We start from the raw sequence: 57,671 nt of genomic DNA, 5'->3' as shown, positions 1-57,671 counted from the left end.
TCTGGAAGCGGTGCATCGGCTGTTTCCGGATACGCGCACAGTGATCGAGCACTCCATTTCCGGCGGCCTTTACTGTGTGATTCAAAAAGACGACGTGCCGGTGACCTTGGATACGCATCAACGCGATGCGCTGCGTTGTGCCATGCGCGAGATTATCGATGAGGATATTCCGATTGTGCGAGAAACCATGACGTTTGAAGAGGCCAAGCAACTCTTTCGTTCGTTGGGACGCCAGGATAAAGTCGATTTATTTGCACAGCAAAAGGGCGATCGCGTGGCTATTTATCGGATGGGCAATGCGGTGGATTCGTTTTTCGGTTATATGGTGCCGTCAACGGCATATGTATCCGTGTTTGATGTGGAGCTTTTTGATCGCGGCATCGTCTTGCTGGGGGTGGATCGCGAAGATAAAAAACGCGTGAATAATTTCATTCCGACCTATTTGCTTTCGGATACCTATAACGAGGCCGAAAAATGGTCCGAACGACAAGGCATTTATACGGTCGCCCAGCTTAATCGCAGTATTGAAAACGGTACGATCGGCGATGTTTGCCGTATGAATGAGGCCCTGCAAGATCAAAAGGTTATGCATATTGCCGAAGACATTATACGGCGCAACAAGCGCATTGTTCTGATTGCAGCACCTTCGTCCTCCGGAAAAACCAGTTTTGCCTATAAACTCATGACATCGCTGCGCGTATTGGGCAAACGGCCGGTGGCTATTTCCTTGGATGATTATTTTGTGGATCGGGACAAAACTCCGCTTGATGTTGACGGAGAGCCTGATTTTGAGGCCCTGGAAGCCATTGATTTGGCTACGTTTAATAGCGATATGCGGGCATTGTTGCGTGGGGAAGAGGTACCGCGTATCCGCTTTGATTTTGTAGCCGGCCATCGCACCTTTACCGGTGACATGGTACGCTTGGGAGCGGAACAGCCCATTCTTTTGGAAGGCATTCATGCCTTAAATCCGCGTCTCAGCGCGCAAGTCGAGGATCGCTATAAATATCGTATCGCCTTAAGCGTCATTACGCAGATCAATCTGGATGCGCACAATCGCATTCCGACAACGGATTTACGTCTCATGCGCCGTATGGCTAGAGACCTGCAGTTCCGTGGCCGCGATGTGCGTGAAACGATCCGCACGTGGCCGGATGTACGCCGTGGGGAAAATCGTAATATTTTCCCCTATTCGGAATTGGCTGATGTGATGTTTAATTCCTCTTTTGTCTATGAAATTGCCGCGTTAAAACCCATTTTGGAGCAGCGTCTACAGGGTATTGGCCCGGAGGAACCGGAACATGTGGAAGCCGTGCGTATTTTAGCGCTTTTACAGTATTTTTTACCGCTCACGGATACCTCGGATGTTGTGAACACGTCAATTCTTCGAGAGTTCATCGGTGGAAGTAAATTGGTGCATGAGTGATTGCTATTGAAAAAAGACAAAGCGCAATCGGAATAGCTTTCTATGAAAATTGTAAAAGGAGATGTCATGGCTCGAATTGTTACGATGCAGGATCTGTCCTGCGTAGGCCAATGTTCCTTAACGGTGGCTCTGCCCATCTTATCTGCATGTGGTGTGGAAACGTGTGTGTTGCCCTCTGCTGTCTTATCCAACCATACCGCCTTTTCCGACTTTACATTTCGCGATCTGACGGATGATTTGTCCGACATTCTGGAGCGATGGGAAACACTCGGCTTTCGTTTTGATGCGCTCTACACCGGCTATCTTGGCAATGCTCGCCAGATTGCCATGGTAAAAGCCTTGAAAGAACGTGTTCTGACGGAGCAGGCACCGGTCTATATCGATCCGGCAATGGCCGATAACGGCAAATTGTACGTCGGTTTTGACGACGCCTTTGTGCAGGCGATGAAGACATTGCTGCCCGTGGCTGATGTGCTGTTGCCAAACATTACCGAGGCATGTCTTTTAACCGAAACGCCCTATCGAGAAAGCTATGACGAGGCATGGATTGAAGCCCTTTGCCGTGCGCTCTGTGCACAAGGCGCCAAAGCTGTGGTGCTTACCGGTGTCAGTTACGATGCTTCCACCACCGGCGTGGCCGTATGTGAAAATGGCCATCTGGATTACTACGCTCATCCTCGCTTAAATCCCGGTTGTCATGGTACCGGCGATATTTATGCCTCCGCTTTCGTTGGCGCTGCTTTACACGGCAATACGCTGCTTGAAGCGGCCCGTATTGCTGCGAACTTTACGCTTGCCGCCATTGAAGAAACTCATAGGGATCAAACGCATTGGTACGGCGCCTGCTTTGAAAAGGTGCTGGGCAAGTTGATCCAAGCGCTTGGATAATAGAAAGAGATTGCATGCGAAAGGAGTACCGTGGGTTTTGGCGTTTTCGAGATTACCAACGGTATGAAATTGGTCTGCATGTGGTCGATCGTACCGGGGGTTTTGGCGTTTTCGCGATTACCAACGGTATGAAACGGCGATTTGTACCGCACAGCGTACCGTGGGTTTTTGCGTTTTCGCGATTACCAACGGTAGAAAACGGCGATTTGCGCCGCCCCGAGCACCGTGGGTTTTTGCGTTTTTGCGATTACCAACGGTATGAAACGGCGATTTGTACCGCACAGCGTACCGTGGGTTTTGGCGTTTTCGCAATTACCAACGGTATGAAATTGGACTACAGGCGGCTGATAGTACCGTGGGTTTTGGCGTTTTTGCAATTACCAACGGTATGAAATTGGACTACAGGCGGCCGATAGTACCGTGGGTTTTTGCGTTTTCGCAATTACCAACGGTATGAAATTGGACTGCACGTGGCCGATCGTACCGTGGGTTTTGGCGTTTTCGCCATTACCAACGGTAGAAAACGGAAATTTGCGCCGCCCCGAGCACCGTGGGTTTTTGCGTTTTTGCGATTACCAACGGTATGAAATTGGTCTGCATGAGGTCGATCGTACCGGGGGCTTTGGCGTTTTCGCAATTACCAACGGTACAAAACGGCGATTTGCGCCGCCCCGTGTACCGTGGGTTTTGGCGTTTTTGCCATTACCAACGGTAGAAAACGGCGATTTGCGCCATCGCGCCTACCGTGGGTCTTGGCGTTTTCGCAATTACCAACGGTAAAATGAAGGCCTTCACCCCAGAAACATTAAGGGTGAAGGTCTTCATTCGTAATGCTTAATTCTTCGGCGCTTCGTGAAGCGTTTTCGACTGTGCCTCCAGAATGTTGCGCCATTTTCCCAAGTCCTTTTCTTCCTCTTTAGAAAGCTTCGGGATTTGGGGATCCATGTCTTCCAGCGTGTCGCGGACGACTTGAGAAACGATGAGCCGAGAGAACCATTTGTGGTCGGCGGGAACGACATACCAAGGGGAGTAGTCATGGCTGGTTTTGCGAATAGCTTCTTCATAGAGAGCTTGATAGTCGTCCCAGTGCTCGCGTTCGGCGATGTCGCCGGCAGAGAATTTCCAGTTCTTATCTTTCTCTTCAATGCGAGCTAATAAGCGCTCGCGTTGTTCTTCTTTGGAAATATGGAGGAAGAATTTTACCATGCGGAAGCCCTGCTGGCGCAGATATTTTTCCCAATTGTTGATTTGTTCGTAGCGTTCTTTCCAGATAGACTTATTCAATACTTCGTTGGGAAGCTGCTGGTCTTTCACCAGATTGTGCAGCTGAGTGACTACGACTTCTTCATAGTGAGAGCGATTGAAGATGCCGATTTCGCCACGACGGGGCAGGGCGCGGTTGACGCGCCACAGATAGTCACGATCCAATTCTTCACTGCTGGGCTGCTTAAAAGACACAACGTGCGTGCCTTGCGGATTCAGGCCTCGCATGACGTGCTTGATGCAGCCGTCTTTGCCTGCAGCGTCCATCGCTTGTAAAACAATGATGAGGGACTGCTTGTTTTCTGCGTAGAGTTTTTCTTGAAGAACGAACATATCCTTCTGATTTTCCGCTAAAAGGCGTTTGCCCGTTTCTTTGTCCAATCCCTGTTTATCATCAGTATCAATCTTTTTCAGCGATACCTCTTTATCGGTAATGCAGTAACGTTTCGTATCCAAGTTTTTGTGTTCTGTCATGGTTTTTCCTTTCTTTAGAGATGAAAATCGTCACGGATCCGTATATCGTGGGCTTTGCGCACCGCATGGTGCCATACGAGAAGACCGAAAGCCGCACTCAGGCAAACGGCCACCGTATTGGAAGCGCGATAGCTGTCCGGTGCACCCAATAACGCGTCCAAATGCAGTCCGCTTTGCGCATGCAGAATATAGGAACAAGCAACAAAACTGGAGGCCAACATTGGTAAAAAGGCCATCCAATAATTCTTATAATGCGCATGCAAATAGACGCTGATCATGGCTAATCCAAAGGCTGCCAGGAGTTGACTGAGAAAACCGTAGTAACGCCAGAGACGATTGAAACCGCTTGGCTGTAACTTGGCAATTAAAAGCATCAGAATGGCCGGGACAAAGACACAAGCCGTGGTCAAAAAGCGCTTCCATGGACGGCGTTGGTTAACGTGAAAGTTTTCGGCGATGATGAGGCGAATGCCGCGAAATAGAGTATCACCAGTGGTCAAGGGGAAAATAACCAACACCAGAAAGGCGAAGAGCGGTCCGAAATCACCCATAAACTCTTTGGCAATGAGTGCCAACATGGGCAGGGGATCAGAGATCCGGGTAATAGCCGGATGTTGTGCCAGAACGATCATAGCTGCAGCGGCCCAGCACATCGCTAACAAACCTTCCCAGAGCATGGTGTAGAAGAAAACCATGCGCCCTTCGGATTCTTTGCGAATTGTGCGTGAAAGCAGGGTGGCCTGTGTGCCATGCAAACCGGATAAAATACCGCCGGTCACCGTGATAAAGAGAACCGGAATAAGGGGCTGCTGTTCCATTAAGACAGTTGACCGAGGAGTGCTTTGCCAAAACTCAGGAAGGTATCCTTTTCCATGACGCAAGATTCCGATAAAAAGAATAGCGGTGGATACAAAAAGCACAATGCTCAGCATCGGATAGATGCGTCCAATAGTGCGATCGATCGGAAAAAGTGTGGTAATGATGAGATACAGCAACAGCACGCCATAGATGAGCGCAAAAAGCAGGGGCTGCGGAATGGGCAATGTCTTCGGCAAAACCGAAGCGATATAGTCCCCCGGGGTGTAGAGAAGCACAATGCCGGAGAGAAAGAGCGTAAACAGCAGTATAATCCGATAGAGGCGGGAGACGCCTGCCCCCAGGTACTTTTCCAAGAGACGCGGCATTTGAAAGCCGCGGTTGCGCATGGCGATCATGCCACTGAAATAATTATGGACAGCCCCCGCAAAGATATTGCCCAAGGGAATAAAGATGAAGGCAGCCGGACCGAAGAGCACAGCTTGAATGGCGCCAAGAATCACGCCGATGCCGGTGATGCTTAAGAGATTGATGATGGCATTTTTCCAGCGCGGCATGGCGGTAAAATCAATACCGTCCGCGCGCAGCTGCGCCGGCGTGTGGCGATCGTCAGGCTGAAAGACGCATTCCGTAAAATGAGAATACAAATAGCCGCCGCACAGGAGCAGAGCGATGCCTACCAAAAAGGTTATCATGAGATCCCTTTCTCGTCTTTTGCGGCAGGAGCGTACGGCTCAGCAACAGAAGACGCCGTTTCATTCGCACTTGTCTTTGCTGCGTCAAGTAGAACGCTCTGATAGGCGCGCGATACTTCGGTTAAAGCAGCTAGGACTTTCGGATAATAGGGACGCAGCGACGGATCGGAAAGAGCCGAAAGACGGGTTTCGAGCATGGCCTTTTCGCGAGCTGGATCATAAATGGATTTACCTGCGCCTCGTTTCCAGTTCGCAATTTGCGCAGCAATATGCATTCGCTCACAAAAAAGCGCAGCAATTTGTAAATCCACCGCATCGATTTTTTGACGCAATGCGTTAAGCTCTGCGGGATCGTGCTCTGAGGCTTTCATGGCGACTCCTTCCTTATCGTTCCTATTTCGTCTATTATAGCATTGTTATGGTTCCTCTAAGGGAACCAATAGAATGTGAGGTGCAACATGAATCAAAAACAAGACCACAGGCGGACGATGCTGATCGGTTTCGCTTTGTGCTTTATGATATTCTTTCGTCTCATACCGCCGTTTCCGGGCCTCAACGACGGCGGCATGGCAGTTTTGGGCTTATTTTTAGGCGTGCTCATTCTGTGGCTCTTTGTCGCCATCGACTGGCCTTCTCTTTTATTAATCGGTGCATTAATGACGGTGCCCGGGCTTACCGGCAAAGCTATTTTTTCCGCTTCTTTTGGCAGCCCGACCGTTATTTTCCTCATCTTTACCTTTGTATTGACGGATGCGCTGGCAAAGACCGGGATTTTGCGGCGCATTGCGGTATCCTTCATGACCTCGCGCTTAGCGCAGCGTGGCCCTTGGCACTTTGTGGCACTCTACTTTGCGAGCATTTTGTTTTTAGGCTCCTTTATTTCGCCCACTGTCTTATTTTTTCTGTACCTGCCAATGCTCGAGGAAATTTGTTCCATTCTGTCTTTGGAGAAGGGCAATAAAAATGCAGCGATGCTCATGATGGGGACGGTTATTATGACGGGGATCTCCTCCGGCATGACACCCATTGCTCATGTGTTTCCGCTCATTGCTATCAATGCCTATGAAGCGTTTGCGAAAACGACCGTATCGACGCTTTCCTATCTCGCTCTGGCAATTCCGGTCGGACTATTGACGGCGATTCTCGTCGTTGTGGTGTTTCGACTTTTCTTGCGTCCGCCGGTTAGTGAGATGCACATGGAGCGTGCCATGGAAATTGAAAAGCGTCTGCTTTCCAGCGGGAAAGAAAATGCGGTACAACCGGGCACGAAGCGTGTGATTGCGGTGTTTTTCTTTGTGATTTTTCTTTGGATTGCGCCGGGTCTCTTCTCCGGAATGTTACCAAAGGGTGGCGTAAAAACGGCCCTTATGGCACTGTCTAAATTAGGGACGGCATTTCCACCCATTCTCGGCTGCGTCCTCTTGTCCATCTTTACCGAAAAAGGCGAACCCCTGCTGCATTTAGGTAAAGCATTGAAGGAAGGCGTCGCTTGGTCGGCCATTTTGATGTGCGCGGGAACGGGCGCTATCGGCTGGGCGCTGACCCAAAAGTCCGTGGGCGTCATGGCCTGGGTGAGCGCTCATGTTGCGCCAATTGCGGTAAGTTTCTCGCCAGTCATGCTGTTTCTATTCTTTGCCCTCTGGAGTGCCTTGCAAACCAATCTTTCTTCCAACATGGTGACAGCCACCGTAGTGAGTGCCGCTGCCTTAGCAATGGTATCACAACTCGGTGGGGTGCATCCGGCATTGCTTCTTTCCAGCATCGGTATGCTTTCCGCCTATGCCTTTGCCACGCCGCCCGCCATGCCCTGTGTTGCCATTGCCGGCTCCAGCGGCTGGACCAATATGCGTCAGATGATGCTCTACGGTTTTTTAGCGATGCTAGTTGCGGTGTTTGTGACGACGGCGTGGGGCATGAGCGTGGGGAGCGCACTGTTCTAAAAAACACAGTATCATGCGCTGCAGTAGCATATAACATATAATTAATTATGCGAAAAGTGACAGGAGGAAAAACATGTGGCCCCGTCGTCTCAAAGAAAAGTTTGTAAAGCTGTTTACAAAGGGATTTTATACTTAGAAAGCTAAATTATAGTATTAACTATAACGTTTCCTTGAGAGGGCATTTAACATAAATCTTTATCGGCTATAATGGCTATCGGAGGAAATAATGATACGCTTTGAAATCAAGAAATACTGGAGGAATAGAAATTTTTTATTGATTTTTTTATTTGTTATTTTCTGCATAGGGATAACGTTTTATCAAGCAGTAACCGGCTCCGGATTATTAGTGCAGGATACGATGACGTCCTTCTCTGATATAGACATGAAATACTTGCCGACCGCTCCATTGCTGGAAAAAAGAACTGAGCTTGTGACACAAGTCGAAAAGATAAACCAAAAGGATGCTCTTCACGATTTACGGACGCTTTATTCTCTAGAGGACGAGGCACAGAAGTTGACGCAGCCATACTATGTTTTCTCAGACTTTAGCAAAGATGAAAATTATTATAAAACTGTCAACACGTATATTCAAAATCGACTCCACTTTTACAAGTCGTATGCTCAATTTGTAGAAAAATATCCGAATGTACTTTCGTTTTCTAATGCAATGTTTCAAAGAAACTTGCAATGGAAGATTCAGCTTTTTACCTATTTAGCCGATCATCAAGAGAAGGCCTCTGCTCCATATCTCTACATGGGCGGCCTATATGATTCGACCATTCAAAATATAATTTATTATGCGCCTCTTTACCTTGGGTTACCCGCTATATTTTTCTTTTCCCTATTATTTTATGCTTCTCAATCAAGGGATAGAGAAATGGGAACAACGTACTTATTAAAAACACAACCGGCATCGTCCGTACGGCAGATGGCGTCTAAACTGGTTGCCATTTTCTTCTGTATTTTCTTTTATCTGGCTGTTTTATTCCTAGGCTTGACTTTGCTTTTCTGCTTTTTAGGCGTTCCCTTGGGGGGATGGGAAGATGCATTTCGTCGCTTTACTAATTTGCCGGCATCTAACTTGATTTGTGGCGGACCACTTCTTGTAAAAATGTGTTTTGCTTTTATGTCCCTTGTTTTTTTGGAAATCACTTTTTGTTTCTTACTGGGTAATTTATTAAAGACACAGTCTGTTCTTGCCGTGCTTCTTTTGGTTAACTTGGCGCTGTTTGTGGGAAGCAGTGCGAGCCCGTTGCTTAAAAGTCAATGGAATCCGATTTATATCTCCCAATCCTTCAAGGCTTTTACAGGCTATATCGATTACGACAAAAACATTACGATCTTTGCGAGTAGCTTCCGACCTTACTTAGTTATGGAGTGTGTCGGCGTGGCTTTTTTCACCCTTGCCGTAATCACTGAAAAACGTAGTCTTTATACTTCGAATCGTTTTGCACAACAGGACAAAAGCACCATAAAAAAGCACTCTGTCTATTATATAGAAGGGAAAAAGATTTTGTTGTCGGGACGGACGTGGATATATTTTATTGGCTTGCTGGCATATCTGTTTATTTTATTTTTAAATCTTCACGAAGAAAAACTGGAGCAAAAACAAGGGATGCAGGAGGGAAAGGGGTGGAGCGTCATTTATCTGGAAGCAATGCAAGAAGCAAAAAAGGAAAAGCAAAAGTGGAACGCTGCAGAAGATAGTTACGATGATAAAAATGAAGTATCGGAGCAATCGGATCAAGAAAATCCCTATCAATATATGATCGACACGTATCTTGAACAATACAAGAATGCGAAACAAAGTGAGGAGAGCTATCGGAAAGGAGATGGAGCCGGATATTATGACTCGTGGAATCATAAAATGGACGAAGAAGGACGCGAAGGATATCTCCTTGACAAAGCCTATAAACATCACCAGAATAGTCTGATATCATTGCAAGATAGTAAGGTGGTTTTTGAACAAGCGCAAGAGCAACAGGAAGCACCGATATTGCTGCCTGCTTTTCTGTTTTCACCACGGGAAGAGTACACCGATACTGTAGGGCGGTGGCAAATACAGCAGAATTTGCGACTGCCCGAAGAGGGGGTGTCCTTTTGGCTGTATGATCTTCTTTATGTTCAAAAATGGGATATTGTTCTTTTCCTTTTTTTAATAAATATGGTGTTCACCGGTTATACGGTAGAGAAACGTTCCGGTTCATCGTTAGCTATTAATTATACAATGCCATTGGAACGTTGGCGTTTTCACATTCGAAAAGCGGCGGCACACTTTCTGTTGGCAACCGGAATTTTCATAGGCTTGCTGCTGCTAGCGACATTTCTTGCTTTATGCATCAGCGGATGGGGATCATTCAGCTTTCCGGTACTTGCTTTTCATGGAGATAAGGTAGGCACGATGTCCATAGGCCGATTTTTAATGCTGAGTTTACCGGTTTTGCTTTTTTGGATGGCTTTCTTGTCTTCCTTGAGTCTTTTCGTATCGATTTTTACACGCAATAAGGAAACACTACTCATGGCAATACTTGGCATTACATCCTTATCGTTATTTCTCAATGCTGTGTTGCCCTGCAATTGGAAGGCTTTGAATCCTTTCAGTTACTTGGAGACTTCCGCCCTTGTGGACGGCTCCCTATTCTTTTATCAGGGATTCATCATTTCTGTTTCTCAAGCACTGCTGGTATTAGGCGCGTGGACACTCTTCTTCTTATTGTTGGGAGGAAGCATTGTGTCGCGACAAAGCATACAGAAGACACGCTGAGCCAAGGAGGTTCTATGTCCTATTTAACCATTCAACACCTCAATGTAGCCTATGGAAAGCATCCTGTGTTAAGGGATCTCGATCTGCAGATAAAAGAAGCGGGCATTTATGGCGTTATCGGCCCCAATGGGGCAGGAAAATCCACCTTATTCAGTACGATTGCAAATTTAATTCGCCCCCAAAGCGGTAAGATCACCGTTTTAGAGCACCCCAACACAGATATTAGCATATTTAAATCCTGTTCGTTTTTGAAGGATAATCGCGTGCTCTATCCCTTTCTGACAGGTGCCGACCACTTAAACTACATTCGTTCCATGCAAAAGCTGCCCAAAAATCGAGTAGAAGAAGTCGTCGATCTTGTTTCCATTCATTCGTTTGTCAAACGCAAGGTCGAAACTTATTCGCTTGGCATGAAACAAAGTCTTTTGATTGCGATGGCCTTACTTAACAATCCGAAACTCATGATTTTGGATGAACCATTCAATGGATTGGATCCTTCCCGCATTGTACAAACACGACGCATACTTTTGGATCATGCTCGAAAGGGAGCTGCGATTCTACTATCCTCACATAATTTGATGGAAATGGAAAAGTTAACGAAAGAGTTTCTCTTTTTGAAAGACGGAAAAATCATCGAATACCGAGAAGAGGAAGGAGAAAGAAGAGCGGAAGAGTACTATCTGAAGCTTTTCCCGCTTTTAAGCGAATCCTAACGTAAAGAGCACACCGACGCAGAGTGTCGATGGGAAAAATTTTTCCTAAACCTGTTGACATCCATTTTCGAGTCGTGTATAGTAACACCAACTTCATAAGAAACCAGTTGAAGAGAAGAGTACTTTCGAAAGAAACTCTACAGAGAAGCCCGGTAGCTGAGAAGGGCGAGTGGGAATCGAAGGGAACATGGCCTCGGATGGGACAATTCGATCATAGGGTTGTACGGGCACTCCCGTTACAGAGTTAGAGCATGTTAGTGCTTGAAGGTGCGCATCGATTTGATGCGAAGTAAGGTGGTACCGCGGAATTTATTTCGTCCTTTGTCATTGTGACAAAGGACGTTTTTTTATGCGTTCGGCGCAGGAAGGAGCAAAAGTTGATCAAAGCAGAACACTTAACAAAAGAATTTCCCGCAGAGCATGGTGTGTTGCACGCTGTGCGCGACGTTTCCTTCGCCGTGGAGGAAGGCGAAATTTTCGGCATTATCGGTTTGAGCGGCGCAGGAAAGTCCACGCTGGTACGTTTGCTGAATCGTTTGGAAGAGCCAACCTCCGGCAAGGTGATTATCGATGATGTAGACATCACGAATTTGAAGGAAAAGGAGCTGTTAAAGGCGCGCAAGGAAATAGGCATGATTTTCCAGTCCTTTAATCTCTTTAACCAAAAGACCATCCGAAAAAATATTGCATATCCGCTGGAAATTGCGGGATGGGAAAAATCCAAAATTCAGGAGCGGACGGAAGAGCTGCTGCATTTCATCGGCTTAGCGGAGCGCGGCAATGCGTATCCTTCCGAACTCTCCGGTGGGCAGAAGCAGCGGGTAGCCATTGCCAGAGCGATGGCCTTGCAGCCGAAGATCTTGCTTTCGGATGAAGGTACGTCGGCACTGGATCCGAAGAATACGGCATCGGTGTTGGAACTGTTGCGCGACCTGGCACAGACGTATAAAACTACCATCATCATGATTACGCATCAGATGGAAGTGGCGAAAGAGATTTGTGATCGCATTGCCGTCATGGCAGCAGGGGAGATCGTTGAGACAGGCTCAACTAATGATATTTTCTTCCACCCGAAACATCCGGTCACGAAGTCCTTTATTTCTAAATTGCAGGATGCCGATGAATTTGGTTTCTTGCAGGATCGCGAATTTGCGGGCGACGTTGTGAAACTCACCTATCGCAATGAGGAGATTCAGGATTCGCTCATTGCGGAAGTGTTAAAAAAGGTTCCGGTAGGGATCTCCATCCTTTCCGCGAATATTGATACTTTCCGCCAGGGAGAAATTGGCTATGTCGTAGTCGAGCTGACGGGGTCGGAAGAAGAAAGAAAACGTGCCCTGCAGGCCTTTCAAGAGCAGGTAGAAGTGGAGGTGCTGAAATGATGACAGAGATTCTGATTGAAGCAACGATAGAGACGTTTTACATGGTGTTTTTTGGCGGTTTGTTCGCTATCTTGGTCGGCACGCCAATTGGTATTGTCCTCTATCTTACGCAAAAAGGCGGTCTGTCGGAGAACATTCCGGGCTATCGCATTCTGGATGTGCTCGTGAATGTATGTCGCTCGATTCCTTACGTAATTCTGATGATCCTGTTAATCCCCGTAACGCGTGCCGTCATCGGTACATCCATTGGTTCCACAGCGATGATCTTTTCGCTGGCAGCATCGGCGGCACCGTTTTTCGCTCGTTTGGTCGAAACATCCCTTAACGAGGTGGATGCCGGCATTGTGGAAGCGGCCAAGGCCATGGGCTCGACAAATGCACAGATCATTTGGAAAGTGCTGCTGCCCGAAGCATTGCCATCGCTTATTCAAGCCATTACAACCACGCTCATTAACCTTATCGGGTACACGGCAATGGCCGGTGCCTTGGGTGGTGGCGGATTGGGCGCCGTGGCGCAGCGCTACGGCTACTATCGGCGCCAGGAAGATCTTTTATGGGGCGCGGTCATTGTGATCATCGTCATCGTACAACTTATTCAACTCGTGGGCACATCCGCTGCCCGTTCTATCAATAAGAAGTAAACCGTCACTCAGAAACAAGCAGAACCTAGGAGGAATTATGAAAAAATCTTTACTCGCACTCGTCTTTGCCCTGGCCCTGATTTTCACGGCCTGCGGTAACAAACCGGCTGATAACAGCCAGGCAGGATCGGAACAGGCAAAAACCGAAACGTCGAAAGCATCAGAAGCGGCTACTGCCGAGAAACCGGTGAAACTGAAAATTGGTGTCAGCCCCGTTCCGCATGCGGAAATCGTGGAAGCCATTAAGGACAATTTGGCCAAGCGCGGTGTTGAACTGGAAATTGTCAACTTTGATGACTATGTTCAGCCGAACCATGCGCTGGCCAGTGGTGAAATTGACGCTAACTTCTTCCAGCATGAACCGTATCTGGATGCCTTCAAAAAGGAAAATAATTTGAAACTGACCAATATCGGTGCCGTGCATCTGGAACCGATGGCTGTGTACTCGGATAAGCTGAAATCCTTGGATGAAGTACCGGAAGGCGGCAAGGTGTTGATCCCGAACGATGTTTCTAACGGCGCTCGCGCATTGCTGTTGCTGGCTAAGAATAACCTGATCAAACTGGACGATCCGTCCAATATCAACGTCACGGAAAAGAACATCACGGAGAACCCGAAGAAGTTGACCTTCGTCCCGATGGAAGCAGCTGCGTTGGCACGTGCTTACAAAGATGCTGATTTGGCCGTCATCAATTCCAACTTTGCTCTGGGCGCAGGCTTAAATCCGCTGAAGGACAACCTGGCCATTGAAGATAAGGATAGCCCGTATGTAAATATCGTTGTTGTACGCGAAGGGGAAGAGAAGGAAGAGAAGTTCAAGATCCTGATGGAAGAATTGAATTCCGAGACGGTGAAGAAGTTCATCAATGATAAGTATCAGGGTGCGGTTATTCCGGCATTCTAAAGCAGTCGTTTCCACAGGAATATCCAAAAGGCGGTCGCATGGGCGGCCGCTTTTTGTTTTTCGGATGGAGTAATTTTCAACGTGAAACTTTACAGAAAATTAAAACAAAGTAGGAAAATATTTAACATGGAAAGACGACTATAAAGATAGAATATTCTGTATAGAGATAGATAGAAAAATAGACAGGGTTTAGCAATGACGTTCCACGTGGAAGAAAGGGTGACGATCATGAAAAAAAAGCTTGTACCCATCCTAGGCATCTCGTTTGCTCTCTTGCTCCTGGCAAGTGGCTGCACAAATAAGAAGGAATCCCGTAGCGACGATGCGCAGAAGGCCGTTACAACAGAAAAAAAAGATGACACCGCACAATCTTCCTCTGACAAAGGCGAGCAGGATACCGTATCCGCACAACAAGGAAAATCGGAAGAGGATTACCAACGAAAAGAAGGGGTCAATGGGCCCTTGCCTGCGGTGAACTATACCTATGATGCCATTGTTGATGCGGCCGGTGGAATTTGCAGGTTTCCCAGCGTCTATGAAGAGCACTACCAGGAAAATGTTAAAACCTGGAATCGGCAGGTGAAAGAAGAAGTCAAAAAGATTGCGCCGAAGCTGACGGAAGAGGCAAGCGATAAAGAAATACAGCATCTTTTTCAACAGTTTCTCTATATTGCCGGCTATGATTATCCGGTGTTTGAGCCGATTGAACGCTATTCCTACGTGGTGTTCAAGAAGGATATGGAGGATCCGTTCACCCATAAAAAAATTAACGAAGACGTCAATGTTCATCTCGAAATCGTCCTGGATTGCTCTGGCTCCATGGCCAAGAACATTGATGGAAAAACCATGATGGAGATTGCGAAGCAGTCCATTGGCGACGTGCTTTCCAAAATGCCGGAAAAGGCAAAAGTGGGGCTTCGCGTTTTCGGCCATAAGGGGAATAACGAGGAAAGCGGAAAGAAAGAATCCTGTGCAGCCTGTGAACTGATCCATCCGATTGATGTACTGGACAAGGACAAGATGAATGCGTCGCTTCAGCCCATTCGTCCGACCGGATGGACCTGTATTGCGAAATCGATGGAAGAAGGGGTGAAAGATCTTTCATCCTTCAAGGAAGAAAAAGACCTTAATATTCTCTTTATTGTCACCGATGGAATCGAAACCTGTGGTGGTGATCCGATCGCCATGGCGAATAAGCTGAAGGGAGAGCACGCCAACATCGTTCTCGGGATCATCGGCTTTAATGTTGATGCAAACCAAAATCTCGTACTTAAACAGATCGCGGATGCTGCGGAAGGGTACTATGCCTCGGCATATGATGCGGCAAGTCTGACCGGAGAATTGCAAACCATCCATGAGCTTGCCTATTCTACCTATAAATGGCAGAAACTGGACACCGCACTGCTGAATACGCTCAAGGGGCTTCATACCGGCTGCTTATCCCATAACAAAATTCACTTACAAAATGGACCCATTGCGGAGAAAAATTCTCTGACCACGCTACTTTCCTATGCCGGTGCGCCGGATGTGGGCCTTTTTCCCTCCGGAAGTCAGGTGGAAAAGAAACTGCGGGCTCTGATTGAGGAGCGTTATCAAAAAATTACCGCTCTCTTTGAAGAAGAAGCGGCTAAAAGAGAGAAGGAATCCCAAGACTATTTTGCTGCCATTACCCCTCGCCTCGGCGAAACCGTCGCGGTGATTCCGATGACGAGTCGCGTCAATCCGAGCAGTGACTATTGGAAAGACTATTCCAACAAAGGGGGAAACAGCCAATCGCAGCAAGAGGATACCAGTCGTCTGGAAGAAAGCGTTCATCCGGACAGCAAGTAGAATGCTCTTTACTTTCCATAACCTTCTCGTTATGCTGAAGAGGACCACGAACGTGTGAACAAGCACAGAGAGGAGATTGTGATGAAGGTCGTAAATACCAAAAATGCGCCGGGAGCCATCGGCCCCTATGCGCAGGCGCAAATTACCGGAAATCTGGTGTATACCTCGGGACAGCTGCCGGTCCATCCGGAAACCGGCGAGATGCCCAAGACGATCGAAGAGCAAACAAAACAGAGTTGCGAAAATGTGAAAGCTATCTTGGAAGCTGCAGGCACGGACATGACCCATGTGGTGAAAACGCTGTGCTTCCTAGCCGATATCAACGATTTCGCCGCCTTTAATGCAGTGTACGCCGACTATTTCACGAACACGCCGGCACGCAGCTGTATTGCCGTGAAAGACATTCCTAAGGGTGCCTTGTGCGAAATCGAAGCAATAGCTGAAATTCAGTAAAGAATCGCGCGCCCCGGCACGAATGGAAGAGTACTATAAAAAAGCGATGTCCTTTTAGGCATCGCTTTTTTATTTTGCGGCGCCCTTCTGGTGCCGGCCGATGAAATCCCATGCTATTCTGCAATTTCGATTTTAACATGGGGTGAATTTTTGCCGGATTACGCTGGGAAACCCATGTTATTTAACGATTTCGATTTTAACATGGGGTAATTTTTCATTATTAGAGTGCCGGCACCCCATGTTATTTCGCGATTTTACGTTTTAGCATGGGGGACCGCGACAAATTGAACCCCATGTTATTTCGCATTTTTGCATTTAACATGGGGTATTTCAGCATTTTTCGAACGCCGGCACCCCATGTTATTTCGTGATTTCGATTTTAACATGGGAGAATTCTTCGTTTTTAGAGCGCTGGCACCCCATGTTATTTCGCAAATTTGCATTTTAGCATGGGGTACCGCGGCAAATCGAACCCCATGTTATTTCGCGATTTTGCATTTAACATGGGGTATCGCGCAAATTGAACCCCATGTTATTTTCGCTTGGGCGTTATAACATGGGGATTGCTATGATTTTAGGAAACAACTCTATTCGTCAATACAACGGCCTGGAAGCTTAGTCTTCTTCGCCGTTCAGCTGCTCATACGGAATGTGATTGCGCTCCAACAGTTCGATCGCATAGTCGTCCATGCGATAGCCTTCGCGATAATAGATACGTTTAATACCCGCCTGAATCAGGGATTTCGTGCAGTTGAGACACGGGAAATGCGTGACATAGCAGGTGCAGCCGTTGACCGAAATGCCCGACTTGGCGCAATAGAGCAGCGCGTTCATTTCGGCGTGAATGGTGGCGATGCAATGTCCGTCGCGCATGGTGTGACCGATTTCGTCACAGTGCGGATTGCCTGCAACAGAGCCGTTGTATCCGGTTGAGACGATACGATGCTCCTCATTGACTAGTACACAGCCCACATAGGCGCGATCACAGGTGCCGCGCTCCGAAACGGTTTGCGCCATTTCCATGAAATACTGATTCCAACTTTTGCGAGCCATAGCTCCTCCTTGTATATGTTTTAATTGATGTAGCGATGCCCTGCATTGTCGAATGATATACGATGCGGGAAAATCCCTTTTTCGTGCATAATCATCAGATTGTGTTACCATTTTATCACGTAATGAATCAATTTCTGTGAATACAGGAGGCATATATGGAAGAACGAAAAGAAAAGAAAAAAGCGTTTCGTAAAGCGTGCAAAGAACAGTGGAAGAGCCTTTCTTCGGATTACATTGCCACTGCCAGCAAGCAAATCTGCGATACGATTCGCACCTTGCCGGAGTATCAAAAGGCACAGCGCATCTTTTGCTTTGTGAGCATGGATCGTGAGCTCGATACGCATTCGCTGTTGGAGGCCATTTTAGACGATAGCAAAGAGCTCATCGTTCCGCGCGTTTTGTCCATGGGGAAGATGGCGTTGCACCGCATCGATCGCATAGACGATTTGGAAAAGAGCAAACTCGGCATTCCGGAGCCTGCCGCCGATGCTCCAACCGTTACGCCAGACGATGTGGATCTCACGATTGTGCCTTGTCTTACGACTACCTTGGACGGAGCTCGCATGGGGCGTGGTGGCGGCTTTTATGATCGCTTCCTGGCCGTCTACCGTGGTGACACGGCGCTGGTCTGCTTTCATCGCTTAACAGTCCCGGAAGTACCAATGGATCCGTGGGATGTGCATCTGCCGGTTGTTGTGACGGAAGAGGGCGTGTATCGGGCGTGAGCGCCCCTTCAATCCTGCTCACGCCGCGCTGCCAACGAGAATTTGCAGCCACAATAGTCCTGGCGATACATGCCGTATGTGGCGGTGAGTTCGGTAGAGCGCTTGAAGCCGTTTTTCTTTTTAAAGTCTGAAAAGAGATAGGGGACACCGAATTCTTCAGCCAATTCGCCGCCGATGGTGTTGAGAAGTTGAGAATTTTTGTGCGGGGAGAGGGAGAGCGTAGTCGTAAAGTAGTCAAAACCGTGTGATTTCGCAAAGCGTGCGGCTTGTTCGAGACGTAGCCGAAAGCAGACGGTGCAACGCAATCCCTTTTCCGGTAAATCTTCCATGCCCTGAACTGCTTGAAAATAAGTCTCCGGGTCATAGGGCGCTGCTTGAAAATGAATCGGATAGCGGGCGGGTAGAACATCAATCAGATGTTCCTGTTCAGCTTCACGAAAACGATACTCTTCGGGCGGATAGATATTGGGATTGTAGTAATACACTGTGATTTCAAAATAGGCGCTGAGGTATTCCAACACGTACGTACTACAGGGGCCACAGCAACTATGCAACAAAAGCCGTGGAGGTGTTTCGCGTTTTTCGACCTCGCGCAGCGTTTCGTCTAAAATTTTTTGATAATTGATCTTTTCCATGCGTTTTCCATTCATTTTCATAGGATCGATATCACCGAGATAGCCTGAACTACGGTGGAATCTTCTTAGGTATCATAGCGCAAATTCGAGATAAAGGGAAACCGATATCTTTTTTTTTTGAGACTGAAGGAGAATAAAAATCACAAGGAATGAATGAACTTCCATTGACGCTGCCCCTCATAATCGTTAGACTGAAGGAACAAGGAAATCGCCATGGAAGGCGAAAGGGGAGGGTGCATGAAGGTTGCAAAGTTTGGCGGATCGTCTTTGGCGGACGCCCATCAGTGTCAAAAAGTCATCGATATTATAAAAGCGGATCCAAAACGCCGTGTGATCGTGGTTTCGGCACCGGGGAAGCGAACACCGGGCGGCCACAAAGTGACCGATATGCTCTATTTGACACACCAGCTCGCCTCCATTGATATGGGAGGTAATGAAGTTTTTTCTTCTATTGCGGAACGATATTTGAACATTCGTAACGGCTTGGGACTCGCTTATCCGATTGAAGACGATTTGGATACTGTTAAACAGGCCATTTTCGACGGCGCCGAAGCGGATTATTGTGCGAGCCGCGGCGAATATCTTTGCGCGCGACTCCTAGCGGCGGCACTGGATTTTGAATTTGTGGATGCTGCGGAAATTGTGCGTTTCACCGAGGCGGGGGATTTGGACTTGGCGCTTAGCCAGAAACTGGCAGCAAAACGTCTGCAAGAGGGGTGCTATGTTGTGCCGGGTTTTTACGGTGCCGATGAAGCCGGAAAGATTGTTACCTTCTCACGTGGCGGTTCCGATATTACGGGATCCATTCTAGCGGCAGCTTTGCAAGCACCGGTGTACGAGAACTGGACAGATGTGTCGGGCTTTTTGGCCGCAGATCCGCGTATTGTCAAGGATCCGTGCCCCATCGAAGTGATTACGTATGAAGAATTGCATGAATTAAGCTATATGGGCGCCCAGGTGCTGCATGAGGATGCCGTGTATCCGGCTCGTCGTGCGGGGGTTCCCATCCATATTAAAAATACCAATGCACCGCAAGAGGAGGGGACACGTATTGTCCCGTCTAAAGACGAACACCGCCATGTGGTGACGGGCATATCGGGTAAAAACGGCTTTATGTTGGTCCATGTGTCTAAACGCCATGCCGCGGGCGACTCCGGTTTTTTGCGTCGCCTGGTGTCCGTGTTTGAAGCCAACGGATGCGCGGTGGAACACATGCCTTCGTCCATTGATACGGTATCCGTCATTGTTCGCGAAGATCCGTTTCGGAGCCGACAGAAAAAGATCTTGGAAGAAATTTCTATTTTCTGCGAGCCGGATGCGATCCAGGTACAGGAGGACATTGCTCTTCTTGCCGTCGTTGGCGAGGGGATGGCCAAACGCGCCGGCGTCGCAGCGCGTCTTTTTACCGCTCTCGGCACAGCGGGCATCTCCGTGCGCATGATTTTGCAAGGAGCCAGTGAATTGAATATTATCCTGGGCGTGAGGAAAGAGAACTTTAAACCCGCAGTACAGGCCCTATATCGGGAATTCTTTAAGGAGGAAGCATGAAACGCTATAACGTTGCCGTTGTCGGCGCAACAGGTCTGGTTGGCACGATGATGCGAAAAGTGCTGGAGGAACGCAATTTTCCGGTCAATCGGCTCTTTCCGATGGCAACCAAAAAATCGGCAGGAAAAGAACTGCAGTTTCAGGGCAAGACGTGGACGGTAGAGGAACTCACAGAGCATTCCTTTGACCAATCGATTGATCTGGCACTGTTTTCGGCAGGTGCCTCCACGAGTGAACGCTTTGCACCCATTGCAGCGGAGAAGGGCGTTACGGTTATCGACAACAGTTCCCAGTGGCGACAGACACCGGGTATTCCTCTGGTGGTACCGGAAGTGAATGCCGATGTTTTAGATGGCTATCATGGCATCATCGCTAACCCCAACTGTTCCACCATTCAGTGCATGGCAGTGCTAAAGGTTTTACGCGACCTTTATGGGTTAAAGCGTGTCGTTTATGCTACGTATCAGGCGGCAGCCGGTGCGGGTATGAAGGGACTCCATGACCTGGAAAACGGCACGACAACGACGTTTGACGTACCACTGCCGAAGAATGTGATTCCGCGCATTGATGTGTTTCTTAACGGCGATTACGACGGATACACTAAAGAAGAATGGAAAATGATACAGGAAACCCGAAAAATCCTAGACTTGCCGCAACTGGCAGTGACCGCAACGTGCGTGCGCGTTCCGGTGGATTTCGGACACGCTGTAGCCATTGATGCGGAGCTGGAAAAAGATTTTTCTGTGGCCGAGGTGCGTAAGGCATTGGAAGCCACTGACGGCATTATTGTTAAGGATGATCCCGCGCACTTGGTCTATCCGACGCCAATGGATTGCAAGGATCGAGATGAAATATTTGTGGGACGCATCCATCGCGATGTGTCGCAGAATAATACAATCCACCTGTGGTGCGTGGCAGATAATATCCGCAAGGGCGCAGCAACGAATTCGGTGCAAATTGCAGAAGCTTGGTTACAACGAAACGAATAGGGGGAAGTATGCAGATCGCACTCATCGGCTATGGTACAGTCGGACAGGCGTTTTATCGTCTCTATACCGAACGCCGTGAAGCTCTGGAAAAAGCCGTCGGTGAACCCATTGCCTTTTCGGGCATTGCCGTGCGTCATATTCATCCGCGTGCCTTTGAAGCGCCGGCAGCGCTTTATACGACAGAGCCTAAGGCCCTCATTGCCCAAAGCGAGGTGGACACCGTCGTGGAAGTCTCCAGCGATCCGACGCGATCCACGGCCTATTTGCGTCAGGCGCTTCTGGCAGGAAAACGCGTCGTGACGGCCAACAAGGCGGCACTTGCAGATGCCATGGCAACACTTTATGAGGCGGGCGAAACGGGTCACGGACGGTTACGTTTTGAAGCATCGGTAGCGGGAGGAATTCCACTGTTGGAGGCTTTAAAGAAGCAGGCGGCGGTCAACACAATGCTTTCCCTGAGAGGCATTATAAATGGCAGTTCCAATTATGTGCTGGACGCCATGACACAGGGAAAATCAGTAGCAGAAGCCATGCAGGAAGCGCGACAACTTGGTGTATTGGAAGAAGATCCCACCAATGATTTAGCGGGCATTGATGCGCAGCGCAAGTTGGCGATTCTTGCCACAATCCTGCTTGAGACCGGAGTGACGACAAAAGAGGTGGCGCGCATCGGGATGCAGGCGATTACTGCTGAAGACGTCAAGGCTTGCGCCGCTAAACATCGCGTGATCAAACTCCTAGCGACATTTTCGCGCAAGTCGGCATTGTCTGAAAGCGTGCAACTGCGTGTGGTGCCGGAGGCTGTGGACGCAGACTCGTTCTTTGCGCGAACCGGTGGCGTTGATAACTGCGTGGAGTGCACGGGCAGTCATATCGGTACGCTGCGTTTCACAGGGCCGGGCGGCGGTGGTGATGCCACGGCCAATGCTGTATGGACGGATGTTCTGAGCGTGCCATACGATAAACCAATAAAGCGATTGACGGCCTTGCCGGTGGTTGTAGAAAACGCGACCTCTACCTATTATGTTCGCTCTTTACAGGGAGCGATTCCTTTTACCGAAGAGGAAGCTGCCCATGCTGTCAGCGATGCTTTCGGTCCCGGTACGGTACGTGTCCGCTTAACCGATCGTCGAGCGGAAGCCTTGGCAGCAAACGGAATGGTGGTGATACGATGGTCTTAATGTACCATTCGACGCGTGATGCGTCACTGAGAGCAACGGATGCCGAGGCTTTATTACAGGGACTTGCGCCCGATGGAGGCCTTTTTGTACCGGAAAAAATTCCGACGGTGGATTTTCGCGCTTGGCGAGGGCTACGGTTTGAAGAAGTAGCACAGCGCATTTTTCGTCTCTATTTTCCTTCCCTGGGGGAAGAACGCATTGCGAATGTGGTGAAAACGGCATATGACAAGCGCTTTCGCACGAGACAAATTTGTCCCGTGCAACCCGTAGATCAGACGCTTGCCCTGCTTGAATTGTGGCATGGACCGACATTGGCTTTCAAAGACATTGCGCTATCGGCTTTGCCGCATTTGATGCGTGCCGCCCAAGAGGTGACAGGGGATACGGACCGTCTGTTAATTCTGACGGCGACTTCCGGCGATACCGGGAAAGCGGCCATGGAAGGCTTTGCCGGCGTGGACGGCTTTGGTGTTCTTGTGTTTTATCCGGCGGACGGGGTCAGCCGGGCGCAGGAAAAGCAAATGTGTACGCAGAAAGAAAATAACGTCTTTGCCTATGCGGTGGAAGGCAATTTTGATGATTGTCAGCGCGCGGTTAAAGCCTTCTTCACCGATAAAGCCATGGCGTCCTCACTGAAAAAGCAGGGGGTGCGCCTTTCTTCAGCCAATTCCATCAATATCGGACGTCTGGTGCCACAGATCGTCTACTATTTCACGGCATATGAGTCGCTGGTGCTGGCGGGGGCGATATCAGAAGGAGCTCCGTTGGATGTGACGGTGCCCACGGGCAATTTCGGCGACGTCTTAGCGGGATATTATGCGAAACGTATGGGTCTGCCGCTACGCATTCTCACCGTTGCTTCCAATACCAATCATGTGCTGACGGACTTCGGCCAAAGCGGTACGTATGATGCGCGACGGGAACTGGTGCGCACGACGAGCCCTTCGATGGATATTCTCGTTTCCAGCAATTTGGAACGCTTCCTCTACCACGAAAGCAAGGATGCCGAGATCGTGCGCGTAGAGATGCAGAAATTGGCCAGCGAAGGTCATTTCTCCTTTGCCCTGTCAGACAAAGATATGCGATGGGGGTATGCGGACGAAGACGCCGTACAGAAAACCATCGCAACACTCTATCGTACGGCGCATCAAGTGGTCGATCCGCACACGGCGGTGGCGTTACATGTGCAGAAGATGCTTTCTGACGCACAAAGCGATAAGGACGAAGCGCGTGCCTATCAACTTGTGCTTTCCACGGCGAGCCCCTTTAAATTTGCAGATACCGTGTTGCGTGCTTTGCATCGTCCGGTACCTGCGTCTCTTGCGCAGCAATGGGAGGAACTGGCTGCACTTTCGAAAGTGCCTGTACCGGAACCGTTACGTGTTTTAGCGCGTGAAAAAGGACATGCGCCACAGCGCTTGACCCGCGAAGCGATGCGCGATGCCGTGATCGGTTTTGCGAAAGGAGTATGAGATGCCGTTTACTATTCGGGTGCCCGCCACCAGTGCTAATTTAGGCTCCGGCTTTGACTGTGCCGGGATTGCTTGGAATCTCTATGCCAACTATATGTTTCATCTGCGTCAATCGGATGATAATCCCGCCCAAGCGCCGGTCTTTTCGAATGCCGCAGCGGCAGGACATCACTACGGACGTAATCTCGTGTTGGACGCCTATTGGCGTTATGCGGAGATGCTTGACATTGCATTGCCGAGAATCAGTGTATATATTGCTTCGGATATTCCCTCCACACGGGGGCTGGGGTCTTCTGCCGCCTGCATTGTAGCAGGAGCGGAAGCGGCACGCTTTATGGCACGCCGTTTGACGCCGCCTATGCGTGGCGGTCGTTTTACGGATGCCTCCATTTTGCGCGTGGCGACGGAAGTGGAGGGCCATCCGGACAATGTGGCGCCGGCGTTATATGGCGGCCTACAGATTTCGCGTTTTATCGATGGCAGAGTTAAAGCGTGTTCTTGCCCGCTGTCAGAGCATCTCCGGTTTCACGTGTTGATTCCGGATTTTGCGTCTAGCACCGAAAAATCGCGGGCAGGCTTGCCGGAGACCGTTTCTCGAAAGGATGCCGTTTTTAATCTCTCCTCTTTTGGCTTTTTATTGGAGGGGCTGCGAACAGGGGACGCTAAGCTGTTGCAGATCGGTTTAAAAGATCGTCTGCATGAACCTTATCGTCGTCCGCAGATTGCGCAATTTGAAGCTTGGGAAAAGAAGGCCGTTGCTGCTGGTGCGGCGGGGCTTGTGATAAGCGGCGCCGGATCAACACTGCTTTGTGTCTCATTGGCAGAAGCCGAATCTCGCGTGGAAGTCGCGTTAAATGAAGATGTGCCAAAGGGTTGGAAAGTGCGCGCTGTCCGCCCTGATTTCGTCGGCGCCACGATCGCAGCCTCTGATGAGGAAAAAGCATCTCGTAAGCACTAGCGTTATGGCGGGTCTTGTCGGCGTTTGGAAGTTAAAAACAATTGGTTTACAATACAAGTAAAGCCCTGTCACGGTGCGAGCGTAGCAGGGCAGAGTCGGCTTTTACGTTAACGTGTAAGGCCGGGATAGTCTTGTTGCCGCAGCACTTCATAGAGCACGATGGCAGCGGAGTTGGATAAATTTAAAGAGCGCGACCCGGGCAGCATGGGAATGCGCATGCATCGCTCCTGATTGCGATCCATCATGGCATGCGGGAGCCCCTTGGATTCGCTGCCGAACACCATCATGACGGAATCCGTTGCCTTCAGATCTCCTAAGGAGCGAGGGGTGCGCGTTTCAATATAGAGCACTTCGGTACCCTCTTTTTCCAGCGCATCGGCATGCTCTACAAATTCTTGCCAGCTGTCCCAGATGGTCAGGTCGACTTTGTCCCAGTAATCCATTCCAGCGCGTGCGATCTGCTGGCTGGTCAGACGAAAGCCGAAAGGGCGAACAAGATGAAGCGCTGTGCCGGTTACGACACAAGTGCGCGCGATATTTCCGGTATTATACGGAATTTCCGGTTCAATAAGTACAATGTGATTTTTTGCCATGGTAGCCTCCGATGAACATGGTAACGCAAATTATTTGCGTTGCCCAGCAGGGGGCGCTTTTATGTGCAACGCATTTCGGAGCGCCGTATGCTATATGGCGCGTTGGATAAGAAAAACAGAAAGGGAACACATGCATCGCATTAAAATCATGCACGCGGCAGACCTGCATTTGGGCGCGCGCCTGCCCGGTCTGGGCGATAAGGCAACAGCGCGTCGCAACGAGATTCTGCGCAGCTTTTTCCATATGCTGGAAATCTGTGCAAGCGAGAACGTGGATTATCTGTTGCTGGCAGGCGATTTTCTGGAAAGCTCGGAAATTACGGAACAGCAGATTCAGGCCATTCGGGAACGCATCGCTGAGGCGGCTTCTCTGAAGGTCTTAATTACGCCGGGCAATCACGACTATATGGCGCCTGACAGCCCCTATGCTTCGTCATGGCCGGAGAATGTTCATATTTTTCGCGGTGCTTGTGAAGCACTGACCGATCCGGAAAAAGAACTGGTTATCTACGGCGCCGGATTTAGCGGCACGTATCAGGAACGATCGCTATTGACGTTGCCTTGGGAAGAGGAGAGAAAAAAGACGCCGGGGTATACGCGTCTTTTGGTGGTGCACGGCGATTGGAATCAGCCCGAGAGTCCCTATCATCCGATACTGCCGGAAGCGCTGCCGCCCGACTTCTTTACCTATGTGGCATTGGGACATGTACATAAGCGCTCGTCGTTGCAGACGGTGGGTCATACGACCGTGGCTTATAGCGGCTGTCCGGACGGAACCGGCTTTGATGAAACGGGTGTGAAAGGGGTTTATCTGGGCACAGTTGAGCCGATGCACTGTGATTTGCATTTTCGGGCGCTTTCGACGCGTCTCTTTGTTCGCCAGGAGGTGGACGGATCGCATCTCTCTTCCCAGCGGGAGGCAGAGGAGCGTTTGATGGCGGCGCTGCAGGAGGCGCATATGGCCGGTTTTGACGATTCAAACATTGCGGCTCGTTTGCTTTTGACGGGCGCTGTGGACGAAGAGGAGCCGGTGGACTGGGCCTTGTTGCAGGAAACGCTGCGGGAAAAGCTGTATTGGCTTGAAATTCGTGACCTGCGCGTGCCTGCATTAGATTGGGAACAGTTAAAGCAGGAAGAAAGCCTCAAAGGCTATTTCGCGGCAGAACTTTATGCCCGGTGGAGGAAAGCAGCGCCGGAAGAGCGCGAAACGTTGGAAAGAGCGCTACGCTTCGGCTTGGAGGCCTTTAACGGAAAGGACTGGAATTTTGCGGATCTTATCCATTGAACTCTCCCATTTCGGAAAATTTACGGTTTTTTCGCAGGAACTATCTGCCGGTTTTACGGTAATTTATGGCAATAACGAAGCTGGAAAAACCACATTGATGGATTTTTTACAGCTCATGTTTTACGGTTCATCGGTCGGGGGGAAGGATCCGCGTGAGAACATCCGCAAGCGCTACTTAGACGGCGCAATGGAGAAACCGTCGGGCGTTTTGCGCTTTGAGACGCCGGAGGGCGTCTTCCGTTTGTCACGTCATTTCGGTAAGTCCAATTCCAAGGATAAAATTCAATTGGTCAAGGATGGGTCCGGCGAAGAGATCGCACTTGGCAGTAAGGAAACACCGGGGGAGCGTTTTTTTCATCTGAATGAAGATGCGTTTCGCCGCAGTGTCTATGTCGGAGCGTCCGGTACGGTAATTCCCGCTATTAAGGCGAAAAACGGAGACCAGCTAATGGCGCGGCTGTTGAATCTGCGCAGTACCGGCGATGAATCCACTTCGGAAAAGGAAGTGCTCGATCGTCTCGTGAAGGCGGAACGTTATTTTATAAAAGGAAACGGACAAGGTGGCGCCCTGCGCGATCGGGAAGCTTCGATTGCCCGCTTGCAGGCAGAAAAAGCGGAGGCTCTGCGCAAAGAAGAAGAGAAAAAGATGCGGCAACATGCGCTGGACTCCGCAAAAGAGTCGTTTATGCGGATGCGTACAGCTTACGAAAAGCAGGCGGAGGCGTTGAAAGCCGCCGAGGAGCAATGGGACGCGCGTGATTTATGGCGTGCTCGTGATTTGCGAGCGCGGGAAGAAGCCTTACGCTCCGAGGTGCAGCCGCTGCAACAGCTCCCTGCGGAGACCATTGCTAAGAAACAAGCGCTTGAGTCACAAGAAGCAGTCTTAAAGCAAGAAAAAGAGCGATGGGATGCCGCACATGAAACGTTAGAGCGGGAACGCATTACCTTAGAACAGGAAGAGACACATGCCGAAGAGCAGCGGCAATTCCTAGATTTGCAACTAAAGCATCTGGAAGAGGAGGCGCGGGAGCAGGAGGAAAAGCCAAAGGTGCGCGCAACGCTTGTATGGGTCGGCTTAGCACTTTTGGTGTGCGGCTTATTGTGTGCGCTGTTGTTGCCACTCTTTTGGTCTACCGGATGGGTGTTCGGTTTGTGTCTTACGGTAATCGGGGTTTTGGCTCTCGGCTGGGGATGGCGCAAGCATCGCCATGAAGAGAACGTAATGGCTGAGCAACGTCGGGGATCTGAGGCACGTCGCACACAGCAAAGAGATGAATTGATGCGCCGAAAAGAGGAAGCTTCGGCGGAACAATTTCAGGCAAGAGCCGAACGGTTAAAGCGGAAACTTGAACAGGAAAGCGACGCACTTCGCCAATGGCAGGAAGATGAAGCCGCCTGGCAAAAAGCACATCAGGCGCTGCAGGAAGAGGAATCCCATCGCCAGACGCGTCGGGAGCAATTGGAGGGATCACTGAAGCAAATTGAGGCGCAGTGGCAAAGCGACTTTGCACGTTGGAAGAATGATTCGCTCGAGGCGTTGGAGGAACAGTGCCGCGAAGCGGGATTTGACGGGGTAGCGTCGGAAAGTGCCATGAAGGCGCACTTGGATGATTTGCGGGAGCAGGAACTTCATATGCGGCAAGAGCAGGAGGCGAAGCGTCTTGCTATTGCTGAAGAGGAAGCGCGTCTTAGAGAGCAATGGAAAGGCGTGCGTCTGGCTGATGCGGTGGATCGTGATCTGAAGCGTGAAGCGGAGCAGGCAGAGCGGATGCGTGGCGTGTATCGTTCCCTGGAAATCGCAGCGGAGGCGGTGCAACAGGCCACGGAGAAAGCACATCATAATTTCGGTCCGCAGCTTAATGCCCGCACGTCGGAAATTTTACAAGCGCTACGCGGGCGAGCAGGCACTGTGCGCGTAGCAACGGATTTTGCCGTTGCGATGGAATCGTCGGAAGCTGGCGATCTTGCCGATTGGCGTCTGCTTTCCACGGGTACGATTGACCAGGTGTATTTTGCTCTGCGTATGGCTGTTGCGGAATTGATCAGCGGCGATGAAAATTTGCCTTTGTTTTTGGACGATGCCTTTGCCTTTTATGATGACGAACGCGCGAAGCACGCGTTTGATTTTTTGCAGGCGTATGCCGCGGAGAAACAGAAGCAAATTTTACTGTTTACAGCACATCACCGTTTTGCGGATTGGGCCTATGCTTTGCACACACCGATTCTGGCATTATCCGCCGAAGGAAGCGGCTTGGCAAAAACTGTTGAGGAAAATGGAGAGGAAAACGGCAGATGACTGAAATCCATGATAAAAAGCTGTATCGAAAAAAACGTCTGGAGTGGCGACTGGCGCTTTTCGGTTTATTGGTGGGGCTGGCATCCGGGATTATTGCGGTGTGTTATCGACTGTTCTTGACAAAAGTGGACAGCCTACGGACGAGCGTGTTATTAAGTGCTACTTTTTGGCAGAGTGTCGGGATTCTGCTTGCCCTTTTGTTCTTTGCTTTTTGCATGCATCGCCTGCTTTTGTGGGCGCCGTACAGTGGCGGCAGCGGCATTCCGCAGATCCGCGCAGAACTGTTGGGGAAAATTGATATGGCCGTCGAGCCGACCATTGTTTCTAAATTTATAGGCGGTATTTTAGGCAATGCCGGTGGTCTGACGCTGGGACGCGAAGGCCCGTCGATACAGCTTGGTGGCATGTTGGCAAAAAAAGCATCGCGCCTTCTTGACGTGTCCGAGATGGAGGAACGCTACCTTGTTACGGCTGGCGCAGCTGCCGGTTTGGCAGCGGCCTTTAATGCTCCGCTTTCCGGCGCTCTGTTTGCGATGGAGGAAATTCACAAGAGCCTTTCACACCTCTTTTTGATTCCGTGCCTTGCAGCGTGCCTCATGGCTAATTACTTCAGCTTTTCTGTCCTTGGCGTGCAAAGCGCTTTTGCTTTCGGCATTCATGCCACCTTGCCCGTTACGGCACTCGGCTTTATTGTAGCCATGGGTGTGCTCTCGGGGTTGGTGGGAGTGGTTTTCAATCGCGGCCTTTTATTTGCCAACCGCGCATTGCCGAAGCTGCCGATTCCTCGTTATCTCGTCATCTTCTTGATCATGGCCGTTCTATTCTTCGTAGGACGCCAAGAACCATTGCTTCTGGGAGGCGGCCATGCCCTCATCGAGGATTTGGCGAAAGGCGCCTTTTCCCTGGCACCGATTTTTGTCTTCCTTCTCTTGCGCCTGCTTTTTGTCTGGGCAAGCTACGGCAGCGGCGCACAGGGCGGCATTTTCCTGCCCGTTTTGGCAGTAGGCGCTCTGACCGGTGCTCTCTTTTTCTCCCTCGGCAGCGGATGGATTGCATCGGAATATTACATGAATTTCCTCTATCTCGGCATGGTCGGCGTCCTCACCGCCGTGGTGCAGGCGCCGCTCATGTCCATCATGCTGGTCATGGAGATGAGTGGCTCCATCAACATCATGCTTCCCATGAGCGCATGCGCCATCATTGCATTTTTAGTTGCCAAAGTCTGTCGTACCGAACCGATCTACGAATCGCTCTTTGCGATGAGCTTTGGCGACCCCAAAGCTTCGCATTCCGACAGCAAAAAAGAAAATATGACCATGCAGTACTATCTGATTCCAAATGAAGCACCCTACTTGGGAAAAACTCTTTCTGATTGGGATTTGCCGGATTCTGTGCTGATTGCCTCGATCGAGCGCGAAGGCAGCACCTTTACCCCTAATGGCGCCACTTTCCTTAAGGGAGGCGATGAAATTCTTGTGCTTTGCCCGGAGGAGGATTTGGAGAAGGTGAATGCGATCTTTTCGTAGCTGATAAAAGCGAGCGACACATTTTATACCGTGGGTAATGGCAAAAACGCTAAAACCTACGGTAGGAGGAAGGGAGCGAATGGCGATTTTCTACCGTTGGTAATGGCAAAAGCGCCAAAACCTACGGTAGTCGCAAGGGGGCTAATAGCGATTTTCTACCGTTGGTAATGGCAAAAATGCTAAAACCCACGGTACGTTCAGTCAACTGCAGCTCCATTTCATACCGTGGGTAATGGTAAAAACGCCAAAACCTACGGTACGTTCGGCCAAGTCCAGCCCCATTTCATACCGTGGGTAATGGCAAAAACGCTAAAACCCACGGTACGTTCAGCCAAATGCAGCTCCATTTCATACCGTGGGTAATTGCAAAAACGCTAAAACCCACGGTACGTTCAGTCAACTGCAGCTCCATTTCATACCGTGGGTAATTGCAAAAACGCAAAAACCCACGGTACGTTCAGCCAAGTGCAGTCCCATTTCATACCGTGGGTAATGGCAAAAATCCCAAAACCCACGGTACGTTCGGCCAAGTCCAGCCCCATTTCATACCGTGGGTAATGGCAAAAACGCAAAAACCTACGGTACGTTCAGCCAAGTGCAGTCCCATTTCATACCGTGGGTAATGGCAAAAACGCAAAAACCTACGGTAGGAGGAAGGGAGCGAATGGCGATTTTCTACCGGTGGTAATGGCAAAAACGCAAAAACCTACGGTACGTTCAGTCAACGGCAGCCCCATTTCATACCGGTGCTAATGGCAAAAACGCCAAAACCCACGGTACGTTCGGCCGAGGCAGTCTCATTTCCTATAACATAAAGAAGGCGACCCGTTGGGTCGCCTTCTTCCTATTCATTCGTCGGCTGCAAGCTGACATTTTCACAGCCGGATTTATTTTTCATTACCGTCTTCTCAGAATTGACTCGGATCCTGCGGTCCGTTCGGATCGTAAGCATTCGGGTTAGCCTCGTTCGAGTTAGCCTCGTTCGGGTTCTCGTCAGGATGGCGATAGGTGCTGTTGCGATCGCTGAAGCGAGAGTCGTAGCGCGCAAAGGTCTGCGGGGGTACCATCACGCCCTCTTCAGCCCAAAGCGGGAAATCTCCATCGATGCCTCCACGACCACTGTCAGTTGCATCGCGATTGGCAATGTATTGGTAGCGATTACTGAAGGCCATTAGTATGCCGACAACAAATGGAACGGACATATAGCAGAACGCCATGCTGTCTTTGCCTGAGAATCGCTTCCCGAAATAAAAGCCTACATACCAATATTCGATAAGACTTAGGAACGGGATGAGGGACAGAATAAACCAACCTATGGAAGTGCGACCCAGAGCAATCTTAATACGTATCCATTCGTTATAAAAAGGAATGATACACTTCCAACCGGCTTGGCCTGCTTTTTTGTAGAGTTTCCACTGGGAAATCACTGCGACGATGCCAAGAGTAAGAGCAGCCAGAGCGAAGATCAGGTAGAAGGACGCAAAAAAGGCAAGAAAGACTTTGAAAAATTCCGGGTCTTCTTGCAGAGCGCTGTTCATGTCCTGGGGAAACGGGTACGGATCATACATAAAGAAGGACTCCTTTCAGGATCGATTTGCGATCGTTTTTTTCGATGTGGAATCGATGGTTGACGGAAGGTATTGCCTTCCGGTCAATAATTACCCTGGTTCGATTATTTCACACGATGACGCAAAAATTTTCAAAAATGGATATTTCTCATGTTTACATATACCCCCAGGGGGTATCTTCTTAGGAAGAAAAGATAACGTAGGTATCGAATCCGTCGGAGCGATACTTTCTTGTTATGGTATGCTATCGAATGTGAACGGGAAGAGGAAGCAGTATGAAAGAAAACACAAAACATGAAGTGACACATGAAAGTGCTTCGGCAGAAGGACTTGTCAAAGAACGCTATGACGTAGAGGGGATGACTTGTGCGGCGTGCGAAAATGCAGTGACACGAGCCGTTGCTAAGCTGGATGGCGTTGAAGAGGTACGCGTCAGCCTGATGACGAATGCGATGGATGTGGCTTATGACAGACAGAAGATGAGCGCGCGTCAGATTGAAAAGGCGGTACAGGATGCCGGCTATGATGCCCATTTGAAGCCGAAGAAGAGTGAACGCACGGCAGGAAAGTCGTCGGCGCAGCCGGAACAAAGTCCTTTTGCAAAACAGGCTGAGGATATGCGTCAGCGCTTACGCATTTCGGTACCGTTTTTGCTGGCGTTATTATATGTAGCGATGGGGCCGATGATCGCTTTGCCCCTGCCAAAGGCACTATCCGGTATGGAAGGTAGCGTAAGCTTTGCCCTCCTTCAGTTCTTGTTGGTATTGCCCATTGCTTTTGTCAATCGCATTTATTTTCTTCACGGCTTTCGCAGCTTATGGAAGCGACAGCCGAATATGGATTCGCTTATTGCGGTAGGTGCCGCGGCAGGACTCATATATGGCGTATTTGCTTTGTTTCAGATCAGCTACGGCATGGGCTTTGGCGATGCAAAACGCGTCATGCAGTATCGCCATGATCTGTATTTTGAAGGTGCCGGCACGATTCTGACGCTGATCACGCTGGGCAAGTATTGGGAAGTAAAAAGTAAACTGAAAACGACGGGCTCGCTGCGTGCACTGATGGATTTACAGCCGAAGACAGCGCGCGTCGTGCATAACGGCGTGGAGACGATCGTCGGTATCGAAGAGGTAGAAAAGGGCGACATCCTTTCCGTACGTCCCGGCGAACGCATCGCTCTGGATGGCGTAGTTGTTGAAGGACGCAGTAGCGTGGATGAATCCGCCATCACCGGGGAAAGCATTCCGGTAGAAAAGGGTGTCGGCGATAAGGTGACAGGCGCGACGATGAACAAAGTGGGGGCATTCCGCTTCCGTGCGACGGCAGTGGGCGAAGAAACCACGTTGGCAAAGATCATCGAACTCGTGGAAGAGGCGCAAGCTACAAAAGCGCCAATGCAGGCGCTGGCGGATAAAATTGCGGGCATTTTCGTTCCCGTCGTGATCGGTATATCGATCTTGACATTAGCCGTATGGTTGCTGGTGGGGCAACCCTTCACCTTTGCGCTTCGCTTGGCCATTTGCGTGCTGGTTATTTCCTGCCCCTGTGCGCTGGGTCTAGCCACGCCGGTAGTGGTGATGGTGGCCACAGGTAAAGCCGCTGAAAACGGCTTACTCATTAAGTCAGCGGAAGCCTTGGAAATTCTGCATGAAACGAAGATTTTGGCCCTGGATAAAACCGGCACAATCACGGAGGGGCATCCGCATGTTACTGACATTTTAGTGGCTGAGAATTGGGATACCGAAACGATTCTGCAACTGGCCGGCTCTTTGGAAAAAGATTCCGAGCAACCGCTCGCGGAAGCCATTGTCCAAGCGGCCAAGCAAAAAGACATCCCCCTGCTTGCTGTAGAGGATTTTGAAGCTGTGCCGGGTCGCGGCGTGAAAGGAAAGGTAACCAAGGAAGAAAAGACCTATGCTTTAGCTGTAGGCAATCGACGCTTTATGAATGAAGAAGGCATTGCTATCGATGCGCTTCAAAACGAAGCAGAAAGCCTGGCCGAACAGGGGAAAACGCCCATCTACTTTGCAGCGGATGGCGTGGTCATAGCTATCCTTGCGGCTGCTGATGTGATTAAAAACACCAGTCGCAAGGCATTACACGCTTTACAAGAACGCGGTATCACACCGGTGATGCTGACGGGGGATAATGAAAAAACGGCGCGTGCCATCGCAAACGATTTGGGCATCGATCGCTATGTGGCAGGCATTCTGCCGCAAGACAAAGAGCGCTATGTGCGCGAATGGCAGGAAGATGGCAAGGTTAAGGTGGGCATGGTTGGCGATGGCATTAACGATGCACCGGCGCTCGTACGTGCCAATGTCGGCATTGCCATCGGTGCGGGTACGGATGTTGCCGTGGATTCGGCAGATATGGTGCTCGTGCGTTCCGATTTGCAGGATGTGGTATCGGCGGTGGATCTGTCGGCAAAAACCAAAAAGAAGATTCAAGAAAACCTGTTCTGGGCCTTCTTCTATAATGTCATCTGCATTCCGCTGGCAGCAGGCGTATTTTATCCGGCTTTCGGCATCACCTTGAACCCCATGATTGCGGCGGCCGCCATGAGTCTTTCTTCGGTATTCGTTATGACCAATGCGCTCACCTTGCGCCGCTTCCGTGTCATCCATGAAGAAAAGTATACCGCCGCGGAAAAAAATCCAGAGCGGATTGCAATTCGTTCCCTTCCGGCGACGATCGGGTACAATAACATTGAAACGAAACTTGGCGACGCCTTGAAGGGGCACTCGGCAGGACAACATGTAGAAGAGATGCATAACGAAAAGGAAAGTGAGGAAAGCATGAAAAAAGTTTTGCATATTGAAGGCATGAGCTGCGTGCATTGCCAAAAGCACGTGAGCGATGCCCTTAATGCGTTAGACGGCGTACGAGCGACGGTGGATCTGGAGAATGCAAAAGCTGATGTGGAAATCACGGGCTCTGTGAGCGATGATACACTGAAGAAGGCCGTAACAGATGCGGGTTATACGGTCACTTCGATCGAGGTATAAGATGCACGCAAATCAAGATGCCATTTTGCGCCGACTGAAGATTGTCCGAGGGCAGGTGGAAGGGCTGATTCATATGGTGGAAGAGGATCGCTATTGCATTGATGTGTCCACGCAATTAATGGCGGCCTCCCAGGCATTGCGCAGCATTAACCGAGACGTGCTTTCGGAGCACCTGACGCATTGCATGATCACTTCGGCAGAATCGGGCGATCGCAACGAAATCGAACAAAAATTAAAAGAAATGGACGAAGTGATTCAGACGCTCTCGCGCTGAGCCGAGTTTCGTTCTCTAGGAGATATTATGTTGAAGCTCTTTGCTTTTGATTTGGATCAAACGCTTTTGGTTCATGGAAGCATTCGCGAAAAAAATCGAGAAGCGCTCCGTGCTTTGCAGGCGGAAGGCAAAACCATCGCTTTCGTAACGGGACGTGTCTTGCGCTCGCCCCAATTTTTAGCTGCGCAGGCGGGGATCACTGCCTATTGCGTTGGCTCCAACGGTTCGGTGACCGCTACACCAAACGGGCATGTGCTTTCGGAACACAAACTGGATCCGCAGACCGCCGTTAAACTCATTCAAATCGGTCTACGTCATCACGTTTATTTTCACTTTTATTCGCAGGATACGCTGTTTTCTCCCTACTTTTATCCGGAGAAATATGAGCATTTGTTGGCGGCAGACACAACGTACGGCATGCGTATGCAGTGCAATATTCATATCCAAAAACACAACGATTTGGAAAAAGGCGCCGATCAAATGTTGAAAATTCAATATTCTGCCGGTGACGATCTCGATCTGCAAAATGCGTTGATGCGGGAAATCCGAGCCATCGGTACTGTTGCAGTAACGATGTCCGGAAAAGGTCTGGTGGAGGCTATGGCCCAAGACGTGGATAAGTGGCATGGCCTTAAGGTAGTGGCCGATCACTGTGGCATTCAGCAGGAAGAAATTTGCGCCATGGGCGATTATTTGAACGATTGCGGTATGATTTCTCATGCCGGGGTGGGTGTGGCCATGGGCAATGCTTTGTCGGAAGTCAAAGAAGCAGCCGATATGGTCACGGGACCTTTTGATGCTTATGGGGCGGCAGAAGCCGTGTGGCGTTTGAAAGAAGAAGGACGTTGGTAATGACAACAAAGGATACATTTACACACTATGATATTGTGATCATCGGGGGCGGCCCGGCGGGTTTGTCTGCGGCACTTTATGCGGCACGCAGTAAAAAATCGGTCTTGGTGCTGGAAAAAGAAACCATCGGGGGACAGATGATGGTGACCGCCGTGATTGAAAATATGCCCGGCGGCGATAATGATCCGTCAGTCTTGGCGGAGCGTATGAAGGAGCAGGCAGAACACTTCGGCGCTGTATTTCGTAGCGCAGAAGTGACGGCAGTGGATCTTGCAGCATCGCCAAAGCGTATTACACTGGATGAGGAAGTTTTAGAGGCGGATGCTGTAATTTTGGCCACCGGTGCCAATCCCCGAAAATTGGGCTTGGAGAACGAAGAACAATACACCGGCCGAGGCTTGGGCTACTGCGCCACCTGTGACGGACCGTTTTTTGCCGGCCTGCCGATCTATGTGGTGGGCGGTGGCGATGCCGCTTTTGATGAAAGCTTGTATTTGGCGACGCTCTCAGATCACGTGACGATTCTCTATCGCGGCGAAACCCCGCGAGCAACGAAGCTCTTGCAGCAGCGCGCGAAGGAATCCGGCAAAATTAAGGTTGTGTTGCATACGGATGTCATCGCTTTAGGTGGTGATACGATGCTCACGTCGTTTGTGATGCGCAACAATGTGACTGGTGAAGAGAAAACCGTGGAAGGCGATTTTGGCCTGTTTATCTACATCGGCATGGTGCCCAATACCAAACTGTTTGCGGATCAGATTCGCGTGAACGAGGCAGGCTATATTGAAGCCGGGGAGGATACGCTAACCAATCTCGAAGGTGTATATGCCGCGGGGGATGTGCGTGCGAAAGGCGTTCGTCAGATTGTCGGTGCGCTTTCGGATGGCGCTACTGCAGCCATTGCTGCCGGAAAATATCTGGATCAGCTTCATCGCTAAGAATTGAGATGGCGTTCCTATGCAGCATAGGCAGCGATACACCAACCGTTTATCGGTACAAAGAAACGGAGAGGGCATGCCTTCGTTATCCCAAAAGAAAAAGAGAAAGAGCAGAAAGAGCTCGTACGCATGGCCGCGTTTGCTCCTGTTTATAGCAACTTTAGTGGCTCTATGCGGCTTTCTGTTTTCTTTTTATCGGAGCAATATGACATTTCATACCACAGAATATACGATATCCAGTCCCTATTTGCCCAATGCCTTTAATCGCTATCGCATCGCGCAAATTTCCGATTTGCACAACAATGTGTTCGGTAATAAAGGCGAGGCGTTACAGAAAGCCGTGGATGCCGCGGCGCCGAATATTGTTGTGATTACGGGGGACACCATTTCGCGTCGCAGCAATGATACCCATGCCGTGGTAGAGGCTTTGAAGCCCATTGCGGCAAAGTATCCCACATATTTTATTCGCGGCAACCATGAACTTTACCGTGATGCGCATTGCGACGATGCGGCGGATTTTTACAAAGCCTTGGACGCTGCCGGCGTCATTCGTCTTGAAAATCGTTCCGTCAGCCTGATGCATCGCGAAGCAACGATTCAGCTGGCGGGTCTCATGGAGCCGTTATCCTGCTATGAAAACCGCACGGCGCCGGATGTGGAACAATGGTTGGGCAAAAAGAAAAATGAGTATACCATTCTTTTGGCTCATAATCCCTTGCCTTTTGCGGCGTATGTAAAGTGGGGGGCGGAACTGACGCTCGCGGGTCACGTGCATGGCGGCGTCGTACGCTTGCCCTTTATCGGTGGTTTATTTTCCCCGGAGCGACGTTTATTTCCCGCCTACAGTAAAGGCATTTATCGCCAAGGAAAAAGTGCAATGGTGGTATCAGCGGGTATGGGCGGCAGCCTGTTTCCTTTTCGCCTGTTTAATCCGCAGGAATTGGTTGTCATTACATTGCAGTCACAATCCATACATTGATCCGAAGGGAGGACTCGATGAATATCGTAGATATTATTCTTAAAAAACGAAACGGCGGGGTGCTGAGCGAGGAAGAGATCCAATTTTTTGTTCGCGGCGTGAAGGATGAGACAATCCCCAAATATCAAATTTCCGCTTTGCTCATGGCAATCTATTTTTCCGGCATGAATGCGCAGGAAGTGGCCGTATTAACGCGTGAAATGGCGATGTCGGGGGATCGCTTAAGCTTTCCCAATTTACGTCATCCCATCGTAGATAAGCATTCTTCCGGCGGCGTCGGCGACAAAACGTCGCTGGTGATCGCTCCGATTGTTGCGGCTTGCGGTTTACCCATTGCTAAACTTTCCGGTCGCGGCCTGGGCTTTACCGGTGGCACCATCGATAAGCTTGAGAGCATTCCCGGTTTTCGAACGGAGCTGACGGAAGAAGAATTCGAGCAATGTGTCGCGCAGGATGGCATTGCCATCATCGGACAAAGCGCCGATATTGCGCCGGTGGACAAGGTCTTATATGGCTTGCGTGACGTGACCGGAACGGTAGATTCCGTACCCCTGATTGCGGCCTCCATTATGTCCAAAAAACTGGCCGATGGATCGGATGCCATCGTATTGGATGTGAAGTATGGTTCCGGTGCGTTCATGAAAACCCCGGAGGAAGCCATTCATCTGGCCGAAGTTATGGTGGGCATTGGGAATGATAACGGTAAAAAGACCATCGCCTTAGTGACAGATATGACGCAGCCTTTGGGCAGTGCCGTGGGCAATTCGCTGGAAGTTCGCGAGGCGATTAATGCCTTGCATGGTAACGGCCCGGCAGATTTCATGGCGGAGTGCTTGGCGCTTGCTTCGGCAATGCTCGTGGCAGGCGAAAAGGCAGACACACAGGAACAAGCGCGTAAGATGGTGGAAGAAGCCATTGCTTCCGGCGCTGCTTTTGAAAAATTCAAAGCCATGGTGCGCAATCAAGGCGGCGATGTCTCTTATGTGGAAGAGCCGCAGAAGTTTGAGGAAGCGCAGTTACGCTTGGAGGGCACCGCGCCAAAAGATGGCATGGTGGCATCCATCGATGCAGAAGAAATCGGCAAAAGCTCTCTGCTTCTTGGAGCCGGTCGTCGCAAAACCGACGATGCCATTGATTTTGCGGTTGGTCTTCTCATTCATAAAAAGGTGGGCGATACCGTTAAGAAGGGTGATTCACTCTTTACCGTCTTTGCGAACGATCGTGCGAAGGGGGAAGAGGCCGTACGTCTTGCCCAAAGTGCTTATGGATATTCGGATTCTGTGGTCAAAAAGCGCCATACGCCGGTATATGCCGTGGTCAGTCGGGATGGCGTAAAACTGGAAATGCCTGACGCGTAAGATGAAGCAGGGGAGAATCATGAAAGAATGGACGAGAGAAAATTGCCCGCAAGCGACTCTTGTGGATGCGGCAGAAGCGGCATTGGCATATGCCTATGCACCATATTCTCATTTTCAAGTCGGGGCGGCGTTATTGGATACCGATGGAAAAATTTGGTCGGGCTGCAATATTGAAAATGCGGCCTTTACGCCGGGCACCTGTGCCGAACGTACGGCGCTTTATAAAGCGGTTTCTGAAGGCGCCCATAGGTTTTCCGCCATTGCTGTGGTGGGACGCCACGAAGGCATGCAGGCATTAACCGAAGCCTTTACCACGCCATGCGGCGTCTGCCGTCAAGCGTTGACCGAATTTTGTGCGCCGGATATGCCGGTGTTTTTGGCTGATGCCGGTGGCAACGTTGGGGAATTTACACTTAAAGAATTATTGCCTTATTCTTTTGGCCCCAAAGATTTGGATGAAGAGCATTGATCGTTGTGTGAAAAAAGAAAAGCGGCCCTCCGCATCCATAAGAGGATGCGGAGGGCCGCTTTTTGTCGGATCCGTCCTATGAAAGCTAAAGCGCTCCGTTTTCGTACGCAAAAATCCGCTTGTTATAACTGAAGAATGGCCTTGGCCAGCAGGAAGAACACAATGAGGCCGCTGGCATCGATAATGGTCGTAATGAGCGGTGCCGCCATTAAAGCCGGATCCAGTCCCAGCTTCTCAGCAGCCAGCGGCAGAATGCCGCCCAGCAATTTAGAAAACAGTACGATCACCATGACGGCCAGCCCGACGACGATACCCACCACTGGATCGAAGGGGGGTGCCATTGTCACGCGCAGGAAAGAGAAAAATCCCAAGACAAACCCGACACAAATGGCTACGCGGAATTCTTTCCAGAGTACCTTTGGCGCATCGGAAATATTGATATCACCGGTGGCCAGACCGCGAATGATCAACGTTGAGCTTTGGGAACCCGTATTGCCGCCGGTATCGGTCAACATCGGTATGAAGGTTACCAAAATTGGCATCGCCAAAAACGCGTGCTCGAAGGATCCCAGAATCACACCGTTCAACATGCCCGACAGCATTAAGAAGAACAACCAGGGCAGGCGGCTCTTAGCCATATCCCATACACTGGTATCAAAGTATTCCTTATCATTCGGACTGATCGCCGCCATGATCTGGAAGTCTTCGCTTGCGGCTTGTTCGGAAATATCCAACGCATCATCCGCCGTGATAATCCCAACAATGCGTTGTTCCGAATCCGTTACCGGCAATGCACTGAAGTCGTAGCGTTGAATGACATCCAACGCATCTTCCTGATCCGTATCCGTACTCACGGAGATCACGTGATCATGCATAACATCTACAATATTTTGCGAATCCTCCGCCGAAAGCAATTCTCGTACGGAAAGGACGCCGATCAATTTTAAATCCTTACTGGTGACATAGACTTCCGAAAAAGAGTCGAGCAGTCGTTTTTCATGTCGAATTTCATCGATGGCTTCACGTACGGTCATGAACGGAAAGATTTGAATAAATTCAGCGCCCATGACGCTGCCCGCCGATTGATCCTTGTATTTCAAAAAGCGATTCAACTGTTCGCGTTTTTGCGGTGTGGACGTCTGTAAGACGGCTCGGACGACATTCGCTGGCATTTCTTCCAACAAATCAACCGCGTCATCCACGTACAACCCGTCAAAAATAGCCGCCGTTTGCGAAGTTGTAAAAAGCGAAACCAAATCCAAAGCGCGCGGCACACTCAGATACGAGAAAACATGCGCTGCCTTGTCCTTGGTCAGGAAGCGAAAGAATATAGCTGCCTCTTCCGCCGGCTCCTGTTCCAGAATGGGTGCAATGTCGGCCGCGTGCATATCCTTCAGGTGCTCACGCACCCCCATTACATCTTTTTTTTCAATGAGTTCGTTAAGTGTTTCTAAAAAAGTTTTGTTTTCCATCTTGCACCTCCGTCATGGTACGCACGGGAATGCAGACACCAATATTCGTTGAAACCATAGTGGGCCTCAACCGACCTTTCGATTCGTCGGATGAAATAACCTCATTTCTTTGACAGCTTCAACGGCCTGATGAAAAGAGCATGAACGCCAAGTCCTTCCGAGAGAGGAAAGGGCGAAAAGCGATACAACGAAAGCAAGCAGACGATACGGAACTCGTTTACCCTATATAGCAACGATGGGGCAGCACAAAGTGTGCGTCGCATGCAACGTTATCAATCATGGCTATACAAATTGCAATAATGCCGCAACGATCGCGTCTGAATACTAACGAAGTACACCGAAATAAAATAGCTTTTCTGACGAAAGGCGTTCGCTCATAAAACTTCGAGGCTCAGTCGGTGGTGTTTCTGCATTGTCCGAATGGTTCACAGGTCCCATGTTGAACTCCTTTCTTCCAAAAAATTATGATACGTATCGCGTATCCTTACCTATTCATTTTAGGCGCTGGCGAAAAAAATGGCAAGCTGTCAGGGGCGAAAAGGCAATAGTGCGAAAAGCCGCCGTAAACTGAGCCACCGATTTACGGCGGCAAGGCGAAAGTACGAAGAAAGGCGATCTAAAGATCGCCTTTCTTCGTCATATTGAAAAAATGGATGCCCGGCGAAGCCGGGCTACCTATTTACACACAATGTAATTATGTTTACGGGTCACATCCACATACCGAAGCCGTCACTTTCTCACATCGACTTCGCTATGCCTTCGTTGCTTCGCACTCCGTTGGGCTTGTCGCATGGCTTTCCATTTCGCTCTGCTGCACACAGGCATCCACTTGGATGGCGAGGGCGCATTCCATGCGTTTGCGGAATAGAGCGCAGCTGAAGGGCACAGTACCGGTGAGAGAGCCGGAGGCGTGTAGAGCGTTGGCAGCACAGCCGCCGGAGCAGTAGAGCTTTGCCCAGCAATTCGCGCACTCCGGATGGGAATAGCAGTTGCATTCTTTGAAATCAGCAGTGATTTCCTGTTTCGTGATACCGTCCCAGACATTGCCAACGATGTAGTCGTCTTCACCAACGAATTGATGGCAGGGATAGAGTTCCCCTTTGGGCGTGACGGCTAAATATTCGACGCCGCTGCCACAGCCGGAGATGCGCTTATGAATACAAGGGCCGCCCTCCAAATTCATCATAAAGTGATAGAAAATGAACGGGTGATCCTTCGGGGGAAGATCATCAATTGAGCTGCCGGCGGCCAGTGCTTTTGCTGCTAAGCGATTGCGACGAATCATTTCGGCCGCTAATTTGTCGTATTCACGGTTTAAGGCTTCCACATCGTCGGGACCGAGCATGTAGGGCTCGGATGGATCACCGATAACCGGCTCCATGGAGAGACGATAGAAGCCCATGTTGGCCATATGCAGAATGTCCTGATAAAAGTCGACGTTGTTCTTCGTAAAGGTGCCGCGCATGTAATATTCCTGATCGCCACGACGGGAGACAAAGGAGCGAAAACGAGGCACGATGCGATCGTAGCTGCCTCGACCATCGATGGTATGACGCAGGCGATCGTGTACTTCCCTTCGTCCGTCCAGAGAGAGAACGACATTGTGCATTTCACGATTCAGGAATGTGGTGACATCATCACTAAGAAGCATGCCGTTGGTGGTAAAAGTGAACCGAAATTTCTTACCGGAGTCGGCTTCCAATGAACGCGCGTAAGCGACGGTATCCTTGACCAACTCCCAATTGAGCATGGGTTCGCCGCCAAAAAAGTCCACATCGATACTACGATGCGGGCCAGAAGCCTCAATGACGAAATCGATAGCACGGCGGGCGACATCGTTGGTCATGAGCGCGCGCTCTCCGTGATACTTGCCCTGGCTGGCAAAGCAATAATCACAATCCAGGTTACAGGTATGGGCAACGTTGAGGCAAAGCGCTTTGACATAGGTTTTGCGATCGCGGAGGTTGAGGGCCAAATGACCGAAAGGATCTTCCGTGAAAAGGCGCTCATCTTCAATCAAAGCGACAAAATCATCTAGTGCATCGCTGATTTCCGCATCGGAAAAAACGGCGCCTTCCGCATGGAGCTGTGCCGATACCTGCTTTCTTGTGGCGTCATCGAGACCGTTTTGCGGGAGAAAGGAACCGTTGCGTTGGAGAGTATCCAATTTCTGCAGAACGCTGTAGGAAATATCATCTAAAATATGAACCGCGCCGGAATAGACATCCAGCGCGATTTTATGGCCTTGCGATTGAAAATAATGAATCATCGGAACAATTTCTAAGAACGCGAATTAGCGCAACGTTTTAGCACAGTCTTGGTTTGCAATACCGCAAGAGGTTTTGCAAGCCGATTGGCAGGAAGTTTGGCATTCGCCACAGCCGCCGTCCAGGGCGCTCTTCTTCAAATCACGGGTTTGCAGACTGATAATATGTTTCATAATGTCCTCCTCAGGATTTTGGCCTTTCGGTCGTTTGTGCCCTTTCGGGTCTCTATCTATTTTACGTGCCAACGCTTAACGCGTCAACCTTCGTACGAAAACGGGAAAATACAGCGAATTACTTTGTTGACGGTTCCTCTTCCAGAACACAGAGTGAAAGTTCCTCATAGGTTCCGCCGCCGGGTTCGCGTTCCGTGCGTAATTTAACATGACGAGAGGCCATCCCTTCCAGGGCTTCCAGGGTTTCTTGGCGAATGCGTTCTCCGGGAACAAGCAATGGAATTCCGGGAGGATAGGTCCATAGCGATTCGGCGGCAATACCGCCGGCAGTTTGAGAGAGCGGTTGCATGATTTTATGGGAGCGTCGCGCATCGGCGATGCTCAGGACTTTTTCGGGCAGAGGCGGCAAGGAAGCCACCGGCCGTTTAGCAGGGCACACCGTAAGGGTCTTATCAATATCCGATAATGCTTGTGCCAAGGACGGGAAAATAGCGGGATCATCGCCGATCGTCAGAATAAACAGCACGTGTTCGGCCTGCGCCATTTCCACTTCAAAGCCGCGTTGACGCAGCAAATTCGCCAGCTCAGGACCGGAAAGAGAGGCGCGTGCCGTGGAAATGACAACCCGGAAGGGATCCGATGGTAAGGAGGTCTTATCGCTAAACTGCATCCATTCCAATGCCTTTAAGTTCCGTAACGGTAACGCCGCACTCTGCCAGGCTTGCCACATCTTTTGATGCAGTGATACGCCCTCTCTTTCCAGAAGGCGCATGCAGTGATCGATGGAAGCCAGCAAGATATGAGACGGAGAGCTGGTTTCAAAGATAGAGAGGGCGCGTGCCAGTTCTGTTTGATCCACGCGGGAGGAGGCATGCACGAGAGCCGCCGGTGTAAGAGCCGGCAAGGTTTTGTGCAAGCTTTCTATGACAATGTCGGCACCGTCTGCTACCGCATCCGAATAGTTTGGCCCGATACCCGTCAGATAACGCAGATGTGCGCCGTGGGCCTGGTCCACCAATAAAGAAGCTCCGTGAGCATGGCAAATCGCAGCAATGGAACGGATGTCACAGCGTTGTCCTTCAAAGGTTGGTGAGGTTATCAGCACAGTCTTTATGGTCGGATTTTTTTTCAAAGCTGCTTCCACCTGTGCGGGACGGATGGGACCCGGGATGCCCGGCACACGCAAATCCGGCATCAGGTAAATCGGGTTTAACTGCAACAGCTCCACACCATGGTAAAGACTCTGATGACTGGCTCGGGAGAGCAGAACATCGCTACCCGGCGGACAAAGCGTATACATACCGGCCAGGTTACCGCCGGTAGAGCCTTGTACGGTATAAAAAGTACATGAAGCGCCGACAAAGCGGGCGACGGCATCCAGTCGTTCCTTTAAAAAGGCATCCGGGTGATGCAGATCCCAGGTGCCGTCAATTTCCGTGACATCCAGACCGAAGGGGAGAGCTTCCCCAAAACGGGTATGGCGCTTATGCCCCGGCATATGAAGGGGATAGAGACCGTGATCGCGCACGTCCTGCAACACGTCCAAATAATCTTTATCTGCGGAAGCGTGTGTTTTTCGTTCCATGCGTTATCCTTTCCTCGGTGTTTTTCGTTTTTTCACGCTATTTTCCATAGTTGCCCCTATTTTCCATTATAATGGGGAGAGACCCATTTGTTTCTTTTCTCGGAGTATAGGAGAACAGACTTTTTTCGATTCGCCCGTGGCACGGGGCAATCAGTTGGGATACGAAGCGTATTATACCTTTTATTTCCCGACGAGTAATCTTTTTTTGTGGGAGGGAGGCATCATGCGAGAATTTAAAACGATACTTCCATTTTTGAAGGATAATCGCCTGCGTTATGTTTTCGGTATTTTGATGCTGATTTTAGTGGATGCGGCCAGCTTATATCAGCCGCAAATCGTACGTCGCTTTGCGGACTTGGCCTCGACCGGGGTGCTGACCGAGAAGCTTTTGATCGAATTAGTGGCGTGGATAGCGGGCTTGGGTATTTTCATGGCCGTTGGTCGTTATATTTGGCGCGTGGAAATTTTCGGCAATGGCAGACGGTTGGAGTATTGGTTGCGCGATAAGCTTTTTAAAAAATATCTGCAGCTGGATCAGACATTTTTCAATCGTAACTCGACGGGCGATCTCATGGCGCATGCTACTAATGATGTGATGATGGTGGCGCAGTCCATGGGCGGCGGTGTGATGATTTTGGTGGATAGCCTCTTCATGACGGCTTTTTCGGTGATCATGATGGTGACAACCATCGGCGTGGTCAATGCTGTCGTGGCGCTTGTATCGTTGCCACTGTTAGCGTTTACCATTGCGAAATTGATGGGACCGATTCAGACACGAAGTCGGGCGCTACAAAATGCTTTTTCGGATTTGACGACAGAGACGCAGGAAAATCTTTCAGGTATACGCGTGATCAAAGCGTGCGCGATTGAGGACAATCGAGCCGCTTCTTTTGGCGGAGTCAATGACGACTATGGCAAAAAATGTATTCAATGGACCAAGGTGGATTCGCTTTTTGATCCGTCGGTGACGCTCATTTCCGGCCTCAGTTTTGTGGTGTTTATTCTTTATGGTGCTTTGCAGATTCATCGCGGCATGCTTTCCATCGGTTCTTTTGTAGCAACGATAGAGTATCTCAATATGATGGTTTGGCCGCTGATTGCCATGGGGCTTGTCGTTTCGAATTTTCAGCGTGGAATCTCCTCGATGGCGCGATTGAATGAAATTTTCCGCGTGCGTCCGACTGTGCAGGAAGTGAAAAATCCGGCGGACCCGCAGAAGTCGGAAGGACACATTGTGTTTCGCCATGTTTCGTTCCGCTATGGTGAGGACTTGCCTTGGGTATTGCGCGACATTAATTTTGAACTCCAGCCCGGTCATTCACTGGCCGTGGTCGGGCGCACGGGCGTGGGAAAATCAACGATATTACACCTTTTATTGCGTCGCTATGATGTGACGGAAGGCGAGATTCTGGTGGATGGTACGGATATTCGCCAGATGTCTTTTGAGGCGCTGTATCGCACGTTCGGCGTTGTGGCGCAGGAGAGTTTTTTGTTCTCGCGCACCATTGGCGGCAACATCGCCTTTGGCGGGGAAGAAGAGAATACGGACGAGGTCCACGACGCAGCGCGCTTTGCGCAGGTGCATGACGATATCATTGCAATGAAACAAGGCTATGAGACGGTAGTCGGCGAACGCGGGGTTACGCTCTCCGGCGGGCAGAAACAGCGTGTTTCCATCGCGCGAGCGTATTACAAGAAGGCACCGGTATTGGTGCTTGACGATGCCTTATCCGCCGTAGATACCGAAACGGAAAGTCACCTTTTAGCGGGCTTGCGCCGCCATCGCCAGGGACTTCTCATGATCAGTCAGCGCGTCAGCACGGTGCAAAATGCCGATGACATTATCGTTTTAGAGGATGGTAAGATCACACAGCGCGGCACGCACGAAGCATTGGTGCAGGAAGACGGCTTCTATCAGGAACTGTATCATCGCCAGCTGTTGGAAAGCCAGGTAAATACCGCAGAGGCGGACGACCAGGGACAGACGGCGGCCGCCTTGAGAGGAGAAGAGGCATGAAAAAGCAGAAAAAGAATACGCACCATCTTTTGCGTCTTGCCGCTTTTGCGAAACCGTATCTCAGCTGGTATGTGTTGATTTTTATCACGATGTTTATGACGACCGTTGTGGTTTTGCTAAGACCGAAGATTATTCAGGTTTTAATCGATGATCATTTGTCACCGCTTGCTTCCGGCGTGCTGCCACAAGCAGTGCAAGATGCGCATTTATCGCAAGCGTTATTGCTGGGCCTCCTTTATTTGGGCACGATCGTGTTTCACTTCGTGGTCATGTATGCCTACGATTTTTTAACTATGCGTACGGGCACGCTCATCGTGACCGATATGCGCCAGAAAATCTATGAGCATGTTCTGCGCCTGCCCATGCGCTACTTCGATCATCATGCGATCGGCAGTGTTGTGACGCGTGTTGCCAACGATACGGATTCCGTGCTGGATCTTTATACCTACGTGCTGACCAATTTATTCCGCAATCTCGTCCTGTTTTTGGGCGTTTTAGTGATGATGTTTTCTCTGGATGCGCGTCTGGGCTTTTTTATCTTCCTGCTCACGCCGGCGGTAATCATTATTTCGGTGATTTTCCAAAAACAGATTCGCATCGTTTACGATAAACAGCGTGCCATTCGGTCGCTGATCAATACGAAATTATCGGAAAATATCACAGGGATGAGCGTGATTCAGACCTTTTTCCGTGAAAAGCAGATTTATCAAGAGTTTGATGCCACTAATACGGAGTATTACAAGGCTTCAAATCGAGAAGTGCAGTACTACGCCATCTACCGACCGGCCATTGAAATCATTCGAACGCTTGGATTGTCTCTGCTCTTTTGGTTTGGCGGTTTGGCACAGATGGGCGGTTTTTTGACCTTTGGTGTGGTTTATGCCTTCATCAACTATTTGCAGCGGCTCTTTATGCCGATCGAGGAGATGGCGGAAATTTTTAATGTTATGCAATCTGCGTTTTCCTCTTCGGAGCGCCTTTTTACCTTATTGGATGAACCAGAAGAGGAGTACCGTTCGGGCATTCCGGTGCCGGAGAAGGGATTTATCGGAAAAATCGAATTTAATCATGTTTGGTTTCGCTACCAAAAACCGGAGGACGTCGGACAATATACGGAGGAAGAAGAGGCAACTGTTGCGGCAGGCAAGGATCCTGCGCAATGGATACTGAAAGATGTTTCCTTTACCATAGAGCCCGGTAGTTTTGTGGCTTTTGTCGGAGCGACGGGCGCCGGGAAGAGCACGATCTTAAGCCTTTTAGCGCGTTTTTATACCGTGGATCGCGGCGAAATACTAATTGATGGTGTCAATGTGAATGACTATGATCTCGTTTCTTTGCGTCGGGCGCTCGGCACGGTGCAGCAGGACGTATTCCTCTTTAAAGGGGATATCCTGAGCAACATCGCCATCGGACGTGCGAAAGTGGATCGCCGTCGGGCAATAGAGGCTGCTAAACTGGTCAATGCGGATGCCTTTATCAGCCGTCTGCCCAAACAATACGATGAACCGGTGACGGAGCGCGGATCAACGCTTTCAGCCGGCCAGAGGCAATTGCTGTCTTTTGCGCGTACGATTGCGGGGGATCCGTCGATCTTGATTTTGGATGAAGCCACGGCAAACATCGATACGGAAACCGAACAACTCATTCAAAGTGCGATTTTGCGCATGGCGAAAGATCGTACCATGTTGGCGGTTGCCCATCGCATTTCTACCATTGCGGATGCCGATGAAATCATTGTCATGCATCACGGGCGCGTCGCGGAGCAAGGCACAAAAGATGAACTTATTGCGCAAAACGGCCTTTTCCGTGTACTATATGAATTACAGTACGGACAGGAGGTTTAAATGACCACGGAAAACGAAGGACAAAAACAGGATGGCGTAAAATTCTATCATCAATATAAAAACATGGCCTATCACATTGCCTTCTCGTTCACGCATGAAGAAAAGAGCGCCGAGCAGGTTGTGGCGGAGGTCATGGGCATCTTTCAAGAATGTGGCATTTTTGAAAGCGAGCTTTCGCGGGAGGAACGAAAAGGCTTACTTGTCTTGGTGACCAGACATCGAGCGTTGGTGGCGTCCCGAGCGTTGCGCAACAATGGTGAATCCCGCCATGACGTTCATATTCCGATGCCTTCCCTCATCGGTGATGCGGAGGTTAGCGTGTATGGCGAACAGATTGCCCGCATTCCCGAACGCGATCGCATTGTTCTGCAACTGAGCCTGCTCTTCGCCTTATCCGATGACAGAATTTCTCATCTGTTGCGGATGAAACGTAATGTCGTGAATGCGCGCCGTACTCGTGCCCTGGCCTTTATTGCGGATCAAAATAGCCTTTCGGATGAAGCCCGTGCCTCACTACTGGAGAATCCTTCGTTCCGCACAGCATTACATCTGTGGCTGAAGAGCCATATCAATTCGGTCGAAGCTGTGTCACACATGGATACGCATGTATTTGCACCGGAAACGGAAGAGCGTATTCTGTCTGCCCTTCAAGGTCGTCCCGTCTACAAGCGAGCAATAAACGGGATCACGCGCTTAGGAGAGTTCCAAAATCGCATTTTATACCTTGTTGCGGCGTTGGTTTTGTGCGTGATTTTGATCCTAACGTTTATGCGTTTCTTTGGTGGCAGAGGACATCAGAAATTTGAAATTCAAAACTCCGAGATTTCATCCGATGTTTCCGAAGCCTCTTCCGAGGAGATTGTAACCGAAATTCGTCAGGTTAAGCGTGCGCATGCTGCATTCTATAAAGATCGCATCCTGTTCCTGGACGAAAAAACCGGTGTGCTCTATGAAGCCAAAATCGGCGCCGATGTGCGCCCCGTGATCAACTTGAAGGAAGCAATCACCAATGCTTACGGTATCGAACACATCGGCTATCAAGACGGACGCATCTATCTTGCCTTTGTGAACGGAAAAGGCGGTCACATCAGTGGCAATCCTATCCAACTCACCATGGAGCAATATTGGGCAAAAGCCTGGTTTAAAAATCAGGATGACCAACCTGCCACTTCCCAAGTCCGTGTGGACGGGGTAGAATACCAGTTTCAGAAATAGCGAATTATCCTCATATATTTTACGAACAGAGTTCATCCCCAAAAAACGAAATGGCCAAGTTTCAGCGTGATAGACGTTGAGGCTTGGCCATTTATTTATCGCTGGGCGTAAGCAGGTTTCGTGGCGTCGCTTTTGCTCTAAAATCACAGAATTCATATGGGATAAACGCGAAAGCGGTCCCGGGTACCGTTGGTCATGGCGAAATTGAGATTACCCACGGTATGAAATTACCGGCAGCACGCTCAAACGTACCGTTGGTAATAGCGAAATTGCGATTACCCACGGTATGAAATCGCCAGCAGCACGCTCAAACGTACCGTTGGTAATGGCGAAATTCCGATTACCCACGGTATGAAATTACCGGCAGCACGCTCAAACGTACCGTTGGTAATGGCGAAATTGCGATTACCCACGGTATAAAATCGCGAGCGGCACGCTTGAACGTACCGTTGGTAATGGCGAAATTGCGGTTACCCACGGTATAAAATCGCCAGCAGCACCCTCGAACGTACCGTTGGTCATGGCGAAATTGCAATTACCTACGGTATAAGCGTCAATAACGCAGCAAATTCAAAAAAAAGAACGCCGCGGCAGAAGCGCGGCGAACCTCTTTATGATCTCATTTGTGAATATTATCTGTGTTATAAGTCTTCGTTTGAAGCACGATCTGTCACGCCGGAGAAGTTAACGCCGGTATCCTTCGGCTCTTCCACGGTGAAATCATAATCCTTGCCCGGCAAAACGGCATTGAGCACGATGCCTAAAATGGCAGCAATGGCCAAACCAGAAAGGGAAATGGTGGTAGCTCCGACGGAGAAGGAGATGCCCGGATGGTCGCCGGTGAAGCCAAGTGCTGAGACAAAGATGGCGGCAGCAACGATGAGGTTACGGCTGTTGGTGAAATCGACCTGGTTTTCGACCAGGTTGCGAACGCCGATGGCGGAGATCATACCGTAGAGGATGAGGGAAACGCCGCCGATGATCGCTGTCGGAATGGAACGGATGAAGCCGCTTACCACAGGGAAGAAGGACAGAATAATGGCAAAGACAGCGGTGATCTGCATAACACGCGGATCGTAGACTCGCGTAAGCGCTAATACACCCGTGTTTTCACCGTAGGTGGTATTTGCCGGACCACCAAAGGCCGCCGCTAAGGAAGTGGCCAGACCGTCACCGAGCAAGGTGCGATGCAGGCCGGGTTCGCGGATATAGTTTTTGCCTACAGTAGCACCAATGGCAGTAATATCACCGATATGCTCCATCATCGTTGCTAAGGAAATGGGCATGATGGTGATGATGGCAGAGACGTTGAATTTCATAAAACTTTCTGGATGCAGAGGTAGAGCCACAGGCGCGGCCGCTACGATGGTGCTGAAATCGACGCGATGCAAAAGCAACGCGACGGCATACGAGACGAGCACGGCCAAGATCAGCGGAATAATGCGCAGCATGCCTTTGCCCCAAATGTTAAAGAAGATGATCGTAGCAATGGCGACAATCGCCAACAGCCAGTCCGAAGAGGCGTTACCGATGGCGGAAGGCGCCAAGGTCAAGCCGATGGAAATGATGATCGGTCCCGTCACTACCGGTGGGAAGAAGCGCATAACGCGTTCCACGCCAAATTTATAGATAAACAGAGCAAGTACCACATACACAAGGCCCGCCGCAAAGACACCGCCGCTGGCATAGGGAAGCATGGCCGTATTGGGTTGCCCGTTTACAAAGGGAGCAACCGCGGCGTAGCCGCCCAGGAAAGCAAAAGATGAGCCCAAAAAAGCCGGTACTTTTCCCCGCGTTATAAAGTGGAATAACAGGGTTCCAAGTCCGGCCATGAGTAATGTTGTTGAAATGTCCAGTCCCGTCAGCAAGGGGACGAGTATCGTTGCTCCGAACATCGCGAACAAATGTTGCAGTCCGAGGAGAAGTCGGGTGGGGACAGCCATGGTGGTAATGTCCCAAATCGCAGCTTCGCCCGGTTTCGTGGTCGCTTTTTCCGAAAGGTTGTTGCGTTCCATAATCCCTCCATTCTGTACGAACGCTCGGGTTTCCCCGAGCGTTCCTAAGCCCAAAATTGACAAGATTATAGCAGACTGTTTCTATTGATGCAATGCATCGTCATCATTTTTTATCGGGATAGGCTTTTAAGCCTTCGTTTACGATGTGCAGGGCGCGTTTCAGCTCTTCTTCGTCCACGCAATAAGAGATACGGATTTCGTCCTGCCCGTGTTCAGAGGAACTGTAAAAGCCGCCAGCCGGCGTCAGTAGCACCGTCTCGCCTTCGCAATCAAAATCAGTGAGCATCCATTGCACAAAGGCCTCGGCATTTTTCACCGGCAATTTTACCAACGAATAGAACGCACCTTCCGGCTGCGAATAACGGATGCCATCCATCTTAGAAAAGGCATCCAGCATCACTTGGCGACGCGTACGATAGATTTCGCGCACGCCTTCGTGGTAGCGCGGATCCACATTGCCGAGTGCTGCCACCGCTTGCTGCTCTGAGGCAGAGACCCCGAGGCGCATTTGACAGAGCTTCGCAAAAGATTGTTGTAAGGCTTTGTTATGCGTTGAAGCCGTACCAATGCGGGCGCCGCAGACAGCATACTTTTTGGAGGCACTGTCCAACAGAACCAGCTGCGGACGGATTTCCGAAAATTCATAGAACGACACAAAGGGGCGTTCGACGAAGTAAAATTCGCGATACACTTCATCAGCCAGAATGATGAGGTCGTGTTTTTTTGCAAAACGCACGATGGTTTCCAGTTCGTCTCTGCGATACATTCTTCCCGTCGGATTACAAGGGCTCGAAAGCAAGATAGCTTTCATCCCGTCGCAATACTGCGCTTCAAAGGCCTCTTCCGAAGGAATGACAAAATCTTCTTCTGCTTTCGTTGTCACGGTTCGGAAGTCAACGCCTGTCAGATGGGTGATCATGGCATAGTTGGAATAGAACGGCTCAATCAGTAAGATGACATCGCCGGGATCGCACGTAGCCAAAATACTGAACTCAATTGCGCCCATGGCTCCATCCGTTACAAAAATTTCATTGGGTGCAAAATCGATGCCGTGACGCGCATAATAGCGTTGCTGCGCTACGCGCAGTTCTTCCAGACCGGAAGCGTTGGGATAGGGGATGCGACCTTCCGGAATTTGCGCCAATGCTTCAAAGTATTCGCGCGGCGGTTGTAAGTCGGGCTGTCCGATACTCAAACGCAGGACGTGTTTACCTTTCCCCTCTGCTTCTTTGGCTAGACCAAGGTAGCGACGTGTTGGTGATACGGGAAGGGCAGAAACGCGCTGTGAAACTTTCATGAAAACCTCCAATCCGAACAGGAACGTTGCTATGAAAAACTATGTATTGCTAAGTAAGTATATACGAAGAGAGGACCTCTCGTCGCACTTTATGTTAAAAAATTATATCTTGCAATGAAAGGGTTTCCCTTGGTTCAAAGGATTCTAATAGCATAAATGCGTAAAAGCACCTTACAGGCGATTTTCAGTGATTATGCAATAGCTCATAATTTCTCTTTTCTACAGAAAACGTTTCGAGTATACTTAGGAAGAAGTGAAGGATTGCGCTATGATGGGGAATAGAAAGGAGGAAAATATGGACATCAAAAGCGCTTTAGAGGAAGCGTATCGCTACGGAAGAGGCTATACCGATCAGGGAAAAGTCGCAGACTATATTCCGGAGCTTGCTAAACAACACAGAGACACGGTCGGAGCAACGCTCATCAACCCGGATTTTGAAACAGTATCCGTGGGTGAAGACCACTACAAGTTTTCGGCCCAAAGCATTGCTAAGATCATTATTTATCTTTGTGTGTTAGAGACCTATGATATTTCTTATGTGCGGCAATTTATCGGCGTCACGCCATCCTCCAAGCCGTTCAACAGCATTATTGAATTGGAATTGAGTCACAAAAATATTCCTGTGAATCCCTTTATCAATGCAGGTGCCATCGTGGCCACCTCATTATTGGCACAGGAATATAACGAAAATACGTTTGAAAAGATCCGAGAACGCGCACGAGAAGTGATCGGGCGTTCGGATTTGGATTACAGCCATGCGATCTACCAATCGGAGAGTGGTTCCGCCTTTGCCAATCGTGCGCTGACGTATATGCTCCTCAACGATGGCATTATTTCGCCAAAGATCAATGTGGAAGATATGCTTAACGCCTATTTTAAGTCCTGTTCTTTATTGGTGAACACACTGGATTTGGCTAAGCTTGGAGCGGTACTGGCGCATGACGGTAAAGATGCGGAAGGTAAGCAGATTCTTTCTGTCGAGAACGCATCCATTCTGCGTACCGTGATGGCTACCTGCGGTACCTATGATTATGCGGGAGAATTTGCTCTACTAGTCGGCATACCGGCAAAAAGCGGTGTTGGTGGCGGTATTGTAGCAAGCAGTCGTTCAGGCTACGGTATCGGTGTATTTTGCCCGGGTCTGGATAAGCATGGCAATTCCTATGTTGGTGTGCGCATGCTGGAACGACTCTCGAAATTATTGAATCTGCATATTTATTAAACACTTAGGAGAAAATTATGCTAAAAGCAATCTTTGATGTCATCGGTAAGATTAATGATGTGCTCTATTATCCGATACTGATCATTCTTCTGTTGGGCATCGGCCTGTACTTTACCATTCGCTCGGGCTTTTTGCAGGGGCGTCTCTTTAAGGATGCTATTCGCGTAGTGGTTGAAAAACCGGCCGATAAAAATTCCGTCTCCTCCTTCCAAGCCCTCATGGTCTCTACGGCGTCGCGTGTGGGTACCGGCAATATCGTGGGTGTGTCGAGTGCGCTGTGTCTCGGCGGCTACGGTGCCATCTTTTGGATGTGGATCGTTGCTATTATCGGCGGTGCCTCGGCCTTTGTCGAATCCACTTTGGCACAAATCTATAAACGTCGCGATCCGGACGGCGGAAGCTACGGCGGTCCTTCCTATTACATTGAATCGGCACTACACAGTCGCGCCTTGGGTATTGTTTTTGCCATTTCCTTGATCTTAACCTATGCTGTCGGCTTTAATATGCTTGCGGCCTTCAACCTGCAGACCAGCTTTTCCGCTTATGGCTTTTATAATAAAGCGTTGACGCCGTGGATTATCGGCGGCGTATTGGCTCTGATTACGGCCTACTGCATCTTCGGCGGCGGCAAACGCATCATTCAGTTTACCTCGGCCCTGGTTCCCATCATGGGCATCATATTTGTCGTGGTTTCGCTTGTTATGATCTTCATGAATATCGGTTATATGCCCACCGTTTTCGGCCGTATTTTCTCGGATGCGTTCAACTTCAAAGCCATTTTTGGCGGCATTGCGGGCTCCAGCCTGATGTATGGCATTAAGCGCGGCCTCTATTCCAATGAAGCCGGTATCGGTTCTGCGCCGAATGCAGCAGCTGCTGCCAGCGTCAGTCACCCGGTGAAACAGGGTCTGGTACAGATGCTTTCCGTCTTTATCGATACGCTTCTGATTTGCTCCGCAACGGCATTTATGTGCTTAAGCTCCGGCATCGAACCGGCAGAAGCCTTAGATGGTGCTCCCTATGTTCAGCAAGCCGTTTCCACATTCCTTGGAAACTTCGGCGCACCGTTCATCACCTTCTCGTTGGCGCTCTTTGCTTTTACAACCCTCATCGGCAATCTTTTCTATGTGGACAATAACCTTGCCTATATCGCCGGCAAGAAACCAAGCAAAACCTTTATGACGGTCTATCGCATCTTGGCTGTTGTGGTTATCTTCCTCGGTGCGGCGCAGAAAGCAAAATATGCTTGGGCGTTGAGCGATCTTTTAATGGGCGTGATGGCATTGATCAATCTGCCATCCATTTTGATTCTCGGAAAACATGCTATCGCTGCGCTGCATGATTACGAGGTACAACGAAAACAAGGCAAGAATCCGGTCTTCTTGGCCAAAAACATCGGCTTAGATGATTCGAAACTCGACTTCTGGAAATAATAGTAATCCTTTTCAGAAAATCGTGGCGTTTCCGTGTTTCATGCGCGGAAACGCTGCGATTATAATTTTTCTTGCAGAATTGTACTGTGGATGGTACAATCTTATTCACGTGGTTTGACAATTTATGGCGACATAGCCAAGTGGTAAGGCAGAGGTCTGCAACACCTTCACCCCCAGTTCAAATCTGGGTGTCGCCTTTTTCTAAGAGATCCGTTCGGATCTCTTTTTTTGTTTGCTCCTGCGTTTCCAAAGACTTCAGGCATTGTTTTTGCGAAGAGACAGTTGTTTTTTCGCATCCGTACCCGTACGCCTCCTATTTTCTATTTCGTTTCTCGCGTAGGATATGCTTTTTTGGTATGATATTTTATATTTTTCAGAAAGAGAGGTATAGCATGGGGCATCCATTTGAAACATTTGGAAAATACCAGTTCAATCGCAGTGTGATGCGGGATAGACTGCCGAAGCCGGTCTATCAGAAGTACAGAGGGGCAATGAAGCACCAGCAGTTCATCGATCAAATGACCGCCGATGCGATTGCGCATGCGATGAAAACTTGGGCGATGGAACTGGGTGCAACGCATTTTTGCCATTGGTTCCAGCCGTTAAACGGAAGAACGGCAGAAAAGCACGAAGCCTTCATTCAACCGGATCACAATGGCGTGCCGCTTGCGCGCCTCTCCGGCAAGGCTCTGATGAAGGGGGAAACGGATGGCTCGTCATTCCCGAACGGGGGATTGCGCGATACGTTTGAAGCGCGCGGATATACCTTCTGGGATACGAATTCGTATGCCTTTGTGCGTGGAACAACGCTCTACATTCCCAGCGTCTTCATGAGCTACCGTGGCGATACATTGGATTTGAAGATGCCGTTAATTAAGGCACTGGACGCCTTAAGCGCCCAAGCCGTGCGCGTTTTGCATGATCTCGGAAAGACGGATGTGGATTGGGTGGAACCGACGCTGGGATTGGAGCAGGAATTTTTCCTGGTGGAGGCTTCCCAGGCAGCGCATCGCCCGGATCTGAAATTGTGCGGTAGAGCGCTTTTCGGCAGTGAAATGCTGCAGGGTGGCCATTTGCAGGACACCTATTTCCAGGGCATGAATGAGCGTGTACAGCAATACATGAATGAAGTGAATCGTGCTTGTTGGAATTTGGGCATTTATGCCTCCATTGAGCACAATGAAGTATCGCCGGGACAATACGAATTTTCGTCTGTATTTGGCGATGCCATTACG

Annotated in this window: 47 protein-coding genes, 1 tRNA gene and 1 other annotated feature (2 of these 49 running past the window's edge); of the genes, 35 read left to right on the top strand and 13 right to left on the bottom strand. The window is 49.8% G+C overall.

What is annotated here, in order from left to right:
* The 4 genes from BN98_RS03370 to BN98_RS08140 form a co-directional block, all read left to right on the top strand.
* Positions 1-1,426: the 3' portion of a nucleoside kinase gene (locus tag BN98_RS03370; protein WP_019189730.1), read on the top strand. 257 nt of this gene lie to the left of the window's left edge; 1,426 of the gene's 1,683 nt are visible here — the last part of the coding sequence; its start codon lies off the left edge, out of view; the stop codon is at positions 1,424-1,426.
* A gap of 66 nt (positions 1,427-1,492) precedes the next feature.
* Positions 1,493-2,314: a pyridoxamine kinase gene (locus BN98_RS03365; RefSeq protein ID WP_019189731.1), complete on the top strand. Its 822-nt coding sequence runs from the start codon at positions 1,493-1,495 to the stop codon at positions 2,312-2,314.
* A gap of 14 nt (positions 2,315-2,328) precedes the next feature.
* Positions 2,329-2,706, top strand: coding sequence for a hypothetical protein (locus BN98_RS03360; protein ID WP_019189732.1), 378 nt, complete (start codon positions 2,329-2,331; stop codon positions 2,704-2,706).
* Between the two features lie 28 nt (positions 2,707-2,734).
* The gene (locus tag BN98_RS08140) at positions 2,735-3,094 is read left to right on the top strand and encodes a hypothetical protein (RefSeq protein ID WP_019189733.1); all 360 of its coding nucleotides are present in this window, start codon (positions 2,735-2,737) and stop codon (positions 3,092-3,094) included.
* Between the two features lie 54 nt (positions 3,095-3,148).
* Here BN98_RS08140 and BN98_RS03355 read toward each other — a convergent pair whose 3' ends face one another.
* From BN98_RS03355 to BN98_RS07845, 3 genes are read right to left on the bottom strand one after another with little or no spacing between them, the layout of a single operon-like run.
* Positions 3,149-4,051 carry a polyphosphate kinase 2 family protein gene (locus BN98_RS03355; protein ID WP_019189734.1) on the bottom strand — a complete coding sequence of 301 codons (903 nt, stop codon included), beginning with the start codon at positions 4,049-4,051 and terminating at the stop codon, positions 3,149-3,151.
* 14 nt (positions 4,052-4,065) lie between these two features.
* Entirely contained in the window at positions 4,066-5,562 is a 1,497-nt protein-coding gene (locus tag BN98_RS03350; protein ID WP_019189735.1) for a carbon starvation CstA family protein, read from the bottom strand.
* On the bottom strand, positions 5,559-5,933 hold the full coding sequence (locus BN98_RS07845) for a chorismate mutase (RefSeq protein WP_019189736.1): 375 nt from the start codon (positions 5,931-5,933) through the stop codon (positions 5,559-5,561). Before BN98_RS07845 ends, BN98_RS03350 begins: the two co-directional genes overlap by 4 nt.
* An 87-nt stretch (positions 5,934-6,020) precedes the next feature.
* Here BN98_RS07845 and BN98_RS03340 point away from each other — a divergent pair, with 87 nt between their 5' ends.
* The 8 genes from BN98_RS03340 to BN98_RS03305 all read left to right on the top strand — a co-directional run bounded on the left by BN98_RS03340 (position 6,021) and on the right by BN98_RS03305 (position 16,189).
* The gene (locus BN98_RS03340) at positions 6,021-7,502 is read left to right on the top strand and encodes an SLC13 family permease (protein ID WP_040942521.1); all 1,482 of its coding nucleotides are present in this window, start codon (positions 6,021-6,023) and stop codon (positions 7,500-7,502) included.
* A 226-nt stretch (positions 7,503-7,728) separates the two neighbouring features.
* Positions 7,729-10,266: an ABC transporter permease subunit gene (locus BN98_RS03335; RefSeq protein WP_019189738.1), complete on the top strand. Its 2,538-nt coding sequence runs from the start codon at positions 7,729-7,731 to the stop codon at positions 10,264-10,266.
* A 14-nt stretch (positions 10,267-10,280) separates the two neighbouring features.
* Positions 10,281-10,979 (top strand): ABC transporter ATP-binding protein, encoded by a 699-nt coding sequence (locus tag BN98_RS03330; protein ID WP_019189739.1) that lies wholly within the window; start codon positions 10,281-10,283, stop codon positions 10,977-10,979.
* A gap of 98 nt (positions 10,980-11,077) precedes the next feature.
* Positions 11,078-11,304: a binding site (T-box leader), on the top strand.
* A gap of 52 nt (positions 11,305-11,356) precedes the next feature.
* Positions 11,357-12,361 carry a methionine ABC transporter ATP-binding protein gene (locus tag BN98_RS03325; protein ID WP_019189740.1) on the top strand — a complete coding sequence of 335 codons (1,005 nt, stop codon included), beginning with the start codon at positions 11,357-11,359 and terminating at the stop codon, positions 12,359-12,361.
* The gene (locus BN98_RS03320; RefSeq protein WP_019189741.1) at positions 12,358-13,002 is read left to right on the top strand and encodes a methionine ABC transporter permease; all 645 of its coding nucleotides are present in this window, start codon (positions 12,358-12,360) and stop codon (positions 13,000-13,002) included. Before BN98_RS03325 ends, BN98_RS03320 begins: the two co-directional genes overlap by 4 nt.
* A 37-nt stretch (positions 13,003-13,039) precedes the next feature.
* Positions 13,040-13,906 (top strand): MetQ/NlpA family ABC transporter substrate-binding protein, encoded by an 867-nt coding sequence (locus tag BN98_RS03315; RefSeq protein ID WP_019189742.1) that lies wholly within the window; start codon positions 13,040-13,042, stop codon positions 13,904-13,906.
* A gap of 228 nt (positions 13,907-14,134) precedes the next feature.
* Positions 14,135-15,736: a VWA domain-containing protein gene (locus BN98_RS03310; RefSeq protein WP_019189743.1), complete on the top strand. Its 1,602-nt coding sequence runs from the start codon at positions 14,135-14,137 to the stop codon at positions 15,734-15,736.
* 81 nt (positions 15,737-15,817) lie between these two features.
* Positions 15,818-16,189 carry a RidA family protein gene (locus BN98_RS03305; protein ID WP_019189744.1) on the top strand — a complete coding sequence of 124 codons (372 nt, stop codon included), beginning with the start codon at positions 15,818-15,820 and terminating at the stop codon, positions 16,187-16,189.
* 615 nt (positions 16,190-16,804) lie between these two features.
* On the opposite strand, the gene BN98_RS03300 is transcribed toward BN98_RS03305, so the two are convergent.
* Positions 16,805-17,242 carry a deoxycytidylate deaminase gene (locus BN98_RS03300; RefSeq protein ID WP_019189745.1) on the bottom strand — a complete coding sequence of 146 codons (438 nt, stop codon included), beginning with the start codon at positions 17,240-17,242 and terminating at the stop codon, positions 16,805-16,807.
* 155 nt (positions 17,243-17,397) lie between these two features.
* Here BN98_RS03300 and BN98_RS03295 point away from each other — a divergent pair, with 155 nt between their 5' ends.
* Complete coding sequence (locus BN98_RS03295) at positions 17,398-17,967, top strand: 5-formyltetrahydrofolate cyclo-ligase (RefSeq protein ID WP_019189746.1); 570 nt, start codon at positions 17,398-17,400, stop codon at positions 17,965-17,967.
* A gap of 8 nt (positions 17,968-17,975) precedes the next feature.
* On the opposite strand, the gene BN98_RS03290 is transcribed toward BN98_RS03295, so the two are convergent.
* On the bottom strand, positions 17,976-18,602 hold the full coding sequence (locus BN98_RS03290) for an epoxyqueuosine reductase QueH (RefSeq protein ID WP_019189747.1): 627 nt from the start codon (positions 18,600-18,602) through the stop codon (positions 17,976-17,978).
* A gap of 237 nt (positions 18,603-18,839) precedes the next feature.
* Here BN98_RS03290 and BN98_RS03285 point away from each other — a divergent pair, with 237 nt between their 5' ends.
* From BN98_RS03285 to thrB, 5 genes are read left to right on the top strand one after another with little or no spacing between them, the layout of a single operon-like run.
* Positions 18,840-20,150: an aspartate kinase gene (locus BN98_RS03285; RefSeq protein WP_019189748.1), complete on the top strand. Its 1,311-nt coding sequence runs from the start codon at positions 18,840-18,842 to the stop codon at positions 20,148-20,150.
* Positions 20,147-21,139: an aspartate-semialdehyde dehydrogenase gene (locus BN98_RS03280; RefSeq protein ID WP_019189749.1), complete on the top strand. Its 993-nt coding sequence runs from the start codon at positions 20,147-20,149 to the stop codon at positions 21,137-21,139. Before BN98_RS03285 ends, BN98_RS03280 begins: the two co-directional genes overlap by 4 nt.
* 8 nt (positions 21,140-21,147) lie before the next feature.
* Positions 21,148-22,320 (top strand): homoserine dehydrogenase, encoded by a 1,173-nt coding sequence (locus BN98_RS03275; protein ID WP_019189750.1) that lies wholly within the window; start codon positions 21,148-21,150, stop codon positions 22,318-22,320.
* Positions 22,311-23,792 carry a threonine synthase gene (gene thrC / locus BN98_RS03270; protein WP_019189751.1) on the top strand — a complete coding sequence of 494 codons (1,482 nt, stop codon included), beginning with the start codon at positions 22,311-22,313 and terminating at the stop codon, positions 23,790-23,792. Before BN98_RS03275 ends, thrC begins: the two co-directional genes overlap by 10 nt.
* 1 nt (position 23,793) lies before the next feature.
* Positions 23,794-24,750: a homoserine kinase gene (gene thrB / locus BN98_RS03265; RefSeq protein ID WP_019189752.1), complete on the top strand. Its 957-nt coding sequence runs from the start codon at positions 23,794-23,796 to the stop codon at positions 24,748-24,750.
* A gap of 107 nt (positions 24,751-24,857) precedes the next feature.
* On the opposite strand, the gene BN98_RS03260 is transcribed toward thrB, so the two are convergent.
* Complete coding sequence (locus tag BN98_RS03260; RefSeq protein ID WP_019189753.1) at positions 24,858-25,343, bottom strand: tRNA (cytidine(34)-2'-O)-methyltransferase; 486 nt, start codon at positions 25,341-25,343, stop codon at positions 24,858-24,860.
* Between the two features lie 130 nt (positions 25,344-25,473).
* On the opposite strand from BN98_RS03260, the gene BN98_RS03255 reads away from it, so the two are divergent.
* From BN98_RS03255 to BN98_RS03245, 3 genes are read left to right on the top strand one after another with little or no spacing between them, the layout of a single operon-like run.
* A complete protein-coding gene (locus tag BN98_RS03255; protein ID WP_019189754.1) occupies positions 25,474-26,628 on the top strand; it encodes a metallophosphoesterase family protein in 1,155 nt (384 codons plus the stop codon).
* Positions 26,609-28,924 carry an AAA family ATPase gene (locus BN98_RS03250; protein ID WP_019189755.1) on the top strand — a complete coding sequence of 772 codons (2,316 nt, stop codon included), beginning with the start codon at positions 26,609-26,611 and terminating at the stop codon, positions 28,922-28,924. The genes BN98_RS03255 and BN98_RS03250 overlap by 20 nt, the downstream gene beginning before the upstream one ends.
* Positions 28,921-30,450, top strand: coding sequence for a ClC family H(+)/Cl(-) exchange transporter (locus BN98_RS03245; RefSeq protein WP_019189756.1), 1,530 nt, complete (start codon positions 28,921-28,923; stop codon positions 30,448-30,450). Before BN98_RS03250 ends, BN98_RS03245 begins: the two co-directional genes overlap by 4 nt.
* A gap of 908 nt (positions 30,451-31,358) precedes the next feature.
* Here the strand turns inward: BN98_RS03245 and BN98_RS03240 are convergent.
* Positions 31,359-32,018 carry a DUF5684 domain-containing protein gene (locus tag BN98_RS03240; protein ID WP_019189757.1) on the bottom strand — a complete coding sequence of 220 codons (660 nt, stop codon included), beginning with the start codon at positions 32,016-32,018 and terminating at the stop codon, positions 31,359-31,361.
* 275 nt (positions 32,019-32,293) lie between these two features.
* Between BN98_RS03240 and BN98_RS03235 the strand changes: the two genes are divergently transcribed.
* The 7 genes from BN98_RS03235 to cdd all read left to right on the top strand — a co-directional run bounded on the left by BN98_RS03235 (position 32,294) and on the right by cdd (position 39,896).
* Entirely contained in the window at positions 32,294-35,026 is a 2,733-nt protein-coding gene (locus BN98_RS03235) for a heavy metal translocating P-type ATPase (protein ID WP_019189758.1), read from the top strand.
* Position 35,027: 1 nt separating this feature from the next.
* A complete protein-coding gene (locus BN98_RS03230) occupies positions 35,028-35,300 on the top strand; it encodes a metal-sensing transcriptional repressor (RefSeq protein WP_019189759.1) in 273 nt (90 codons plus the stop codon).
* Positions 35,301-35,327: 27 nt separating this feature from the next.
* A complete protein-coding gene (locus BN98_RS03225; RefSeq protein WP_019189760.1) occupies positions 35,328-36,152 on the top strand; it encodes a Cof-type HAD-IIB family hydrolase in 825 nt (274 codons plus the stop codon).
* Positions 36,152-37,090: an NAD(P)/FAD-dependent oxidoreductase gene (locus tag BN98_RS03220; protein ID WP_019189761.1), complete on the top strand. Its 939-nt coding sequence runs from the start codon at positions 36,152-36,154 to the stop codon at positions 37,088-37,090. Before BN98_RS03225 ends, BN98_RS03220 begins: the two co-directional genes overlap by 1 nt.
* A gap of 205 nt (positions 37,091-37,295) precedes the next feature.
* A complete protein-coding gene (locus BN98_RS03215; protein ID WP_195891100.1) occupies positions 37,296-38,069 on the top strand; it encodes a metallophosphoesterase in 774 nt (257 codons plus the stop codon).
* 17 nt (positions 38,070-38,086) lie between these two features.
* Positions 38,087-39,427, top strand: a complete 1,341-nt coding sequence (locus BN98_RS03210) for a thymidine phosphorylase (protein ID WP_019189763.1) — start codon at positions 38,087-38,089, stop codon at positions 39,425-39,427.
* Positions 39,428-39,446: 19 nt separating this feature from the next.
* Positions 39,447-39,896: a cytidine deaminase gene (cdd, locus tag BN98_RS03205; protein WP_019189764.1), complete on the top strand. Its 450-nt coding sequence runs from the start codon at positions 39,447-39,449 to the stop codon at positions 39,894-39,896.
* A gap of 122 nt (positions 39,897-40,018) precedes the next feature.
* Here cdd and mgtE read toward each other — a convergent pair whose 3' ends face one another.
* From mgtE to BN98_RS03190, 4 genes are all read right to left on the bottom strand, one after another.
* Positions 40,019-41,368: a magnesium transporter gene (mgtE, locus tag BN98_RS03200; protein WP_019189765.1), complete on the bottom strand. Its 1,350-nt coding sequence runs from the start codon at positions 41,366-41,368 to the stop codon at positions 40,019-40,021.
* 751 nt (positions 41,369-42,119) lie between these two features.
* Positions 42,120-43,637: a thioether cross-link-forming SCIFF peptide maturase gene (gene scfB, locus BN98_RS03195; RefSeq protein ID WP_019189766.1), complete on the bottom strand. Its 1,518-nt coding sequence runs from the start codon at positions 43,635-43,637 to the stop codon at positions 42,120-42,122.
* A gap of 24 nt (positions 43,638-43,661) precedes the next feature.
* Entirely contained in the window at positions 43,662-43,808 is a 147-nt protein-coding gene (gene scfA, locus BN98_RS08135; protein ID WP_019189767.1) for a six-cysteine ranthipeptide SCIFF, read from the bottom strand.
* Positions 43,809-43,926: 118 nt separating this feature from the next.
* Positions 43,927-45,393 (bottom strand): aminotransferase class I/II-fold pyridoxal phosphate-dependent enzyme, encoded by a 1,467-nt coding sequence (locus tag BN98_RS03190; RefSeq protein ID WP_019189768.1) that lies wholly within the window; start codon positions 45,391-45,393, stop codon positions 43,927-43,929.
* A 223-nt stretch (positions 45,394-45,616) separates the two neighbouring features.
* On the opposite strand from BN98_RS03190, the gene BN98_RS03185 reads away from it, so the two are divergent.
* The 3 genes from BN98_RS03185 to BN98_RS03175 are packed head-to-tail and all read left to right on the top strand — an operon-like array spanning position 45,617 to position 50,469.
* Complete coding sequence (locus BN98_RS03185; RefSeq protein WP_052332292.1) at positions 45,617-47,410, top strand: ABC transporter ATP-binding protein; 1,794 nt, start codon at positions 45,617-45,619, stop codon at positions 47,408-47,410.
* Positions 47,407-49,254, top strand: a complete 1,848-nt coding sequence (locus BN98_RS03180; RefSeq protein WP_019189770.1) for an ABC transporter ATP-binding protein — start codon at positions 47,407-47,409, stop codon at positions 49,252-49,254. Before BN98_RS03185 ends, BN98_RS03180 begins: the two co-directional genes overlap by 4 nt.
* Positions 49,255-50,469, top strand: a complete 1,215-nt coding sequence (locus tag BN98_RS03175) for an RNA polymerase sigma factor (protein WP_019189771.1) — start codon at positions 49,255-49,257, stop codon at positions 50,467-50,469. It begins immediately after the preceding gene.
* Between the two features lie 641 nt (positions 50,470-51,110).
* Here BN98_RS03175 and BN98_RS03170 read toward each other — a convergent pair.
* Positions 51,111-52,484 (bottom strand): uracil-xanthine permease family protein, encoded by a 1,374-nt coding sequence (locus tag BN98_RS03170; protein WP_019189772.1) that lies wholly within the window; start codon positions 52,482-52,484, stop codon positions 51,111-51,113.
* Positions 52,485-52,587: 103 nt separating this feature from the next.
* The gene (locus tag BN98_RS03165; RefSeq protein ID WP_019189773.1) at positions 52,588-53,781 is read right to left on the bottom strand and encodes a pyridoxal phosphate-dependent aminotransferase; all 1,194 of its coding nucleotides are present in this window, start codon (positions 53,779-53,781) and stop codon (positions 52,588-52,590) included.
* Between the two features lie 295 nt (positions 53,782-54,076).
* On the opposite strand from BN98_RS03165, the gene glsA reads away from it, so the two are divergent.
* The 4 genes from glsA to BN98_RS03145 all read left to right on the top strand — a co-directional run.
* Entirely contained in the window at positions 54,077-55,003 is a 927-nt protein-coding gene (gene glsA / locus BN98_RS03160) for a glutaminase A (protein WP_019189774.1), read from the top strand.
* Between the two features lie 17 nt (positions 55,004-55,020).
* A complete protein-coding gene (locus BN98_RS03155) occupies positions 55,021-56,436 on the top strand; it encodes an alanine/glycine:cation symporter family protein (protein WP_019189775.1) in 1,416 nt (471 codons plus the stop codon).
* A 126-nt stretch (positions 56,437-56,562) separates the two neighbouring features.
* Positions 56,563-56,633 (top strand) — tRNA-Cys (locus BN98_RS03150).
* Between the two features lie 195 nt (positions 56,634-56,828).
* A protein-coding gene (locus tag BN98_RS03145) for a glutamine synthetase III domain-containing protein (RefSeq protein ID WP_040942519.1) crosses the window boundary here: on the top strand, positions 56,829-57,671 show its beginning. 1,239 nt of this gene lie beyond the right edge of the window; the window shows 843 of its 2,082 coding nt (coding positions 1-843); the start codon lies at positions 56,829-56,831; its stop codon lies off the right edge, out of view.

The organism is Levyella massiliensis (assembly GCF_000308275.2).
Taxonomy (GTDB): Bacteria; Bacillota; Clostridia; order Tissierellales; family Peptoniphilaceae; genus Murdochiella; species Murdochiella massiliensis_A.
This window is presented reverse-complemented; position numbering and strand designations above follow the sequence as displayed.

Bases quoted from the DNA above. Each gene is read 5' to 3' on its own strand.
- BN98_RS03365 (WP_019189731.1), top strand. From the start codon at position 1,493: ATGGCTCGAATTGTTACGATGCAGGATCTGTCCTGCGTAGGCCAATGT.
- BN98_RS03360 (WP_019189732.1), top strand. From the start codon at position 2,329: ATGCGAAAGGAGTACCGTGGGTTTTGGCGTTTTCGAGATTACCAACGG.
- BN98_RS03355 (WP_019189734.1), bottom strand. From the start codon at position 4,051: ATGACAGAACACAAAAACTTGGATACGAAACGTTACTGCATTACCGAT.
- BN98_RS03350 (WP_019189735.1), bottom strand. From the start codon at position 5,562: ATGATAACCTTTTTGGTAGGCATCGCTCTGCTCCTGTGCGGCGGCTAT.
- BN98_RS07845 (WP_019189736.1), bottom strand. From the start codon at position 5,933: ATGAAAGCCTCAGAGCACGATCCCGCAGAGCTTAACGCATTGCGTCAA.
- BN98_RS03340 (WP_040942521.1), top strand. From the start codon at position 6,021: ATGAATCAAAAACAAGACCACAGGCGGACGATGCTGATCGGTTTCGCT.
- BN98_RS03335 (WP_019189738.1), top strand. From the start codon at position 7,729: ATGATACGCTTTGAAATCAAGAAATACTGGAGGAATAGAAATTTTTTA.
- BN98_RS03330 (WP_019189739.1), top strand. From the start codon at position 10,281: ATGTCCTATTTAACCATTCAACACCTCAATGTAGCCTATGGAAAGCAT.
- BN98_RS03320 (WP_019189741.1), top strand. From the start codon at position 12,358: ATGATGACAGAGATTCTGATTGAAGCAACGATAGAGACGTTTTACATG.
- BN98_RS03315 (WP_019189742.1), top strand. From the start codon at position 13,040: ATGAAAAAATCTTTACTCGCACTCGTCTTTGCCCTGGCCCTGATTTTC.
- BN98_RS03310 (WP_019189743.1), top strand. From the start codon at position 14,135: ATGAAAAAAAAGCTTGTACCCATCCTAGGCATCTCGTTTGCTCTCTTG.
- BN98_RS03305 (WP_019189744.1), top strand. From the start codon at position 15,818: ATGAAGGTCGTAAATACCAAAAATGCGCCGGGAGCCATCGGCCCCTAT.
- BN98_RS03300 (WP_019189745.1), bottom strand. From the start codon at position 17,242: ATGGCTCGCAAAAGTTGGAATCAGTATTTCATGGAAATGGCGCAAACC.
- BN98_RS03295 (WP_019189746.1), top strand. From the start codon at position 17,398: ATGGAAGAACGAAAAGAAAAGAAAAAAGCGTTTCGTAAAGCGTGCAAA.
- BN98_RS03290 (WP_019189747.1), bottom strand. From the start codon at position 18,602: ATGGAAAAGATCAATTATCAAAAAATTTTAGACGAAACGCTGCGCGAG.
- BN98_RS03285 (WP_019189748.1), top strand. From the start codon at position 18,840: ATGAAGGTTGCAAAGTTTGGCGGATCGTCTTTGGCGGACGCCCATCAG.
- BN98_RS03280 (WP_019189749.1), top strand. From the start codon at position 20,147: ATGAAACGCTATAACGTTGCCGTTGTCGGCGCAACAGGTCTGGTTGGC.
- BN98_RS03275 (WP_019189750.1), top strand. From the start codon at position 21,148: ATGCAGATCGCACTCATCGGCTATGGTACAGTCGGACAGGCGTTTTAT.
- thrC (WP_019189751.1), top strand. From the start codon at position 22,311: ATGGTCTTAATGTACCATTCGACGCGTGATGCGTCACTGAGAGCAACG.
- thrB (WP_019189752.1), top strand. From the start codon at position 23,794: ATGCCGTTTACTATTCGGGTGCCCGCCACCAGTGCTAATTTAGGCTCC.
- BN98_RS03260 (WP_019189753.1), bottom strand. From the start codon at position 25,343: ATGGCAAAAAATCACATTGTACTTATTGAACCGGAAATTCCGTATAAT.
- BN98_RS03255 (WP_019189754.1), top strand. From the start codon at position 25,474: ATGCATCGCATTAAAATCATGCACGCGGCAGACCTGCATTTGGGCGCG.
- BN98_RS03245 (WP_019189756.1), top strand. From the start codon at position 28,921: ATGACTGAAATCCATGATAAAAAGCTGTATCGAAAAAAACGTCTGGAG.
- BN98_RS03240 (WP_019189757.1), bottom strand. From the start codon at position 32,018: ATGTATGATCCGTACCCGTTTCCCCAGGACATGAACAGCGCTCTGCAA.
- BN98_RS03235 (WP_019189758.1), top strand. From the start codon at position 32,294: ATGAAAGAAAACACAAAACATGAAGTGACACATGAAAGTGCTTCGGCA.
- BN98_RS03230 (WP_019189759.1), top strand. From the start codon at position 35,028: ATGCACGCAAATCAAGATGCCATTTTGCGCCGACTGAAGATTGTCCGA.
- BN98_RS03225 (WP_019189760.1), top strand. From the start codon at position 35,328: ATGTTGAAGCTCTTTGCTTTTGATTTGGATCAAACGCTTTTGGTTCAT.
- BN98_RS03220 (WP_019189761.1), top strand. From the start codon at position 36,152: ATGACAACAAAGGATACATTTACACACTATGATATTGTGATCATCGGG.
- BN98_RS03215 (WP_195891100.1), top strand. From the start codon at position 37,296: ATGACATTTCATACCACAGAATATACGATATCCAGTCCCTATTTGCCC.
- BN98_RS03210 (WP_019189763.1), top strand. From the start codon at position 38,087: ATGAATATCGTAGATATTATTCTTAAAAAACGAAACGGCGGGGTGCTG.
- cdd (WP_019189764.1), top strand. From the start codon at position 39,447: ATGAAAGAATGGACGAGAGAAAATTGCCCGCAAGCGACTCTTGTGGAT.
- mgtE (WP_019189765.1), bottom strand. From the start codon at position 41,368: ATGGAAAACAAAACTTTTTTAGAAACACTTAACGAACTCATTGAAAAA.
- scfB (WP_019189766.1), bottom strand. From the start codon at position 43,637: ATGATTCATTATTTTCAATCGCAAGGCCATAAAATCGCGCTGGATGTC.
- scfA (WP_019189767.1), bottom strand. From the start codon at position 43,808: ATGAAACATATTATCAGTCTGCAAACCCGTGATTTGAAGAAGAGCGCC.
- BN98_RS03190 (WP_019189768.1), bottom strand. From the start codon at position 45,393: ATGGAACGAAAAACACACGCTTCCGCAGATAAAGATTATTTGGACGTG.
- BN98_RS03185 (WP_052332292.1), top strand. From the start codon at position 45,617: ATGCGAGAATTTAAAACGATACTTCCATTTTTGAAGGATAATCGCCTG.
- BN98_RS03180 (WP_019189770.1), top strand. From the start codon at position 47,407: ATGAAAAAGCAGAAAAAGAATACGCACCATCTTTTGCGTCTTGCCGCT.
- BN98_RS03175 (WP_019189771.1), top strand. From the start codon at position 49,255: ATGACCACGGAAAACGAAGGACAAAAACAGGATGGCGTAAAATTCTAT.
- BN98_RS03170 (WP_019189772.1), bottom strand. From the start codon at position 52,484: ATGGAACGCAACAACCTTTCGGAAAAAGCGACCACGAAACCGGGCGAA.
- BN98_RS03165 (WP_019189773.1), bottom strand. From the start codon at position 53,781: ATGAAAGTTTCACAGCGCGTTTCTGCCCTTCCCGTATCACCAACACGT.
- glsA (WP_019189774.1), top strand. From the start codon at position 54,077: ATGGACATCAAAAGCGCTTTAGAGGAAGCGTATCGCTACGGAAGAGGC.
- BN98_RS03155 (WP_019189775.1), top strand. From the start codon at position 55,021: ATGCTAAAAGCAATCTTTGATGTCATCGGTAAGATTAATGATGTGCTC.